Here is a 57,671-nt window from a genome sequence, read left to right on the forward strand (position 1 = left end):
GAAGAACGCATCGAGCGACTGATCGATCAGCAGGTGCACCGGTTCTTTAAATTGCAAGCGGCCGACGAGCTGATGATGCATAAGAGGAAGTCGCCAGTCCGGATGATTGAAGCATCAATCAACTCCGCAAACGAGCCCAAGGCTCAAGGCTGAAGCTGGCATGCCCCGATGGCAGGTGCTCACCGAGCGCAAGTTCGCTGCTTCACTTTGCGAGTATCGAGAAGGGATTCGCGGGATAAGGGCAATTTCGCAAATCGATCTCCGTAAGTACCTGAAGCAATTGGAGGTAGCTTTTGAGAGTTCTTTTGGAAAGCGCCTTTCGACCGAGACTAGCCGGAAGTAAGTGCCACGATGAGCGCTCACGTCCGAATCTCGCTCACTGCGACGCTTGACCGACACGATCTTCCTCAGAGCGCGGCGATTAGTTCTGCGGCGAGACGATCCATAAGCACGAGTGTGAAATCGACTGTGAGATGGTTGGCGTCTCTATAGACGACGACGCCGTCGCGAATGGCCGGACATACCAAGCCCGTGCAAATCGACGATGTTAGGTCCATCATGCGCGCGTTGTTGATGGACGAGACGGCACGTTGCTCTGCTTCGAACACTTCGTTGCTTGTAGCGAGCGAAAGACTGCGGCTGCAGGTGCTAAATGGTAGGCCGCGCCATTCCGCCCGAGCGAGACAATTACCGACCGGGTGGTAAGGAGTGGGATTGTCGCGGATCACAATGAGCTTGGCGTTGACGGGTTCGAGTTCCTTGAGCGCTCCAAATAATCCACGCTCCCAGGTCTCAATGCTCACTGCGTGAGGTCCCAGATTGGTGAATGGTCCCTTGACGTTTCCGCTCGAAAACTGCGCCAACAGTATCGCATCCGGGCTATCTTGAGTTTTTATCATCGCGATTGCCTGCTCGCGCCAGCTTGCGCATTGGGGCGAAAGCCGACGGAGCCGCAAACTGTAGACTTTGGAAACCGGGATATCGGCGACAGGACAGGAAGCTCTTAGGTAAGTGATAAGCCGCCATCCTCTCTGTTCCGCAATAGTCGCAAGCGCGGTCGTCCATTGATCGGCATGAGAATCTCCCAACAGAACAATTGTCTTCGTGTAGCTCGATGGGCCGAACACGCAACGAATTGGCCTCGGTGTCGTGAACCCGGCTAGACAACCACTCTCACTCGAAAGTGAATACTTGGAGGTTGAGGCAACAATGGTCGCTTGCGCAGCATCCGTAACGTAATGTGCAATCGTGAACGAGAGGATGCCGGCAACTGTGGCGGTTAGCGTAAGGGCGCCGCCCATGACAATTGAGCGGACAGATCGTTGTGCCAGCCAGTGACTAGCTCTGATCGGGTATTCGAGCCAGGCGAGGCTGAGCGAGGAGAGAACGACTGTCATGACAAAGAAGAGGCAGTTAGCGAGTGCCGTGCTGCCGACAAGCACCGTACCGAGAACTGCAATCGGCCAATGCCAGAGGTAAATGGCGTAGGACCGGGCACCGAAAAACTGAAACGGCTGCGTCCTGAGCAAAGCGGACGGTCCAGCAGGATTGTCCCCCGTGAGCAGCAGCAGTGCCGTAGCTGCCACTGGAACAACGGCAACTACTCCCGGGAACGGCATGAAGCCGTCGATAGCAAAGAATGACAGGATGAGAATCGCAAATGACAACCATCCAATGATTGAACTTGAGCCCGGCTGCTTTGCCCAACGCTCCAAGGGTCTTGTTGCAATCAGAGCTCCTGCTCCAAACTCCCACGCTCGAGGGGGCGCGAGATAGAACGCCCAAGCTTGCTTGCCGTAGGTCAGGTGGATGCAGCTAGCGAACGATCCGAACACTACAATCAGTAAGGCTAGCAGGAGGATCTTTTGGCTGAAGCGACCGACAATGAGGAGAAACGCGGGCCAGACTAAGTAAAATTGTTCCTCGACTGAAAGTGACCAGGTATGAAGGAAGGGATTGAGCGAACTTTCGGGGGCGAAATAGTTCATGGACTGGTGGAGGAGCCAAACATTGGCGGCATACAGCGCAGAAGCTGCGCCCGACTTGGCCATCTCCTTCTGTTCAAAGGGCGCCAGCACGAAGTATCCGACGATCAAGGTCGCCAGCGTGACGATGAGGGCGGCGGGCAAAAGCCTCTTAGCTCTCCGACCGTAGAAGCCAAGAAAATCGAGCTGCCCGGTTGCGGCTATCTCTCGAAGCAGAAGTTGCGTGATCAGGAAACCGGATATGACGAAGAAAACGTCTACGCCAACAAATCCGCCGGTTAAGCCTGGAACTCCGTAGTGAAAGGCGACGACCGATAGAACTGCGATCGCCCTAAGCCCCTCGACATCAGCTCTGAAATGGGCCGCCGCTCGCGATACGGGTTGCATATCTATTGCCGCTTACGTTGAATCAAATCGCGGGAACATTAGCACCGCGTATTTCGTTCGGGGAGTTTGGCCGTTTTCGGTTGTTCGTAGGGCGGCGGCGAGGCAAGGGCGCCTGTCGCCGGATACGCGGGGGGGAGAACGGGCGCGGCCCGCCAGGAGTCGAGAGGGAATCAGCGGATCAGATCCGCTTCAGACCAAAGCCGCCAGGTTGGCGTCATTCGCTGACCTCAGCCTTAGACGCGTTCGAACAAGATGTCGAAATAGGCGCCACCAGATGCACGTTTCGCAAACCGGTCCTCGCGTCTCACCTGAAAGCCAAAAGCTTTCAGATACGAGCATATTTGATCAACGGTCGCACAATTCCGATATGACTCGAAGTCCGCCGCTTCGGCCTTGATGAATCTGAATTGCGGCAAGATTTCTTGCGCACCCCGCAGAACCAGCAACTCCGAACCCTGGGTGTCCAACACAAGGGCATCGTATTGCCCGGGATCGACCTGCCACATTTCAAGAGCCGTTTTCAACGTCAAAGAACGAACCGTTATGTCGCGGACGTAGCGCACATCCGGCCAAATGTCCTTGTGGTCATGCAAATCCAGAATGGACGATGACAGGCCATCATTGTTCGAGACATGGAAAGTATAGGGCTTGCCATCAGTATCGGCGATCAGCGCGTTGATTGCCCGCTGGTCAGGCAGCGAACGGATGTTTTGTCGAAGCATTTCAAATTGCTCCGGGACGGGTTCTATCCACGCCACCTTGAGTTTGTGTCGGGCATAGAGGTCTCGTTCTTGGCCAGCATTTGCTCCGACATGAACCACGCCGGAACATAGTTCAAGATAGGAGTCGGGATCGCCGTAAAGGCGGCGGGAAATGTAGCGGCGCAATCGGCCGGCAAAGCGTAGCGGCGCTGTGAGCATAATGAGTTCGCCTGTGCTTGTCGCCTGAACAGCCCACCCGGCAATTTGACCTCCACTTAAAGGGAGGTCAACCCGCTCCATGCTAAGCACGCCAGTATTCCGTTCGAAACAATGGCGGCAAAGCGGCGACGCATTCTTCGAAATACGCGATGTTGCCCAGGTGCTTCAAAGTCGGTGAAAGATCAATTGAAGAAGAAACCCGAACGTATTGCCGCGATAGAGCCCGCGTTATTGCAGCGCTCGAAGTTGGGAGTGCGATCCGCGAGCCGAGGTCGCGCACCACAAATGTGGCAGTGCGGAACTCGGTCGCATAGGTCACATTTTGCTGCAAACTCCAATGAGTGACGGGCTTGACGTTATGCGCCGGCATGGCGCAGGCTTGCTTGTCCGGAGGGTTGGGTGTCCGGAGGTGTCGATATGGAGAAGTCTGTCGCTGAGCATTACGGTGCGCAGTTCTTCAAGGAGCAGTCCGGCGGGTCTTTCGAATCTGCGTCGGTGATCGTCCCACTGGTGCTTCGACTTTTCAAAGTAAATTCGGTCGTTGACGTCGGCTGCGGAGTCGGCACCTGGCTGCACGAATTCGCTACGAACGGTGTGAGCGATTATCTCGGAATTGACGGCGACTATGTGCCTCGTGATCAGCTCAAAATTCCGTCGGAAAGGTTCAGATCCATGGACCTTCGATCCATCACCGATATCGGCCGCAAATTCGATTTGGCGTGTTCGTTAGAGGTGGCCGAGCATTTGCCCGAGAGTAGCGCGAATGAGTTCGTTTCCGCGCTCGTGGCCGCTGCACCAATCGTAGTGTTCTCTGCTGCAGTCAAAGGGCAAGGCGGTAGAAACCACCTGAACGAGCAGTGGCCATCCTACTGGGCAGAACGTTTTAGCGGCCATGGTTACAGCGCCTTCGATTGCGTCCGACCGCAGATATATGACGACAGCCGAATTCGGCCCTGGTATCGACAGAACCTTCTCGTTTTTTGTCGCGGCGATTATTGTCCCGAGGGTTATTCGTCGCTAACCAGCCCCTTCGATCTGGATCGTGTCTTGCCCGACTACTTTCAGTATAAGCTCGAGGAAGTCACCGAAGGCAAGAGTGCGGCGATAGCGGCAAGACATCTCCTCGGAAACCTTGGGGTCTTGGCAAGAGCAGCGAGACGTCGGTCCGGTCTCTAACGCCTCATTTCCGGCCGAAGATGCGGTTCGCTTGGCCTAAAGAGAGATGGCACCGCGATGACGTCGCTTGACAAGAGCAGCCAACAGCAAGCGCCGCGAAAGCGCTTACTTGCTTCTCATCAATCGCGATGACGACCTACCAACAGGCTATTCGTGTCGCGCGAAGTAGCGGAAGCCGTGCTGCTTGATCAGCTCGTCGCGCTTTGCGGATTCGAGATCCTCCTTCATCATCTCCCGAACTAAGCTCTCGAACGACGTTTTCGGCTCCCATCCGAGCTTCTGTCTCGCCTTGGCAGGATCACCGAGAAGCGTCTCGACTTCGGTCGGTCGGAAGTACCTGGGATCGACCGATACAACGCACTTTCCAGTTTTGGCATCGTATCCCTTTTCATCGACCCCCGCGCCTTCCCAGCGAATTCGCATTCCAATCTCGCTGGCCGCGACGTTGACGAAGTCCCTCACCGAGTGTTGTTTGCCGGTAGCGATGACGAAATCCTCTGCCTTCTCCTGCTGCAACATCAACCACTGCATCTCAACATAATCGCGGGCATGTCCCCAGTCGCGCAGCGCGTCGAGATTACCGAGATACAAACGTTCCTGCAGGCCCAAATGGATCCGCGCCATGGCGCGCGTGATTTTTCGGGTGACAAAGGTCTCGCCGCGGACGGGAGACTCGTGATTGAACAGGATGCCATTGCAGGCATACATGCCGTAGGCTTCACGATAGTTCACGGTGATCCAATACGCGTAGAGCTTGGCGACCGCGTAAGGGGAACGTGGGTAGAAGGGCGTCGTCTCCTTTTGCGGGATCTCCTGCACGAGGCCATAGAGTTCGGACGTCGAGGCTTGGTAGAAACGCGTCTTCTTCTCCAGGCCAACGATCCGGATCGCCTCTAAAATCCGGAGCGCGCCCAGCGCGTCTGAATTTGCCGTATATTCCGGTTCCTCAAACGAAACGGCAACATGGCTTTGGGCAGCGAGATTATAGATCTCATTAGGCTGTACCTGCCCGACGATCCGGATCAGGCTCGATGAGTCCGTGAGGTCGCCATAGTGCAACCGGAACGGCGGGTCCGGCTCATGCGGGTCAAGGTAAAGGTGATCGATTCGGTCGGTATTGAAGAGGGAGGTCCGGCGCTTGATGCCGTGGACCTCGTATCCCTTCTGTAGAAGAAGTTCGGCCAAATAAGCGCCGTCCTGGCCGGTGACGCCGGTAATAAGTGCTCGTTTCTTGGTCATATCAGTCCCAGAAATGGAAATCTGTGCTTACACGGAATTGACTTGGCTAGGGAGGGTGAAACAGAACGAAAATCAAGCTTAGATTAACGGCAGCTTGGCTGCAGCGGTGTGCCAAAAGTCCCCTGCAGAGAAAAGCTGGATCGGATTGATGACAGCTTTCAGTCTTGGCCCGGTAGTCGGCCAGTAGCCTAGCTAGAAGGCGGCGACGTCCCGTGTCCACCGTTGTGGATCTGTGCCAGACTCCGCGCGCACGATGACGTACCCATCCAGCGCCTCGACTAGTGGCGTCACGACCGGGCTCAGATTATCGAGTGCAGGGACCACTCTTCTCTTACGCACGAGCAGCACGAGATGATGCTCTCCGTTAGTTCGGATGATGACCTCAGCGAGAAGGAGAGCCGAGCGCGGCCAGCCGGATCGCAGCAGTCGATGGCGCTTGGTGACGGCATAGTCGCCGCAATTGCCTTCGTAAGGGAAAATCTGCCTTTCCACGTCATCTCGACTTGCGGGCGGATCCTTTGGCGCTATGCCGAAATTCACCGCTGAATTGATCCGGGCGAGCTCTCGCCGGCGTTGAACGGAGGAGCGTAAATTTCGAATCCTGCATCATCGTGGGCGCTGGCAGTCCTCGGGATATGAATGCAGAATTGAAAGAATGAAAGCGGCGGTGTGCTGGAGAGGCATCGGGATGGTTACCAGCAACGGTCGATCACTGACCATCACGCCAACGCTAATTTGGAGGTGATCATCCAAGCCGTCAGTAAGAGCCCAGGTCAGGTTGCGCACGAATTTTCGGCAAGTGTTAACGGCCTACGATATCGGAAAACAGATCGCTCCAGACACTCTGGGACCTAGCGACGGTAAGCGAAGGAGATGTCGATGCTCTATTCTGAGGCGTGGAAGCTGGGCCGGCGGTTGCATGCCTGATTGGCAACGTTAGGCTCGATAGCCATCCGAGGCGACGAGGCAGACAGCAGTGCCATAGCCGATCGTTCTTCGGCCAAGCGCCTCTCAATGTACTGCCGTTCAACTTCGGTCAGCGTCGTTTCGAGCAGGCGCACATATCGATCTATGTTCTTCTGATATGTGTGCAAACGGACAATCTTCTCGTCCATCATCGTCCATCCCGGGGGAACGAGTACGATATTGAAAATATCTCTTGAAGAGGCATTTTTAAATATTTTAATCAATGCGTCTGATTTAAAATGGCAGATAAATCCGTACCGGTCAAGAAGGAGTATCTTCGATCAAATCACAGTCATAATTCATTTCGACCGTCGCGCCGCTCTATCCGTCTCCAGCATCGGAAAACACACCCGAAATGGCGCCGGCCATGAGGATTTGAACTTGATCATGGAGATCTGTGACACTCCCACAGGTTCGGTCTCAATGCTACGCAACCGTATCTCCTTACGCTGACGCTTGGCGCATCGTGCAGCATCATCTGCCGCACTGCCTTAAGCCCCCGCGCCCGCGAGGTGAGATATCAGCGCTGCCGTCGCGGCTGGCCGACTCAGTAGCGCTCCAATTGCAGAGGAATGCCAGTTCTTTCTTTCTGAGCAATGTTGTTGCTCGTGTTTGGCCCCCAATTTTCTCGCCTGTGAGATTGATAAGTGGAGGCGGCCACCACTCTCCCCAAAAAGTCGCAAATCAAAGCCAAAGAAGGGCGGTGATCTTGCAGGGGTCATGGCGCGTTCTGCCGCTCCCTCGGGGAGTTCAGCTTTTCCACATAACGCTGCATTGGATCATCTGAACTATGTGACGCAGAGAATCGCGCCCGACGCCGGGACATCTAAAGTCCGAAGCAACTTTAATTAAGATTGAGGGTATCATCCGTGAGGAGGGAAGGCCTATTGATCGCCGCACCGATAGCCTCGAAGATCAAAAGCGGGATTGATGCGGAGCCGAGGAACGGCTGATGCCAAGAACCCTCCAGGAGCAACTTGACCAACTTGAGCGAGACATCAAGCTGTACATGGAGTTTGATAGGGCAGAGAAAGATCGGTTCAATCGCGAGTCTTACTTGTGGACTGCCGAGGATCGCATCGAGTGGCAGGAGATACAATCCGGCAACGCTGAACGACTCCGAGAGCTTCGCGAACAGCGTGACGCATTGCGCAGTCAGATGGGCTTATAACTGACTTCTGTTTGAGAGCGCTTAAGAGTCTTGCACCGTTGATAGTGGAGCTTCGTATGTGGATTGCGACCGGCCACACCGATATGCGCCGTCGCATGGGCTCGCTGGCCTTGCTGGTGCAGGACGCGTTCACGCGAGACCCGCACGGCCGCGACCTCGATGTGTTCCGTGGCAAAAGCGGCAAGCTGATCAAGATCCTTGGGCACATGAGTTGGGCATGTCGTTCTGTGCCAAACGACTGGAGCGCGGCCCCTTCCTTGAGTTGTTCGAAAAGAAGCTCCAGCAAAGCTACACCTACAAGCAGCTGGCCGACGCACTCAATGCCGGAGGCGCACAGGGCCGGAGGGGAGCTCCATTCACCGAAAGATCGCTTTACACCTGCATTGCGAGAGCCAGAGCGCGCCTTGCTGATCGGGGCGCTGCCGAGATCCGCGTCAGGGCTGTCCAAACAGGTCACAGTGTAGCGACAGCAAAGACGTCGCGGTGGGACCAGGATCTGCCAAATTCGCCCGAACTTAGCGAGTTCAAGCAGCGCATCAGCGATGCGAAATCTCATGCTGCGACGGGCGAATTTTTGTTTGGCAGGGCGAGGCGGAAGTAGCTCGCCATGCCGTCAATTGATGATCGTAGGGAGCTGGAGCTTCTTCTCGATCGAATTGGTGTCCCTGCCGACCAGATCCAGATCAAGATCGTAGATCTCGAGGAGGCGACGCTATCGGACCAATGGCGGTGCGAGCGTCGCGCGAATTCGCCCCGGATCAGTACGGTGGTGTCGCAGCTAGCTCTAGCCTGGAAACGCAACTCGCACGCTGCACAATGGCAGCTCCTCATCACCTAGGCCTTGGAGAAGGCATCGGCTCCGTGGCCATATTGCCGCGCGGCGGTCGAACGAATATGGCGCGCCTCAAACAAAGGCCGCCGCCAGTCGTTAATCCAGCCTGGCTCGCCTCAGCCAAGCGCTCTCGAACTTACCGGACGTACCAGTATCCCCACCAGCGCTGGGACACGGGCCGTGCCTGCGCCTTCATGGCCGCGACTTCCTCGACCGGGCGAAGCTGGGGACCGTAGATCGCGGGCGGGTAGACATTATCCCACAGCACAAGCCCGCCTTGGACGAAAGCCGCCTGATGATGCGCCGGACCAAGCGCGAGCTCGGCGGCTGGCGCCACCGATGCCGTCAAGGTGAGGCCAAGAGCAGACAGGGCAATGGATGGAATAAGCACGCGGAAGTTCATTGGATTGAATCCCTTCGAAATGCGATGCGAAATAATGCGACGGCTCCCGGACGGTTGCAAGGGCATCGGCCGACCGATCGGCCCGAAATTCCCGTTGCGGGAAGCGGGGTCTGCGCGAAGCGCTCCTGCTCGACGATCAAAGCCTCGGGCCCGCAGGCTCGCAAGAGCATCTCTGTATAGAGTGTAATCGTTGCCGGCCGAAACGAGAGGTGGGGGTGGATGATCGAACACGGCATCGCCTTGCATGCACACAAGAAGTCAAGGCGTGAGCAATCTTTCGGCGCCGGGAGTCATCGAAAATCATGATGTCGACACACTGCTCGGTCTTGATGTGTCTCCGGACTATCCGGGACGACTCTCCATGGCTTCTGCATTTGTCTCCGCTTCCATTTTTGGCGCTGGCCTCATCTTGGGATATGCGCTGCGTGCTTGGCGCGTCCAGCGAAGGGCTGCAAGCTCCGCTGAGACCTCGACTCCCACCTCAACATTCGGCCATGCCCGACGAGCCTTTTAAGCACCGTCCGGCTCGCCGGCAGGCACTCGGGGTTCTCACTGAAACGAATGGGGGCATGACGAGATGAGTGAACCCAAGAAGGACGCTCCGCGGCGATACATTGTGGATGGTGCGGGACAGCGTGTTCTCGTCGGCCTGACGATTTCGGAGACGCTAGAGTTCGAAACGTTGGACAATCCGGATGCGCGATTGCGCGCCGGTTTGCCTGATCAGGAGCCTCATCTGCAGCACAACGAGCACGGCGCGCGTTGGCTGGAGCTCTACGTCAAGCATGAGCGAGCCTGGAACGATTGGATGGCCGAGACGCGTGCCCAGCCGCAGAAGCCCTGCCTGCTCAACTAGGCGAGGCGCTTCACCTCTGAGCGCCGAAGCCCATTCGACGCTCGCCGCGGAAGGGCTTTGACAGGCAGATGGCAAGCGGTTGGGACCATGTCACACCGCGAGCATGCGACTTCCCTGGATGCTCATCAGGGTGAGGTTGCCGGTCGCATAGGCGCCGGTATCGATGTTGGCACGGTTATTTCGCACGTCGGCGTTCCGCACGGGCGTGTGACCGTGCACGATATATTTGCCGAAATTCTTTTTGCTCTCCAGGAACTCCTCGCGAATCCACAAAAGATCGTTCTCCTGCTGTTCGGATAACGCCACGCCCGGTCGAACGCCCGCATGCACGAAGAAGAAATCCCCGCACGTAAAGCTAAGACGCAAATTGTCCAGGAATTCCAGATGCTCAGTCGGCATTGCGCGAATCAAATCGCGCAAGATCGATGTCGGCTCGTCGCGCTTCAGATCCGGCGGGGCGAGCCCGTAAGACATCAATGTCTGGGTCCCCCCGACGGCAATCCAATCCTCGAACAGCGAAGGATCTTCGAACACGCTCACCAGAAATGCCTCGTGATTACCCTTGAGGAAGACCGCATTGCCCCGGCGACTACGCTCGACCAGGATGTCGAGGGTGGCGCGCGTATCCGGGCCGCGATCGATGTAATCGCCCATGAAAACCTCGATCGCGTAGCGCGGGCGACTGCGAGCCACGTCGGCGTCGATCACCCGCAACATCGGCTGGAGCAGATGCGCACAACCATGAATATCCGAGATCGCATAGATGCGAACTCCCTCCGGCAGGTGCGGCTTATGGATTGGCCGACGTGGTCGGGCGAAAGATATCATGGCGCACAATCGATCAGGTGGTCGAGAAATTTCCCCAAGTCGCCGGCACCTGAGAACTCCCCATCTGATGCGAACAACGTGCGGTGGATGGAGTAGCGGTCCTCGTTCTCCGGCTTGATCACGCCAAAAGAAGGGCGGAATTTCTTGCCTACCCCTGCTTGCGACGGGTTCCACCGGTCCGGAGAAATTGCAATGCTGAGCTGGATACCGCGGCAAAGATGCATGGCTCATTGCAAATTTCGTGATGCATCCGCAGATAGAAATTCATCCATGTTCCCGCAACTGACCCCTCGCGCTCTCGCGACAGGATAGGCGCTGAAAGATGAGCGAAGACGCGCTCGCGTGACCGTTAAAGCATCGCGGAGGATATGGAACTTGAATCCAAAATACGGCAGCGCCGTCGCTGATATGTCAGCACTATGACGAGAGCGTCAGCGCGTCGAATTGTCGATGCGCATTTCGACGCGACACATCATGCGTGCAAAAGTTTTGCATGCAGCGCCACAATGTCGCTGCGATCACTTAACACCCTCCGTTTGGGAAGCGGTAAATCTTCAGCATCACAATGACCGCCAGGCACTCTCCACACGTAGAGGATCGAATGGCTGTTGCCACTTATAGCTCTGATAGCACCTATGCGATATCCTCCGCACGGGGCACGGCTCTTCAGAAGCCTTTTCAGCTCCTCGTGATCGCGGCCGACCTCTTGCTGATCTTGCTCTGCTACGCGATGGCGTCTGAACTTTATAGCGTCGCCACGCCGTCCTCTGGAGACGGAGCGCCCATCGGCGCCGGACTGATCGTCAGCGCAGTGTTCGTTGCAATCGCCTATTTTCAGGGTGTCTATGCAACGCACCGTTTGCTGAGTCTGGTCTGGCAATTGCGCAAAGCGATGATCATTTGGCTGGTGTCACTGACAATCCTTGCGGTCGCGGCGTTTCTATTGAAATCGTCGGACAATCTGTCCCGCGGCACGTTCCTCATCTTCACCGGAGTTGGCGGCGTTGGGTTGCTCAGCCTGCGCTTTGCGTGGCAGTGGGCGCTCGGCACGAGCTTTGCCAAGGGCCGATTGGTCGATCGCAAGGTTGCCCTACTCAGCCTGAAGCCGCTTGATTTCACCTCGAGCCGTTTCAAGGACCTGCGCAAGAACGGTTTCGACGTGGTTCGCCATTTCGTGCTTCCCGCTAACAACCATGGGACCGGCTGGGAGAGGCAAATCCGGGATGTTATTCGCCAATCCCGTGCAGCAGATGTCGAGGAGTACCTGTTGGCGGTTGATTGGAACGAGCTGCCGTTGTTGCAGCAACTCGAACTGCACTTGCGCGCTGTACCTCAGCCGATCCGTCTCTTGCCGGATAATTCGATCGCTGATCTGGTATCGCGCCCGTTTTTGCCGGTCAGCGGCACGGTGGCAATCGAGATTCAGCGACCACCGCTCAGCGTGTTTGAACGTCTCCAGAAGCGCTGCCTCGACGTCGGTCTGGCGTTGTTTTCGCTAGTGGCCCTAGCGCCAGTGCTGATCACCGTCTCCATTCTGATCAAGCTGGATTCGCCTGGGAGCGTGATCTTTCGACAGTCGCGCCGCGGCTTCAACGGCAAGCCGTTCGACATCTGGAAATTTCGCAGCATGTACGTGTGCGAGAATGGTCACTCGATTACTCAGGCAACCAAGAGGGACGCACGCGTCACGAGGATCGGGCGCTTCCTCCGCATGACAAGCATTGACGAGCTGCCCCAGCTCTGGAACGTGCTGCGCGGCGACATGTCGTTGGTCGGACCACGCCCACATGCGCTTGCCCATGACAACTATTATGACGAGATCATCAGCAACTACGTATACCGCCACCACATGAAGCCGGGCCTCACGGGCTGGGCTCAAGTTAACGGTTTCCGGGGCGAAACGCCGACCATCGACCTCATGGAAAAGCGGGTAGAATATGACGTTTGGTATGTAAGGAATTGGAGCATTTGGCTCGACCTGAAAATCATGGCGCGCACGGCGGCTACAGTCATTTCCCAGGAGGCGTACTAGGTCAGCGCAGGCGGCCTTGGCGGCGCGGCGCGGACTCGTAGGCGCTGAGCTAGATGCGGATTGAGGCGAGAGCTCCCTTTGGAGCCTTTGAATCAGGCGTCGCGCCAATCACCAAGCTTCAGGTCTTATGCCTACGCGTCCTGTTCCACAACCGCACAATGGCCTCACGTGTTGCGACCAGCCGCGCCATCAAGACGAAAAAGACTCCCGTTGCGAGTGATCCGAGAGCGTGGCGAAGGGAGAATTGTTCGTTGTGATCGAGCCGGTCTTGATGCTTTTCGATCGGGACCGGCACAAGGATTGTTCCTGACCTGTTCAGCCGCGATCGCGACCCGCGGGAAGGAACCACGATGAGCACGAATAAAACGTTGAGCAACAGCCAGATGCTTAATATGGCAAGTACCGTCATCCAGTCCCACCGAAATGCAAGATCAAGTATCGGGTTAAATTAACCGTCGGAACCTCAGAAGGAAAGGGTGCACAACGCGGTTGAGGCGTCGGCTGACTCCTTCCAGCCGACGAGTTCCAGAGATACTCTATCTCGATCATCTCAGCCCGCCTTCATCAATCCGTCCAAATCGGCTACGACAATGATCGTCGTTTGTGGACTCCGTACGATTACGGTCGGCGCTGGAACCATGGATCGCGCGAGCGCTAAGCCGCAGGAAGCGCTTTGCGTAGGATCCTTCGGCGTTCGGGGCGCAGCGGATGAGCCGGAACGATGTTCGAGCTGCTCGGAGCCCCTACGCACCGCGCTCAGCTTCCGCACAGCCGTGAACCCGTCTGGATCAAATGTGACAAGAAGCCGTCTCGGGCTGCGGTGGCAATCGCCATGTCTAGCGCACGAGAATTGATTGTAAAGGAAAACGCGCAGTGGTGCGCCAAGCACGACGATTTGCCTGAACGATCGAAGACCCGAATCCTGCGACGAAGCGGTAAACTCTGGCATCACCACGTATCGATCTGGTCAGGTTGAGAAGGCCTGGCTCAACTAGGCTCGGGCGACGGCAGCGAAGCGCGCCCACTAAACGCTACGAGGTCAACCGCGCAGTGTCGCCAGAAAGGACGGGTCGATCGATTCAACTGCATCTTCCAGGAAGGCCTTGCCCAGTTTTGATGCCCTGCGATAAGCGGACACGAGTGCCGATCTCGACCCAGGTCGGCGTATCAGGATGAGCCGAACGTCATTGCGTACGAGGTCCTTGATATCGGGAAGGGCGAGCGCATCGAAGCGGGCCGCAATGTCGATCCGCGCCGGCATCAGTCGCGCGTCGTTTGGTGCGACGAAATATGCCATCTTCAGGGCCTCGACCACGACCGGATCGTGCGGGTCGCGCTGGACCTGAAGCAGCGCCAGCGCCAGCCATAGTTCAGGATTGTAAGGAGAGGTCGAGAGCGTCCGCCTGAGGCGGCCGAGAGCGTCGGTATGCGCTATTGATCGCAGGATCGTGGGCCTTTGCTGGCCAGACTCAATTGTCTGCAGCGCGGCGACCGATCCATGATTACCTTCCAGCTCTGATCCAAACGGCGAGCGCGTTCCCAACAATGTGGGCGCGTCTTCAGTCCACCGCGCCCCAATCTCGGCCGCATCTGCGGAAAATGTTGTCCGGCTCAGCGCCGGCACCTCCGCTATGGCCGACACAATCGCATAGGATCCGACCGCCAAGGCCAACGCCACCAGAAGAACGCGAAATCTGCTCGATGAACTCATTGTCGATGCATTAGTTCAACATACGGCGCGCGGAAGCCGCCGAGTGGTTGGCGCCACTGGTCCGTCCCACTGATTGTGCAAGTCCAACTCCGACCATCACCGCCACGATTGCTTGAATCGCGGGGTTTGAGAGGCTTGAGTCAAGAAAGCTCTCGCAGAGTACAACGACAACGGCGGCGGCCGCGGCGGCCGCGAAAAAGGAATCACGTCCTCGCCGAACGGCGCCGCGAAAGCTAACGAGGAAAAACTGGACGGCGAAGGCTGCTAGGATGGCGCTCGCCAATCGTCCCGCCTCGACAGCCATCAAGACTGCGGTGGAGGGAGGGGCTGCCAGCGCAGCGCCGAACTCCTGATAGGCTCTCGAAATCAGCCTAAAGCTTCCGAGACCATGCCCCCACGTCGGTGCATCAGAGAGCAGGTGCTTTGCCGGCGCAACTGCTTCCGGGGGGAGGCTGACGAATCCAAGGAGGCCCAAGCCTCCGGATCGAGAGTGCGACGCAGCCATCGCGCTGGCGATCGCTGCAAGGACCAAGAACAATAGCGCCGAAGGCCAAGACCGAAATCCCAAGCGCCGGACAGCGGCTATGAACACGAGGACCATCAATCCGCAGCCAGTAACCGCCACCAATGCGCGTTGTTGGAGGGCGGCAAGTGCGGCGAATGCTACGGCAATTCCTAACAGACCGCAGGAAACGCCGACCCACAGTAGGGGCGAAGCCAGATTGTGGATGTTCTGCTGGTGCAGGTGGCGTTCGAGTGCCCGGGCGACGAGCGCGCCATTTGTCAATATCGCAAGAGCGGCTGCTGCCGGAAACAGATTCGTAGATACGCCGGACTGGGGAATGATTCCGGCGAATAAATCGAGCCGGCCGAGTAGGAACTCGACTGACATGAGGGTCGTCACTGCGCTCAATACGAACAGGATCATTTCGGCCATACGGCGATCCTTGGTGATGATGACGGTCGACACCAGGAGCGACACGTCGACCAGATAGAGGAACAGGCTGTGCAACGTTGCGCTCGTATCAACGCTGATGCGGCCCGGCAGCGATGGCTGATTCAATGCGATCGAAGTCGCCGACCAGATCGGGTTCGCAAGCGAAGACATCGGAAAGATTTGCAACGTCATCCAGACGACCGGAAGCAAGAATATGAGGAGAAATTGCTTCAGCAACTGCGCGGCAGACGCGATTTGCGCCTCCGGACCTCTTGTTGCCATTGCCATCATCAACGCAGTAGCAAGTGAAATCACATGCTGTGCGAAGGAGCCGCTTGTGAGCGCCAAGATCGGAGTCGCGGCCAGCAATGTGATTAAAAGCCAGGAAGCGATGAGCACTCGGAGAACCGTGAGACGTGGAAGCGGGAATGGAATGCAGCATTGCACAAGTGGGACATTGATACGCGTCGCATAGCCGAGCTTGGGACGCCACCGTCGTCTCGGTGATGGATGGCCGGATAGAAGCCACCATGACGCATCATCACAACGCGGCCTGCCAACTGGTCACATGCATTCGGTTTGCGGAATTCGCTCTGCATGACAGTTCCGTGACCGGCTAAATTATCGAGCATGGCAGTACTGCGACAAGTAACGGAGAGCCGTCGCCAGTCCAGCCATCGGCACCGCACCGCGGATCGCGGTCGGTGTGGTCCCAATTTCAACCTCAAGCTCGTTTGCGGTTTGCCAGTCGCTAGCAGCAAGCTTCGAGGCGTCGGCGGGTAGTAGGAGCGCGACGCCGCCCTGGATCACAGATGCCTGGAACTCTGCGCGCTTCTCTCCCGCTATGAGGGCTACGTTCGGTCGCGCCGAGCGGGACAGTGGCTCGAGTACAATGAGTACAATTTCGATGCCACCTTTCCCGCATTGCAGGCTCAGGCCAGCAAGGCGCGTATCCGACTTGGCACTATCGACGACATGCATCACTGAAATGGCATCGGCGCCGCCGTCTGGATTTTTGCTCTTCACCAGTCGCCATCCGCCCTCAAGCTGTGTCGATTGGCTGCCGGACTCGATCTGCTTGAACGCCTCTTCGTCACAACGTCGACGCTGCTCGGCGCTGATCCCAGACCCGCAGTTCAGAATGCCTGGACGCACCGCCTCGGCTCGACCGGGAGCCGTCGTCATCAAGAGACCAGCACCGAGCAGGACTGAGCGCACCATCAGAAGCGCCGACCTAACATGCGCTAGCGCCAAATCATTCATGTTGTATCCAAGGGCCCTGTCAAAAATCGGGCAAGCGCTGCCCGCCGCTCCGGATCAAGCATTTGACGTCAATCGACATAACCATACCTCTTGTAGTATCGATTGCGATAGTAGGCTGCGCCGTACGTATCGTATCGGCTCATCACCGACACGTTCACCTTGTTAAGAACCGCACCGAGCATCCGCTCGCGCACAACCGGCGTTTCGCCTAGCACGCGCTCGACAATATCGATTTTCGACTTCGCCCATTCGATGACAAGGATATAGGAATCAGCCAACCCCCCGGTCGCCCGAACGTCAACGACCGGCGCCAGCGGGCTAAGATCGAGAACGATGCGATCAAAGTGCTGCCGTAGTTGCTGGAACAGGTCGTCCATCTGTTGCGAGGCCAGCAGGTCGCTCGAATTCGAGAAGCGCGATGTGATGGCACAAGGAAGAAAATGTAGAGTCGTCTGCGGGTCTATCCAGACCACGTCCCTCCAGTCGGCTTGGCCGATGACGACATGGATCAAGCCGTCCTGCGCAGCCGGAGTAAGCCTTGCGGTGAGGCTTGGGTTGCGGATGTCGCCATCGATCAGCAGCGTACGGCAGCCGCTTTGCGCCAAGGTCTGCGCCAGCGCTTCGCTGATGGTTGACTTTCCCTCGTTCGGAAGAGCGGAGGTAATCCCCAGGACCTTGTTGGACCCTGCACCGAAATTTGCGAAATCGCTGGCGAGCTTGATCGACCGAAATCCCTCCGCGAAGCGTGAAAACGGGGCATTGATCACGTGCCGCCCGACGCTCTCCTCAGTTGAAAGCAGACGGTCGCGATGCGACTGTTGGTGGCTGAACGCGGGCGCGGGCCCGTGGAGTGGCAAGGTCGTGCCGGAGCCCCCGTGACTCGGTGATGCCTGCTGCGGTTTGGGCTTGTCGCGTTTGCCGAATCGCCAGGCCGCTTTGCCCGATTGAGCGGAATTCGCTTTGATGGCACCCTGCTCTATGACCGGAATCGAAGCGAGACATCGGGTATCCACGAACTTCTCGACCTGCGAAACGGTACGGAAGACGCGATCCATCATATCAAGCAGGATTGCCACGAGAGCTGCGAGAATCGACCCACCCACGATCGCCGCAAGCAGGATGAGTGTCGTTCTTGGCGACGTCTTGTTGGGAAGAGTCGACGCGGCCTGGCTGATCACCCTAGCTTCGGTAATGGGAAACGACTGCTGCTGAACCGAGACCATGTACAGTTGCAGGAAGTTGTCAGACAATGCGCGAGCGCTCTGAGCGTTGCTTTCCAGATCTCTCAGGATGATCTGGGCCTGGCTGGTATTATTCGAGACCGCGATCGTATCGTTCAAGCTCTTCTGGCTGGACTCTTCGCGCGCCTTGGCAATTTCAAGGTCACTCTTGTAGACCTCGGCCGTGCGTCGCAGTTCGTCAATGATCGAGCGTCGGATTTCACGCATCTGATTGCGTAAATTGACAACCGCCAGATGTGTCGATCCATACCGATTCGACCAATCCGCCTGCTTGGCCGCGTACTCGAGATAGGTCTGGCGCAATTTGGTGATGACCGGGTTCGCCATCGTCTCGCTCACCGTCGCCAGGTCATTCAGAATGACCTTGGAATCGTCGCTGTCCGCATTCAATATCGCGGTGATGCGTTCGAGCTTAGCCTGTGCCTCCGCACGCTGGCTACGCGCAGCCGTCAGCGAAGTATTGATTTCAGCGAGTTGCTGCTCAGTGAGCAGTCGCCCGCCGGCGTCGACGATGTTGTTCTTGGCTTTGAAATCCGCAACGGTGCGTTCGGCGGAAGACGCCTGCGACCGCAATTCCTTCAATCGGTCCTGCAGCCAGACCGCCGCCCGTCTGGAGGCCTGATATTTCGATTCCAACGAATCCACGATATAGCCGTCGGCGACTGCGTTGGCGATCCGCGCTGCCAACTCCTGCGACAATGCCTGAAAGGAGATCTCGATAACATAGCTCACGCCGACGCGCTTGATGCTGAGGCCGCTCGCAAAGCGAGCGAGTGCTGCGCGCAGTATTTGCTCTTCCGTGGGCGGGGTCGACTCGGAGAATATTCCGGTAATCGCGCTACTGATGCTGCTGAGCAATCCGCCGCCGTCGCTCATGAAGTCTGCCGACTCCGCAAGTTTCAGATCCTTGATGACTTTGGAGGCGATCGCTTCGGACTTGAGAAGTTCGACTTGACTGTCGACCATCGCCGAGTCGATCGGGTTGTCTGCGCCGCTCGCGGGCGCTTGCGTCTGCAGGCCCTGCATCTTGCGGCTGTCGATCATCAGGATCGCCGTTCCGGTATATCGCTTCGGTGCCGTGAACACGTAGACGCCGGCAAGACAGATGCACAGGAGCAGCGTGAAAATCATCACTGGATACTGGCGGCTCATCAGCGCAAGCGCAGAGGAGATGGTCTGCTCCAGCGATGGGGCCTCCGGCGCCGTGTTTTCGATCTCGCGAGATGTGATCTTTGTTTGAAGCATCCGGCCCGCCCTACCTAAATCTCTGTGAATGCGGCATCAGGCTGGCCTTGCCGCGCTGAATTCGTGCAAAAGTGCCGCCTAGAAGTTCCCTGTTGGTCGAATTCGACACGACGGATGCGGTGATCGACGCGCGGCGCTCGAGAATTGGCCAGTGCCACCGAGGCTCTCTTGTCAAAGCACCTAGTTGGTTCGTGCGACACGTTATTGGTCAGAGAAGTTTCGGCAACGCTGCAGGGCCACCGTAGGTACCGCTTGCCGCAAAATCGTCATAATGCCCATCTCCGTCAACTTTGCCAAAAAAGCGACTTTCAAGATCGAGACAATTCATGCCGCCTGAGAAGATCATGGTTCGCCCACGAATTGGGCAGGATTCCACGAATGCTACGTGCCGACCCGGTGGACAGCGTCCGACCGGTCTCAAATTCTGCGATGCAATATCGACCTGAGTGTGACGGACAAGCATGAGATCTTGCAACTGCCACAGGCAAGGCGAATCCGGTCTCGCGGTTACGACCGAGCACGCGACGCCGGAATCCGAACGGGTCTGGTTTCGGAATATCCGCTATGGTGGCGAGAATCGGCTTTGAAATTCCACCGGTGAATCTCCGATCTCCGGACACTTGAAGGATCCAGCCAACAAAACCTCAATCAAAATCCTTGATGGAGGATTCCCGATTCCAATCCACAAGCGAGCTTGCCAGATCGTACTCGAATTTGAACCCGCTTGCGATCAGATGCTTCGGCAGAATGTTCGTAGAAAACCACAACTTCTTGATCCGGTCACGATTGATGCCGGTCTTGATGCCGACAGCCTGCAGCACCTCGAATGGAAGCACGGCGAGATTCATTAGCCATACCGGAATCGTTATCGTCGGCTTGGGGTAAGCGGCAGTTCGAGAGAAGGCGGAGCAAATCTCGCTGATGGTATAACGGTCCTCATAGCAGAAATTGTAGATCGACAGACCGTCGTTGCGAGACGCCATGAAGAACATCGACGAGACCAGGTCCTTCACATAGCCGCACGACTTGATGGTGTCGGTTCGGCCCGGATAGATGAAGGCCCGCCTTTCGAGAAGCCTCGACAACCGCGTGAAATTGCCTCGCTCGTAGCGCCCATAGATGACGGCGGGGCGCACGATGGTCAGCCGCCTGTCCGGGTCCTCCGATTGCCATAGACGATGGATCGCTTCGGCCGAGAGTTTGGAGCGTCCATAGGCACTGACTGGGACCGGCGTCGCATCTTCGGTAAGTGGGGTCTCGGTCGGACCGTAGACCGATATCGAGCTGGTAAAGATGACGTTCCGGCTGCCAGTGTCTCTCGCAAATCGGCAGACGTGCACCGCACCCAGCACGTTTGTATAATAATAGTCGCCGTCCGGATGACCTGGGGTGACATGGACTGCAGCCAGGTTGAAGATGTCGGCAGGCAGCCCGCCTGCGAGCTTCGGGTCGATTGGCTCACGGACATCATGATGGACATACTCGACGCCTTCGACGTGCGCCCTAGGCTTCCCGATATCCACTGAGACGATTCGATCGTAGCGGCCGGAAGCGAGCATCCGCGTCATTAGATGTGTACCGATGAAGCCTGCGCCTCCGAATACAATAGCCTGGGTGGGATTGGACATGAGCGCGAGGGTCAACTTGAGTGAAGGTGCTGAGTCAACGGCGACAAATTTCGGTCAAGGCTCCCTGACAATCGAGCGCACGCATTGGAAAGCGGCACGCCCTGCCGTTGCAAGGGTTGTGCCCAGAAAGAACAAGATTGCTTGATGTGCAGTGCGCCCGCTCGCGGCCGCGAGCGCTTATGCTGCTCGACATCAGTGAAGCGGACAATTTGGGGCAGCAATTGGTCAGTCATGCGTTTCTCATGTAGCGATAACAGGATCGTTACCGACAGCGCGTGTGACATGCTCGGAATCATCGGTTCCATTGGGCGATCCCAAATGCGATGGCGCTGATTCAAGCGGCAACGCGAATAGATGGGAGGACGGACTGCTCGTCTGATCAAGGACTCAATAGAGCTCGCGATACTCAAATTGGAAGTTCGTTGATCCCGCCGCGATCCCCAATAATCTTTGCAGCTTCTGGTAACCTGCGAGCGGAACGACGATGCAATCGGAACTTCCCGCGTAGCAAACCCGAACCCGGATCGATTGACCGCAGATGTTTTGAACCAGCACAATCTGCTCGATGATCTTGGGGTTGTTGGCTTGAGGGTGTGTCACCGGATTGACTGATATGCAAAGCTTTCCGTCCACTGTCGTGTGATTTGGAGCGAAGGTACCTTCCATCGGTCGAATCGAACTCGAAGGCCGAGTGGAAATGCCGGAGCCGCCATACATCGGAGGAGATGTGCGACCGAAGCCGGAAATTTGAGCATCGGCCGTCGTTGGGAGGAGCGATGAAGCGATAGCTACACATATCGCCACATAACCGTCTGAGCGCCTAGATCGGTTATCATGCATCTTCACTGCTCTGCACATCCATGATGGTTGGGGCCAGCTCTCGAAAGAAGCCGCGATTGTCGCGGCAGGATAGAGTTGCAGTTGCGGCAACAGAATGACAGGTAAAATAGTTCCCGGGATTGCAGGCGGGAATCTTGCCTCTTCCTTGCGCTTGAAAACACGTGCTAGAGGCTGCACCTTCCTGGAGTAAGTGTCTGACGCCCGTCGACTGTGATGTTCTGTCGGCCGTCATGCGACGTACTTGCAACGCGAGTATTCTAGGCGGCGAATGTTGAAGGAGATACCAGGACCCGCTGTGTTGCCGGAAGTCGAACCGGCGACCCTGCCGCGCCTCTCGGTCGTCATTCCGAACCACAATTACGCAGCTTATGTGGGATCCGCGATCCGCAGCGCGCTGGACATACGATGGCCAAACGTCGAAGTGATCGTCGTCGATGACGGGTCGACGGACCATTCACTCGACGTCATCAACGAATTTGCAGACGAAGTCACAATCATCAGCCAGGCGAACGCCGGGCAGATGATGTCATGTGTGAACGGCTTTCGCAGGTCTTCCGGTGATATCATCATATTTCTCGACTCGGACGATGCCTTGCATCCTGATGTCATGACGGAGATCGTATCCGTCTGGTCCAAAGCCGCGAGCAAATATCAGTTTCAGATGCGCGTGATCGATGCCGAGGGGCAGCCGACCGGAAACGTCCTGCCGCAGTACTTCTCCTGTCCGTCCTCGGAGGACGTCCGCAAGTGGATGGCAACCACCGGCGCCTATCCGACGCCGCCCGGGTCGGGAAACGCCTACCCGAAATGGTTTGTCGAGCGTGTCTTCGGCTTTGAATCCGACTTCGTTGATCGGGCTCCGGACAGTTATCTTTTGGCGGCCGCTCCTGCATGTGGCGAGATCGTAACGATCACTAAGCCGTTGGCAGACTACCGCGTGCACGGCCTCAATCACGGGGCTTTCCTTCAACTCGATGATACCCGCTTTGCGAGAGAAATCGACCTCACGCGGAGGCGATACAAATTCTTTTCCGAGATCGCGCGCGCGGAGAAGCTGCCGGTTGCGCCCGATGCGCTCAAGAGCAATTTGATATTTCTTTGTTTGCGGATAGCGTCGTTCAAGCTGCGGCCGGACCTTCATCCAATCGCGGCGGATAGTTCATTGAGCATCGCTGTCGATGCGCTTGGAGCGGCTGCGTCGCCGCAAGGTTTCTCAAGATCGCAGCGCATATCGCTGCTGGCTTGGATCTTCTGCACTCTGATCAGTCCGCAATACTTCCGTCGTGCCCTGGTGAGTTTGCGCTACGTGCCCGCCCAGCGGCCGAAATGGTTGCGCGCTTTGCTCGGTCGATTCCGCATCATTCGATGATCGGGCGCAGGGCTGGGACACTTCGGTCAGACGGCAGCTTTGGGACGGATCGACCTCAGGCCGGCGCCTGGCGGCTGCGACCATACGCACAGCATTGCCATCATGATCAGAAATGGAGCCATGGCCAAGTTGCCGCCGCCGAGCTGATAGCAGGCCAGCATTGTCAATGCGAGCATCGAGTTGTCTTTCCTGAATATCGAGAGGATGAGATAGAACAGGAAAATCAGTAGCCCGATAATTCCGTAATCCGCGACGAGCTTGAGAACGGGATTTCCGCTGCCGCCAAAGTAGGCAGGCGACCGTTCCAATCCGCCGGGCCCCGAGCCGATGAGCACTCTGTCGGTCCGAAAGAGATAGTCCCAAGTCTGTAGTTGTGCGACGTAGCGAGCATAGCCGCTCGACTTGGTTGAACTGAATTCATCAAGCCTACTAACGATGGGATCAAAAGGTTCCGGTGCAACGAGGTACGTTGTGCCGATCGTCAAGGCAACGGCCGCCCCGATGGCGATTACCCGCAGTGATTTGAGCGGAGCAATCAGGGGATAGGCACCAAGGGACACGACGAGCACCAGGAGGCCCGATCCGGACCGAGTGAGCACGTACGAGATGGCGTACAACGGAAGATAGGCAAGTCGCCGCAAAATGAACACGTCGACGACCACACCTATAGCGAGCAATTGGGACAGCGCTCCCGGCTCCATTGGGAAAAAACCGTTCGCGCGCCGATTCAACGACCCATAAAATTCCACCGCATTTTGATTGTAGGCGGACTCGACGAGGACCGGATCGAGCGCCGGGATTGCATCCTTGAACGAGAAGATGCGTATTCCGCCGAATTGAAGAACGATCTGGACGATTGCCAGAACGGCGCACAGCCGAACATAGAACAGGAAGACGGGAAGGACCGCCTCGTTCGAGAATTTCGTCGAGGGTCCGAACAGGAAGATCGAATTCGTGACAAGAACCATCGCAAGTGATGCCGGGCTGGTCTCGACACCGCGATCGGGAGATTCGGCTGCGGCGACCGCGCTGAAGAGAAACCAGACGACGACGAGTCCGAATGCGAGAGTCTGCGGCCCGCGAATGCTCACCAGACCAACCCACCATCCCCACGCCACGAGCGCGAAGAATCCGAACAGCGAAAAGAAGATCTGTCCGGTCCCGATGAGGAGCCCGAAGCGCTGCATGCAAATGCACAGAATGAAGGCGATATGCGCGAAAATGACGCTGTTGGTCTCGTCGCTTGACGCTGCTGCAGCGCGCTTGTTAGACGAGGTTCTGGCTGGGAATGTGTCGAGGCTCACCATGTTGGGACTCGTCGATTACTGTCTCTTGGCGCCTTGGTTGCGTCTGGGCACAGGGTAACGATCGCGATCGACCTTGGTCTCTCTCGTGAGGCTGTTCACCCTCTATACTCGAGCCTGTAGCGACTTCCCACATGGAACACAACGCGAGCGCAAGATTTAACCCTTACGTTCATGGTGCCAGAGGTTTGTTTTGCCTCATGGTATTCGTCTATCACGTCGTTCATTCCGGACTGCCCACGTTCGATCTGTTTGCCAAGGGGCCGTTGGGAGAAGCGCTGCAGACCGGGAAATTCGGTGTCGAGTTCTTCTTCGGCATCAGTGGAATCGTGATTCTGCCAAGCCTGTATCGGGCATCCTCGGTCGTGACCTTTATTCTTGATCGCTATGCGAGGATTCTTCCTGTGCTCTGGGCGACCGTGATCGCGATCGCGAGTTTTGGCTGGCTTTCAGGAAGGGGTCCAAGTCTGCTGCTGGTTGGTGCAAATCTGTTGGCGCCGCCTCCATTCATTGACATCATCCAGATCAATCCCGCCGCGTGGTCGCTCGGATACGAATTCCTGTTCTATGGAGTATGTGCCGCCGTCTTCCTGATCAGCGGCGTCAGTCGGCCGCTGGCCCTGGCATTAGCCGTCAGTTCGCTGATCTTGCTCGTGTACTATCCCCGCGCGCTCCTGATGATTGGTGGCGTGCTCATTGCGGAGAAGTACCTATCGTCGACCTTGTTGCAATCCTTGGCGAAGTACCCGGCGATCTTCTTTGTGCTATTCCTGACTGTCTGGAGAGGCCTCGAGCTTGCCAGCGCAACAGACTACGTTGGCTTTGTGACGCCGGCACATTTGTCATTCCATGACTGGATCTCTGCTTTTCCATTTCTTGTTCTTGGTGGCGTCTTCGGGACTATTTTCCTGCTTGGCGTGTCCGGAGGAAACGGTCTGTTCGGAAGAATGCTGCGTTGGCAGGTGATGCAATGGCTGGGAACGATCAGCTTCAGTTTTTATCTCTGGCCGCCGATCGTCATGGCTGGGGTCAAGCTGATCATGTATCGAACGGGCATGGTCGATGCATTGGGGAGCGGATCGCAACTTTGTTTCCTCCTGGTCTCGCTTCCGCCGTCGCTTATCGTTGCGACGGTCAGCCATCGCTTCCTTGAAGTGAAGGTGACGGGACAGATTCGAAAACGGCTCGACAGGGGCTCGGAAGCGAAACCGGCAGTCCGGCCGATCAATCAAGCACTCGACGGCACTCAAGGAGGGAACCTGATCGGGGAACAGTCAAATGTTCTTGATTGTTCGACAAGTCACCGCCCCAAAACGATCGCAAGTTAACTGTCTATTTGGGAAAAAGCCGCAGAGCCGTGCGCTCGATTGTGCCGGTTTGCGACGTGGCAGCGTCACCGCTGCCATCGTCTTTGCGCATTGGGCCAGCACAGCGTTTCCCAGCCGGGCTAAGAGCCGAACCGAAAGGATCTCGTTGATGATCGCAGCCGTGCGCACGCAAATCCTTTGTGTCGCCTCGATAGTCGTTGCACTCGGATCCGCGACGCCGGCCTGGTGCGCTGGCTGGGAGCTAGTTTTTTCGGATGAGTTCAACGGCGACAAGCTTGATCGGACCAAATGGGCCACCCGATACATCTACAACAACGAAACGATGGATCGCTTCAACGATGAAAAGCAGCGTTACCGCGACAACCACGTGATGTCCGAGGGTGCGCTGAATCTGATTGCAAAAAAGAATGAAGGGGCGGACACGTTCGATTCCGCGATGATCCGGAGCCATCAGACATTCTACTACGGCTACTATGAAGCGCGGGTCTTTCTTCCGAATGCGCGGGGATCGTGGCCGGCATTCTGGCTCGAAGCCGACTACGACATCGATGGAAAGTTCTGGCATCCGCCGGAGATCGACATTTTCGAGTACGTCATCAATGGCGTGGAAGACAAGCCGAACATGCTGCACTCGAATGCCATGAGTAAAGATAAGTGGACGCCGCAGTCCTACACGTATGTGGACAGCTCGTTCGTGCTCAGGTTTCAGGACATGGTCAGCAAGGAGGATCTGAACAAGGACTGGCATATTGCCGGCTTCGTTTGGGCTCCTGACCGCATTTCGTTCTTCTGGGACGGTCGTCTCGTCTACACGCGCATGTACCAGTGGCTCAGGAAGGACGGCCAACTGGGGCCGCCGGCGCACATCGATCTCAATTTCGCTGTCGGCGGAGCAGCGTGGGCCGGTCGGCACGGGATCGATGATGCGGCTTTCCCGCAAACGTTCAAGATCGACTACGTTCGCGTCTGCCAGTTCACGTCCTCTGAGCGCGGAAGCCGAAAATGCGGTCCGAGCGACGTGACACCGGATCCGAATGATTTTGGATATAAGGCAGCGCTCAACGACATGCCCAAGCCGACATTTCTCAACGTTACGAATGTGGTGGCGGATAAGAAGCCGAATGCGGGGGTGTTGTCACTGAGCACAACCGACCCGCTCAAGATCGAAATTCCGGTCAAGATTCCGGACGACTATCCTACAAATCGAACGATTCATGCGTACGTCTTCGATGCAACAACCGGCGCGATGGTCGCATCGGCAAAGAAGCCGCTACAACAGGTCTCTCGCAAGGACGCGGAAGATGGCGTCAGTGTGATCGAATTTGCGCTGCCGGCCGTACCGCGTGAAGGGAACTATCTGCTGGGCAGCAAACTGACGGCTGAAGTCGCGGGCGAGGTCGGCCCCAAAGAAGTCCCAGTTGCTTGCGACACCACGGTGATCCAACCAAAAAAGGCCAGATCTTGCCGTCTATTGTCGCTGCATGTGCGCCGCTGATCGGAGGGGTGCATCCAGCGTGAGCACAACTCCGTGGATCTGGATCAAGCCGAGCACCGCTGATTGCGATCGGCACGCTGTCCGAGGGTCGGTCTGAATTTTGCTTTGGCTGTGGCAGGTGAGGCCTCATGCGGGCTTGCCTGTCACGGTCAGTGTCTCTTGCATGGGTAGTCGTCCATGAACTCAACGGTTCGCGCCGTCAGGCAAATTCTTCGTGGTGCATTGCGCGGCAGCCCGAGCCGGCTTTGTGATCATCGCACGTGGCGAAGTGAACATCCGCATACCTGGCTGACTGCCGTCGATGAAGAGGTACTGGCGCGGAAGGCGCCGGTTCGATTCGGCAGCCGCGACGCAGGTTTCGGTGAAAGCGTTGACAACAGAATGCCCGAGCTGGGCATTCTCCGCCTGGACAAGGCCCGAATCCTCGGTCCCGACGGCTGGCTCGTGACGGAGGATGGATCGCTGCTCTACGAGAGCACCTGGTACGGATCGTCGTTCTCGCGCCATCCGCGATCAGTTGCCTACGGGACGCCGCTGCCGCTAAGTGGCACCTGTCTCTCGCTGGCGAGTGATTTCGCCGGAGGAAACTATGGGCACTTCCTGCTCGATTGCCTGGGACGCTTGGCGCTATTTCAGAAAAGTGGCCTGTCGCTCGATGATGTCGATTATGTCTATTTGCCCAAGCCTGCGTCCGAAACGGCAGCCAAACTCGTTCGCCGGCTTGGAATTCCAATGCGCAAGTGCGTGTGGGCAGGCGAGGAGGATATCCAGGCCGATCTCGTGATTGGCACTTCGTTTCCAGGCTTGCGACGGAATTATGCGCCATGGCTTACGGAGTTCTTCCGCTTGCAGCTAGCCAAGTCGCCGCTTCGTCACGACAGGCGCGTATACGTTCCGCGCAAAGGACAAAGGAAGGTTGCTAACGAAGAAGAGCTGATGCCTGCACTGAAAAAGTTCGGCTTCCAGATCTACGAATTTGACCACGTCGAGGATGAAGCGGCGTTTTTCGCGGAATGCTCGATTGTCGTTGGCCCACATGGTGCAGGGCTGACCAATCTCGTATTCTGCTCGCCTGGAACGCAGGTCCTGGAGCTGATTCCCTCAGACCACGTGCATCCCTACTACTACACGATCGCAACGTCCGCCGGCGCGGACTATTCCTATATCGTGGGAGACAGCAAGGGAACGCGCCCGCAGGGCGCGTTTGGACCCAGTCCATTCGATTTCGAGGTTGCGCCTGACATCTTCGAGCGCGCACTGGAAACCATATGCCAATGAACGAGCATTGAAAATGGTCGCTCTTGGTGCGCGTACGCCGCTCCCTTTGTCGAAAAATTCAATCGCCATCGGAGCTGCCTGGATCGGCGTGAGCCGGCTGGTGGTTGCCAGTCTCGGCTTCCTGAACACGCTCATATTGGCGAGAATGCTCACGCCGGAAGATTTCGGCCTGGTTGCTGTCGCGACGGCCATCATTGCTGTTCTGACATCTATGACTGAACTGTCCCTGGCATCGGCCCTCATTCACCACAAGGATCCAAGTGAAGATCAATTCCACGCCGCGTGGACGTTGGGCCTGGCTCGTGCCTGCTTGCTCGCACTCTTGCTGTCGTTGCTTGCTTATCCGGTGGCGCTGTCCTACGGCGATGGCCGCTTGATTCCAATCTTGTTGGTCCTGAGCTGTTCGATTGTAATATCCGGCCTTCGAAACCCGATGCTAGCGATGATGCAGCGTCAACTCGTCTTCTGGCAGGAATTTGTGACGAGCAGCAGCCGGGCGCTCGCAACCATCCTCGTCTCCTCCGGGATCGCCATTTGCTTCAGGAGCTACTGGGCACTGATCGCCGGGACCGTCGTCGCCAACTTCATCGATGTCGTTGCCTCTTATCTGATCCAGCCGTTTCGGCCGAAATTCCGGATAAAGGGTAGCCGCTCCCTATTCTCGTTCTCTGTGTGGCTATCGCTCGGACAGGCCGTCAGCACGCTGAACTGGCGTTTCGACCAGATCATCATCGGATATTTTCTTGGGAAATCCACCCTGGGCGGATATGTGCTGGGCAGCGACCTGGCCGCCACGCCGACAAGAGAAGCAACAAATCCGCTCGCCGGGACGCTGTTTCCCGCGTTCGTGAGGCTGAGGGACGACAAAGCGGCCCTTCAACGAGCTTATCTGTCGGCGCAATCAATGCTGTGTGTGATCGCCTTTCCGGCCGGGTTCGGCTTCGCGTTGATCGCCGATCAATTCGTTCCGCTCGCGCTGGGTGAGGCCTGGGCAGGCGCGACAATCGTGATCCAGCTCCTCGGTGGTGCAATTGCGTTGCATACGCTCAGCGCGACCGTCCAACCCCTTGGTCTGGCGCTTGGGCAGACGCGCAGGTTATTTCATCGCGACGTTGCGATCCTGATCGTGAGGCTGCCTGTCATTGTTGCCGGCTTGTGGGTAGGGGGGTTACTTGGCCTGCTGGTCGCTCGCGTGGCGGTTACGCTCGGCGGTGTCGTCTACAACATGGTCCTGGTCCGCGAACTGATTGACGCTTCTGTCTCCCGGCAATTTCTCGTGAATCTGAGGACCGCTTTGTCCACCTGCACGATGATCATTGTCGGTCTTCTGACCAATTGGGCTTTCATTACATTTTTTGGCCATGAGTCTCACGTCTATGCTCGGTTGATTGCCGTTGTTCTCGTGAGCGCTCTTGCCTATGTCGGGTCACTTATTGGAGTCTGGCGAGCGACAGGCTCGCCGGCCGGGCCCGAGCGTGAGATCCTGCGAATCCTGGGCGCAATCGCCGACAGGTTTGGAAAAACTGGGAAAGTCATCGATGAGAATCGAGCGATCGGGTGAGCAATATGAATGAAAGATCGAAGCGCCGCGTCGCGCTGATTACGGGCGTCACGGGTCAGGACGGTGCCTATCTCGCCGAGTACCTGGTCGGCCTGGGCTACGCCGTTCACGGCATCAAGCGGCGATCGTCCTCATTCAACACCGCCCGTGTCGATCATCTTTATCAGGATCCGCATGCCGGCAATGTGCCGTTCCTGATGCATTACGGCGATATGACGGATTCGACAAACCTGATCCGTCTAATGCAGCAGATCCGGCCAACAGAGATCTATAATCTGGCTGCACAGAGCCATGTGGCGGTCAGTTTCGAGAGCCCGGAATATACCGCGAACGCGGATGCGATTGGAACGCTGCGGCTATTGGAAGCGATCCGCATTCTCGGCATGGAGAGGGAGACGCGGTTCTATCAGGCGTCCACCTCCGAGCTCTACGGCCTCGTGCAGGAAGTGCCGCAGAAGGAAACGACCCCCTTTTACCCACGCTCCCCTTACGCGGTGGCGAAGCTCTATGCCTATTGGATCACGGTGAACTACCGCGAGGCCTACGGCATGTTTGCCTCGAACGGCATTCTCTTCAACCACGAGAGCCCGATCCGCGGCGAAACCTTCGTCACCCGCAAGATCACGCGTGCCGTTGCCCGCATCGAGACGGGTCTCGAAGAGACGCTGTATCTCGGAAATCTCGAGGCCAAGCGCGACTGGGGCCACGCCAGGGATTATGTCGAAGGCATGCACATGATCCTGCAGGCCGAGCGGCCTGACGATTTCGTGCTGGCAACCGGGGAGACTCGCTCGGTGCGCGAATTCGTGGAACTCGCCTTTGCCGAAGTCGGCCGCAAAATCGAATGGCGGGGCAAGGGCGTCGAGGAATCCGGTATTGACATGAAGTCAGGCAGGATCGTCGTGCGGGTCGACCCGACCTATTTCCGTCCCACCGAGGTCGATCTCCTGATTGGCGATCCCAGCAAGGTGCGCGAGAAGCTCGGCTGGAAATCCAGGACCCCTTTCGCGCAACTGGTCAAGGAAATGGTGGCGTCCGATTTGCTCGAGGCCAAGCGAGAGGTTGCCAATGGCAAGCACTCTATTTGAGCTGGCAGGCAAGACCGTCTTCGTCGCCGGCCATCGCGGCATGGTTGGCTCCGCGTTGGTGCGACGGCTCGCAGAGGAAAATGTCGAGTTGCTGACGGTGTCGCGGAGCGAGGTAGACCTGCGTGACCAGGCCGCCGTCGATAGATGGTTCGCTGCAAGGCGTCCGCAAGCAGTGTTCCTTGCTGCCGCCAAGGTCGGTGGCATCGTCGCCAACAATACGCTACGCGCCGAGTTCCTCTACGACAATCTCGCGATCGCGACCAACGTCATTCACGCCGCTCATGTTAATCGATGCGAGAAGCTGATGTTCTTTGGCTCCTCATGCATCTACCCCAAACTCGCAGTCCAGCCGCTGCGCGAAGAGTCGATGCTGACTGGTCCGCTGGAGCCGACCAACGAACCTTACGCGATCGCCAAGATCGCCGGCATCAAGATGGTCGAGGCCTATCGTAGCCAGTACGGTTCAAATTTCATCAGTGTGATGCCGACCAACCTCTATGGGCGCGGCGACAATTATCATCCAGAATACAGCCACGTCGTCGCGGCGTTGATCCGCCGCTTCCATGAGGCCAAGACGTCGGGAGCGAAGAACGTCGTGGTGTGGGGCACCGGCACGCCGCGGCGCGAATTCCTCTTTGTCGACGATCTGGCAGACGCCTGCATCCACCTGATGAAGACCTATTCGAGCGGCGAGCTCGTCAACATCGGCACCGGCGTGGACATTGAGATCGCCGAATTCGCCCGCCTGGTCGCGGAGACCGTCGGCTATTCCGGCGAGATCAGCTTTGACACCTCGCGCCCCGACGGCACCCCGCGCAAATTGCTCGACGTCAACCGGTTGGCGAAACTGGGTTGGCGAGCCAAGACCCCGCTCGAGGATGGGCTCAAGCTGGCCTATCAGGCATATCTCGGCGAGAACCGGCAGGCGGGAGAGTAGGGAGCGCACTTCTGCCATTGCGAGCTAACGGTCGAGCCTCCGCGCGCCCGTTGTCCGCGGCTGGCGCGATTCATCGGCGCGGCCACGGAGGCGATCACTCCGGAGCGAACCAGCACTTCGGCAGCACGACATCATCCCTGTTGGCGACGTTTCTCCTGTCGAGGTCGTGAGGAAACCGTCTCGCAGGCGTTCGGCGAGAAACGCGATCCTTGCGCAAGAACGAGAATTCCATGATCGGCGGGACCTTGAACTCCCTGTATTCGATGGGTTTGAAGTAATTATTCGGATGAATGTGTACGACGTCGAAGTGCTTGGTGATCTTCTTGAAGACAGCGCCGATCAGCTTGAGACCGATGGGATTGAGAATTCTGTCCATGGAATGGAATTCGATGATCATGATCCTGAAGCGCTTCAGGTCGTCGCAGCTCGTTTCGATGAGAACCTCGTATTCGCCGCCTTCAATGTCCATCTGGAGGATGAGATCGCCGGTCCGAGGGCCCTTTCTCGACATCCAGTTCTCTAAAGTCATGAACTTGGCGTTGTTTTCGTTTCCGAGGAATTTCTTTTCGAAATCGAGTAGGTCATTGCGGATCGCGGGTGCATCCACCGAGAAGTCAGCGAGGAAACATGGGATGCCGCGTTCGGCAAGGCCGAGCTCGAAGTCAGAGACGTTGTAGACGCCCGGCGAAAAGCAACCGACGCAGCCATCGAGGTCATCCGGAACCAAATAGCCGCCATCAGCCGATCCGCCCAGTCGAATCAATTTCTTGTCCGTCACGACAGGGAAAAGGTCCCGGAAGAATTCCTTGAGCTCCTCCTCCTTTGAGGTGCCGGATATCATAAAGTCGTTATCAAGCAGGCGGGCTTTTACGTAGTCTTTCAACAAACCGATCATGCGGTTGACTCCGAGCTCGCTAACGCATCTGGGTGCAGGCTTGCTGCAACAAGCGGCATTCCCGCAGGCTCGCTGCCTATGTTCGTTGCGATCAACACATTTGCCTGCCTTAAGACTTCAATAGATTCGATTCTTGTCATGAATATGTGCGGTGTTGTCGCTAATCGGCAGCGGTGCCGAGACTTGCCTTTTGGCTGCTAAGCCGATCTATTCCGTGCTCTGGAACCCGGTCAGCTTCCGCATCGGCGAGGGGACACCGAGAGAGGCACGAGAGCGTGATAGAAGCAGAAGCCGGCTGAGCGCGAAAGATCGAATGACTGACCGGGGAAGCTCGCAGCGCAACCGTCCGGCGTTCTCGCTGGCGGCACGCAGATGCGTCGTTCGCACAACCATAGCGGGTACCTGGCGCAATGGCAGAAGTGGATTAGTCGAATGGGAAGTTTTGCCGATGCATCGAAAGCCGTTCGATGCTGTGATGCGACCAACGGGACCGAACTCAGGACGATGGCCGAAATTCCCATGAAGGACTCCCGTACACTGATTGCAGAAATGCAGGACGAGATCGAAAAGGTCATCGGGCCTCATCTGGAGGGTGTCGAGGATTTTGCGCTGGTGGATTTCCCCAACCACTCGAATGTGGGCGACAGCGCCATATGGTTGGGTGAAGAGACCTATCTGCAGAGGAAGCTAGGCCGAGCCCCGTCCTACGTCTGCACCTATGACACCTGGTCAAAGGAAGAGTTTGAAAGAGCCGTTCCTGTCGGACCGATCCTTATCCATGGTGGAGGCAATTTCGGCGACCTGTGGCCCAGCCATCAGGAGTTTCGGCTCAGGCTTCTGTCGGAGTTTCCGGATCGCCAGATCATTCAGTTGCCGCAAACCATACACTTCTCCTCGAAGGCAAGTCTCAAGCGCGCCGCGGAGATCATCAACTCGCATAAAAAATTCCGGATTCTGGTCCGCGACGTGCAAAGTTTGAATATCGCGACAACGGAATTTACTGCGCCCGCCGATCTCTGTCCGGACATGGCGTTCTGTCTGGGGGCGCAGAGTTCGCCAGCGGCAGTAACCAGGAAATTGTTGCTGCTGCTCCGAACAGATCACGAGAAGGTGGAGCAAAAGCGTTTTCCGCCGCTCCCGAATTTTGCGGTTGTCGAGGACTGGCTCATCGAACAACGAGGCTTGGGAAAGTGGTTGTTTGTCAAGGCGCTGCTCGAGACGGCGCTCCTCTTGCTCAAGGGCAGGACGCCGTCGGAGCTTGACGTGCGCATTCGGTGGTTTCACCTACTCGCGTCGAACCGTGTAGCCCGTGGAATGAGGCAGGTTGGATCGTCGGCCTACGTGATCACGGACCGGCTTCACACGCACATCTTTTGCGTGTTGCTGAATGTGCCGCACTCGCTCCTTGACAACAATTATGGGAAAATCAGCACGTTCGTCGATGCGTGGAGCAAGCCCTTCGAAAAGTTGAGTCAGCCACTGAGCACGAGTGTGGACGACGCCCTCGCAAAATTCCTGAATATCGGCCAGGGCAGTTCGGCCCCGACGGATCAAGGTTGACGGTCGGCGTTTACGCAATTCCCAGAAGGAATTTCCTACGATCCCGCGTCGCGCACGATCAAGGCGGACTTCACGGCCGAAGGCAATGCCGGGCGGTCTCATGTCGTCGTTTATGGCTACAAACCTGACGGTTCAACGATGGAGCCCCTGCGATTCTCGATCAATCGCGGCCCGCGCGTGACGACGCGCCCCCTTCCGACTGGCGCCTATCATCCAGGCATCCGCGGCAATACCACGTCGCTCGGGACAGCTTTTGATGCCGACCCGCTGACCACAGGCTACAAGGACCGAAACCGCGGCGTCGCCGTTGGCTTCGACAACATGTCGATCTCCGGCTCGGTGCTGCGCCTCGGAGCGCGCAAGGCAACAGCGCGCGAGCAGGAATTCCTTACGCCGACCGACCGGTCCATCAATGGAGGCGTGCGGCCGCACCTCTCTGCGATGATCCATACCGCCGGGGCGTTTGCATACTACCCGACCGCCAACGCCGTCATCGTCGAGATACGTGGCCGATTCAGCCCCAGGCTTACAAATCCGGCCGGCTCCTTGTCAGCACAGACAGGTTCGCGGTAATCGTTTGGAGATCACGTGCAAAACGGTTCCCAATCAAGATGTCGGACTGATCGATCAATGGGCAGCAATCTCAGAATTGTGGCGATTAGTTTGGCCGGTTCCGTGCGCCGCGAGCGCGCGCGTGCAAATCTGGAGTCGCTTGAGATTCCATGGACCTTCTTTGATGCCCTGCGTGTGCCCGCCAAGGGGCTCCCGCAATATGATGAGGCGCTGGCCATTCGCTTTTGGGGCAGGGGCCTTTCAGGTGCCGAGATCGGCTGCGCAGCGAGTCATATGAGCATCATGGCGCAAGTCGCAGCGTCAGACACCGACAATTCATGGACACTTGTGATCGAAGACGACGTCATCCTCGATGCCGGGTTCAGCTTTCGATCGCTTCCTGACATCTGCAAGGCTGCCGAGATCGGCTATCTCCGGCTGTATGGGCGACACATGGCGCCGTGCAAGCACGTGGCCTGGCTGGATCAGCGGGAATTGGTGCGGTTTGAGCGTGCGCCAATGGGAACGCAGGCTTATCTGATTTCCGGCCGTGCCGCGCGTCGATTTATCGACAGCGTGACAACGATCCATCGGCCAATCGACTGGGAGATGGACCGCTTCTGGGCAAATGGCCTCCACAATTATGCCTTGTTTCCTTTTCCGTGTCTTGAGCTGACGCTGACATCTTCGATCGTAAAGGCGGCGGAGTCGGTTCACGGGCCTACTGCGCTCGATAGAGCGGCTCGGTTTGCGTGGAAATCAAAGGAATATGTTCTGCGCCTGACGGAAAATCTCCGTCTTCGCCAGTCCGACAGGCGGATTCGCGCCCGCCTCGCCGGCGCATCCAGTCTTTCCGGGCCAATGCCGGAGACAATTCGTACGATCGAAAGCGTGTGATCGACGAGGGCATGGGACGAGATCTGACGAGGCGGGTTGCCTTTGCGCCGTTGCCCACTCAGGCGGGCTTGCGTCGGATGACACTTCCGAACCTGACGAGCGGCCGCAGGAGTTCTGCCCTGTTGAAGCGGAGCATGATCAGCCGGTACGCAAGCCAGGAAGGGCTCAAGAACAGCCCTGTGAACCAGACGATATGAGAGGCGGCTGCGCGCCAATCTGTTGTCGTGGTCAGCGCAAGCCATATCCCACGGCGCAGAAGTGAACTCGACGTGTCCGCGTCCTGCCCAACATAGCGCAGTCCCAATTTACGCGACGCGAGGCGATAGTTGACAAAGACGATCTCGTTATCGATCGGCCTTGCCGCTTGCACGTGCATGGACTTCTTGTCGCAATGTGCTTTCAGGATATCGAACTCTGCGACGCGGAATCCGATCTGTCTAGGAAAATCCGGAAAGCGCTGCGCCCGCCCCTTCGCGTCATTTCGGCTGATATTTCTGCCATGGAGCCGATATTGCCCCAGGATTTCCTGCACCGTGACCACGTCTCCGTAAAGAGGCGCTATCGTATTGAGGGCGCCGTCATATCCCACGGGCGGATTGAGCGGGACGACCTGTCGAAGAAACGCTCGGGAGTACGCATTTCCTGACATGACTGGCCAGATGTACGTTCCCGATCGTGTAAATTCTGCGTGCACATCGTCTGGCGCGTAGGATTTAGGAAACGCACAAAACGAGCGCCCAAGTCGCCTGCCGGCGCCGTCGATGATGTCCAGATTGAACTGAACTTTCGAAACACCTTCACGCCAGTGCGCAGCGACGTTTTCGAGCGCCGTCGGCATCAGGATGTCATCCGCATCAAGGAACAGCAATACATCGCCTGTCGCTGCGCGATACCCAACCTCGAATGCTGCGATGTTGCCCTGATTTGCCTGAAATATGGCTCGAATCCTGTCACCATAGCCGGCGATGATCTGGCGGGAACCGTCGATCGATCCGTCGTCGACGACGACGATCTCGTCCGCCGGACGGGTCTGATTCAACGCGCTGTCGATTGCCAATCCGACATACCGTTCGTAATTGTAGACTGTTATGACGATGCTGATCTTCAACGCGTGTCGCTCACAAATGTGCAAGTGGCAGAAGAAGCTATCAATCCATGCCTTGATGAGCCAGAAGTAATTTCACGGTCCGCAAATCATCGTTGGTGAGGCAATCGCATGAAAATCGCTCTGATCGATCCGTCACTGTTTACTTGGCCATATGATCTTAAATTAGCCAAAGGATTGACCGATATTGGGCATGCGGCCAGCATCGTCGGGCGCCAGATTGGGCAGAAGCCTTCCGTTGATGAGGACCTGTTTCTTGACCGGCATTTTTATCCGGGATTGCAGTCGCGCTTTTTCAAGAAACTTCCACGTAATGTGCAGCTGGGGCTGAAGGGCCTCAGTCACGCTGAATCAATGACACGGCTGATCAGGCGCTTCAGGAGGACGCCGCCTGATGTGATCCATTTCCAATGGGCACCGCTGGCGATCGTCGACAGCCAGTTCATTCCCATGTTCAGAAGGGTCGCGCCAACGGTTCTGACGGTTCATGATTCGAATCCGTTCAATAACAATCCGAGCTCGCGGATCCAGCGGATTGGCGCGTTCAGCATTCTGCACTGCTTCGACCATCTCATCGTTCATACGACCGTTGCACGCGATCGCCTGCTGCGCGTTGGTATCCCGGACGAGAAGATATCCGTTATCGCGCACGGATTGCTGACGGATCATATCACCCGACCGGCCGACGAGCCCTCGGCCGGAGATGGGCGCGTTCAAATACTCCTGTTCGGCAAGATAAAGCCCTACAAGGGAGTCGACGTCATGCTTCGCGCGCTTGCGCTGCTTCCCCGAGAGGTCAGGGCGAATTGCGTGGTGAAGGTCGTGGGCTGGCCGGAAATGGCGATGGAGCCGCTGTTTGCGATGGTGAAGGATTTGCAGCTCGAAGATAATGTCGAATTCGACCTGCGTTTCGTTCCGGAAGATGATGTGACCTCTCTGGTTGCGCGCGCCGACATCCTGGCTTTTCCGTACCGGGATATCGACGCATCCGGCGTGCTGATGCTGGCGATCGCGGCGGGACGTCCGATTGTCGCGTCGAACCTTGGAACGTTTTCAGAATGGCTGAGCGATCGGGCAGAGGGGACGCTCGTTCCTCCAGGTGATCCCGCCGCATTGTCCCGGACGCTCGAGCGCTTGATCAGCGACCCTGATTATCGAAACCGCAAGAGTCAAGGAATGTTGGAGCTGCGAGACTCCGTGCCGACGTGGACCTCGATTGCACGCCTGACCGAGGCCGCCTATGCGAAGGCTGGCCGGCGTGTGGGCTCGCCGGCCAGTGCCCAGGTTCTGCAGCGTTCAGGAAACTGAAGGGGTCATCTGCCAGGTGGTCTGGCGGATCCACAGGATACCCCAGAAAAAGCCAAGGGCCCACGCGAAGTGCATCACGACGGCGGCCGGCAGTGCAAGCAGCCCGCAAATTGAGCGATGTTTTACTGCAATCATCATTGCGGTCAGCGCCAGTATCGCCAGATAGACCGCCGGCAATGTCAACAGCAGCGGTGCAGCCGGCGCCAGCACGATGGCGCCCAGCATCAATGCAACATGAGTGGGCACCAGGAATTGACGCAGTCGCAACGATCCTGGATGCCGTCTCACCGTTCTCGATCGACCACGACCGTAGTTGAAGTACTGCTTCGCCAGGCTCAGAAATCTCGATCGCGGTCGATATGAAAGGCGGATGTCCGAATCCAGAAATATCCGGCCGCCGAGTGCACGCAGCCTGCAGTCAAACTCTGCGTCTTCATTATGAGCGAAGGTCTCGTCGTAACCACCAGCCCTGCGGAACGCGTCGATGGTCATCGCCGCATGATGCCCGTGATCGACAAAGCCGCTTTGCTTTCCCCCGCGATGTGCCGATCCGCCCGAACCGACCTTAGTGTCCGAGACCCATGCGACGGCCTTTTGTAGGCAGCCGTCACCACGCGAGTCCATGGGGACCACGACCGAGTCGGCTTGGCGCTCGTCCAAGGTCTTGAGGAGGCGCGAAACATAGTCGGCCGGATATTCGCAATGGGCGTCACACCGCACCAGGACCTGCGCCGCAGCACCATAGACCTGTACGGCTAAATTGACCCCGGCACTCTGCAGCCGCTGGGGATTGCGCAACAGATGGAGGCCGCCAATCTCGTTGGCGAGCTGGCGGACAATGTCAGGCGTCCCATCGGTGCTGCCGCCATCTGCAACCACTATTGTGCGATCTTCGTGGAGATTGTCCTGGGCCAGGTTGCGGACAACGGTCTCGATATGGGAAGCCTCGTTCAAAACAGGTATGACGATCAGGACGTTTCTGGACACGGTTTAGCTGCCACTTGCCATTGTTTGCTCAATCCATTGGCAGGCGCGAGAATGTTCCTTGATGCACGCCAAAGGAGGCGTGGACGGTCCGCTAAAAGAATGGCCAACTCGTGACTGCTTCGTTGATGCGTCGTCAGAAAGGGGCATACCGATGGTGCCTTAAAATGGGCGATCTATTCTGCGTGAATCGTGAATAGTGCGTGCCCGATCGCTCGAAGATCGGAAGCGAACCTGACCGGAGTGATATGTGAGAGTTGTTGTTGCTGTCCCCGCTTTGTTGCTGGCGCTGTGTCATCCTGCATCGGCCGATCCGATGACGTTGGATTTTTCATGGCGCGGGGCGCGCGGCTGTATCACGCTGTTCCCAAATCCGGAGATGCGTCTGCGTAACATTCCCGCTGGTGCCACTTCGATGACGCTCACACTTGCGCAAGGAACTCGCGAAATGGGAGGCCAGGACGTTCCGGTCCCCGGAAATGGCGTTGTGCCGTCGGGGACGATACGGACATTTGGTCCTTGCAAGCCGGGTCTGTATGAATGGACCGCCCTCGTGAAGTCATCGACGGGACAGGTTCTATCGGAAGCGCATCAGGCGCGATTCTATCCCGCGGACGAGACCGCAGCGAAGCAATAATTTCGCAACGTCAATCCTCGTGTTGCACCGTTTCGGGTCTTTGCAACTGCGCGTGGCAGCTCCACGCGTCTGCGCGCAGCCGATTGATCGTACGAATGAAGCCACAATCCATCTAGATAAGAATTGACTGGAATTTGGAATATTGGAGATCAAGAACGAGATCGTGCTTCGTGACAAGGAGTTGAGTGTTGTTGGCGCGAAGGTTGATGAAGACGCGTAACGATGTCGCCGGTCCGACAAATCTCGGTAGTCCCCCACCTCCGATCGATGTGGGGCGCGCGGACGCGGCGAGATGAAAAAGACCGTTCTGGTCACCGGCGGTGCGGGCTACGTCGGCTCGCATTGCTGCAAGGCGTTTGCGATGGCGGGCTGGAACGTCGTGACGCTCGACAATCTTTCCCGGGGCTGGCGCGATGCGGTGCGCTGGGGACCCTTGGTCGAGTGCGATATTCGCAATTCAGCAGGCGTGCGCGCAGTGCTGGAAACCTACAAGCCGGACCTCGTCGCGCACTTTGCGGCGCTGGCTTATGTCGGCGAATCCGTGGCCGATCCCGCCATCTATTACGACAATAACACGAGAGGAACGCTTGCCCTCCTGGAGGCAATGCGAGCGGCCGGCTGTTTGCGCGTGCTCTTTTCCAGCACGTGTGCCAGTTACGGAGTACCCAAGCACACCCCGATAGACGAAACACATCCGCAGGCGCCGATTAATCCCTATGGTTGGTCCAAGATGATCATCGAGCGTATGCTGGAGGACTTTGGTCGTGCGTACGAGATGTCGTCGGTTTCGCTGCGCTATTTCAACGCGGCGGGCTGTGATCCTGACGGCGAGATCGGTGAGCGCCACGAACCGGAGACGCATGCCATTCCGCTGGCGATCGAAGCGGTGCGCCGACCCCATCGGCCTTTCACCATTCTGGGAACGGACTTTCCGACGCCGGATGGAAGTGCGATCAGGGACTATATCCACGTCAATGACCTAGCGCAGGCGCACCTTCTCGCAGGTGACATGCTGGTTGCTCGAGGCGGTACTCATGTCTTCAATCTCGGTACGGGGGTCGGCACGAGTGTGCTCGAACTAGTAGAGGCCGTGAAGCGTGTCTCCGGAAAAGAGCCGGTCGTCAGCCGCGGCCCACGCCGCGCGGGGGACCCGCCCATGCTCGTTGCCTCCTTTGCCAAAGCCAAGCGGGAGCTCGGTTGGAGCCCGCGGCAATCCGAGATCGATTTCATTATCGAGACTGCACTGAGGTGGAGCGATAGCAATCCGTCGGCATATTTCGCACGAAGATGATCGATACCCCATTCGCAGGAATTGGATTGGGAAGGGGCGTGACGCATGTCTCCGTGACGTCGGCGTCCGATGTTGCGGAAACGACGTTGAGCGATGGCATGACGGTGTTCTGGCGCGCCAACCGGCCGATCGGCCATGTGCTGATGCATGAAGGCCAAATTGCGGACGCCAGGATCGATCACATCGACGACGGGTTTCTGTCAGCCGTCGACTCCAAGGTGCGAACTCCGACAGAAGTGAGACTCTCGGCGAGCGTGGTGATCTGCACGCGCGACCGTCCGGACGAGCTGAGCAAATGCTTGTCGTCGCTGCCGAGGCAGACCCATCCCCCAAGAGAAATCATTGTGGTGGACAATGCATCGCGCGATCGGCGGACGCGGGATGTCGCGTTGGCCGCGGCAGCAACTTATATTCGCGAGGATCGACCCGGTCTGGATATTGCTCGCAATGCCGGCGCGCTCCAGGCGACCGGAGATATTGTCGCCTATACGGACGACGATGTGCTGCTTCACCCGGGTTGGCTGGAGCAACTGACATGTGCGTTTGACTCTCCCCAGATCGGTGCGGTGACGGGACTGGTGCTTCCGGCCGAGCTCGCGACCGAAGCGCAACGGCACTTCGAGACGTATTGGGGATTTAACAAAGGCTATCGCGAACAGGATTACGACAGCGCAGCCTTCCGATCGCATCGCGGTCGGGTCCTTCCCGCGTGGGACATCGGCGCCGGAGCAAGCATGGCATTCCGGCGCGAGGTGTTTCAGGCCGTCGGACTTTTCGATGAGCGACTGGACGTCGGTCAGGCCGGCTGCTCGGGAGACTCGGAATACTGGTATCGATTGCTCGCGGGCGGCTACACCTGTCGTTATACTCCGGCGTCGGTCGCATTCCATTTTCACCGCAGGACGATGGACGGCCTGGCCAGCCAGATCTATCACTACATGCGTGGTCATGCGGCAGCGCTTCTGGTGCAGTATGAGCGAACGGGGATCTCGGCGAACCGGCGTCTGGCCTACTATCACAAGCCGCGTTGGTACCTCTCTCGGCTGCTCCGGAAAGTAATGGAAGGAGACAGCATTCGCGACCGCTTCCTGAAGGAGGAGGTGACCGGATATCTCGCCGGATTGCTGTTCTATCATCGCCGAAGGCTTCGCAGATGACGGCCCATCCGCGTACGTCCGTCGTGATCGCCGCACGTGATGCTGCAGAGACCATTGCTGAAACGCTTGACAGCCTGCTCGCGCAGAGCGCCCCTGACTGGGAGGCACTTGTCGTGGATGACGGTTCGATCGATGCCACGGCCGCGATCGTTGCTGAATATGCGGCGCGGGATTCCCGCTTTCGTGTTCTGCAGTCTGGCGGAGGAGGCGCTTCAGGTGCCCGCAACAAGGGAATTGCAGGCGCGCGCGGCAAACGAATACTGTTCCTTGATAGTGACGATTGGATTGATCGGTCCTTCCTTGCCCGGATGAATGCTGCGCTGGATCTGGATCCTTCGGCGGTAGCCGCCTATTGCAATTGTTGCCGGGTTATGCCTGACGGCAGCGAAACTCCCGCCCGCTGCGATCCGGCTATCCAGGACAACGCGTTCGAGCGTTTCGCTCGGACGTGTGCCACGTTCATCCATGGCGTGCTTGTCCTAAAGAGCGCTGTTGCAAAGGTCGGTGGCTTTGAGACCAGCCTCCGCACGTGCGAAGATTGGGACCTGTGGCAACGGATCGCACGCTGCGGCGGCAGGTGGATCCATGTCGACGAGAAATTGAGCTATTACCGGACAAGCGACCGTTCACTGACGCAAGATGTCAAACGGATGCTGGCCGACGCGCGGGTGGTCATTGCCCGCGGATTTTCGAGTGATGACCGCGTCAGCGAGCCGGCACCCGAACATAGGGCGGGAGCGTCAACTGCATATGGCAGCGCCGAGGCAGCGTATGCGTATTTCATGCTCTGGTGTGCCGGATTTGATTGCGGCCGCAGGAATGCCAGCGATCCAACGCTGGAAACGCTGAGCAACATTCCAAAGACCGAGACAGCGGCGGACTTCATTGCCGCTGTTCTGCTCGATGCCGTGATGGTCGGGGCAAGAACGGTACCCGCCAAGCTGGCGGAACGGTGGCCGCAATACGGGGAGGGCGTAACCAACTTCATTTCAGCGATCGGTCGCGCGTGGAACGATCCGGCGGCAGGGCGAAAGTGCCAATACCGCTTCGAGCGGAAAGTGCTCGACTATGACGATCTTTCGGCGCCCAGGGTCCTCACGTTGACGTTCGGCACGCGCGTTGACCTTCGCCGTATCGGCACCATCAGGCCGATCGGGACTATTGATCGATTGTACGTCTATCTCTGTGACGGGCCTCGCATCCTGACGCTGCTCGATATTGGTGCCCTCGGCGCTGTCGACAGCCGCTTCTGGATCGCGCTGGCCGCCGATGGCCTCGTTCACTTGCAGGTCAAAGACCAGATCGGAAGGCTGGTTCGGGCAAAAATCGCACTTCACAAGCGGACCGCACGACTTCAAACTTTCATGCGAGACGGCCGAGATACTCACCGGGGGCGGCTACGCGAGTTGGCCTCGCGGGCTTCATGTGAGGCGCGGTCGCGAGCCATCTCAGGCATCTCTGCTTCCAGCAGTCCTATGCGATGTGCCAGGCGATCTCGAGACACCGCACGCAAGCAATTTTGGGAGGAGTTCTTCGAGCAAGAGGATCCCTGGAACTACGGTTCGTCGTATGAACAGGAAAAGTACACTCGGCAGCTCGAGCTTCTGCCAGACCAGCCCATAGATCGTGCGCTCGAGCTCGCGTGCGCGGAAGGACACTTCACGCGCCAATTGGCCCGCAGGGTCAGACGCCTGTGTGCCGCCGATATTTCAACCAAGGCGCTCGGTCGCGCTCGTGTCCGATGCAATGGGCGTCAGAACGTCGAATTCTCTCAATTGGATTTATCCGCCGATCGGCTCCCACAGGACGTCGATCTGATCGTCTGCTCCGAGGTCCTTTACTACCTTAATGACGAGGCCGAACTAGAATCGGTCGCGAGGCGACTGGTGCAGGCGCTGCGTCCTGGCGGTTACCTTGTGGCGGCCCATACCTTTGTGCTGAAGGACAACATGTCGCGAACGGGGGTCGACTGGGAGAGCCCGTATGGGGCGGAGACCATCACGCGGATTATCCAGGGCGTACCCGGACTCGCCCTGGAGACATCGATCGAGACGGAACTGTACCGTATCGATCGGTTCAGGCGGTTACTCCCGGGCGAAGCCGCCCCTGACATACAGGTGAAATACGCGGCTATCGAGGCGCCGATCGAGGTCGAGGTTGCGCGGTCCATCGTGTGGGGTGGGGCTGTGGCGCGCAGGTTTGACGTCACCCAATCCGAAAGACGCACGCACGCTCCGGTCCTGATGTACCACCGTGTTGCGGTCGAAGGACCAGGTGAACTGGCGCGCTACCGCCTGTCTCCCGATGCATTCCGGCAACAGATGCTGTGGCTTCGCCGCAATGGCTATCACACGATCAACTCGGATCAGCTCGCCTGGTTCGTGGCAAATAATCATCCGTTCGTCGGCAGGCCGGTGCTGATCACCTTCGACGATGGGTACGACGATTTTGCCGAGCATGCATGGCCGATCTTGCAAGCAAACGACTTCTCGGCAGAAGTCTTCGTTGCGACCGATTTCGTGGGAAAGCGGGCGGAGTGGGATGCTCCGTTTGGAGAGCCCGCTTCGCTGCTTGGGCCGACGAGGATCGCTGCGCTTGCCGCCGAGGGCATATCCTTTGGCAGCCATTTGGCGAGTCACCCGCGCAGCGAGCAACTTGCGACCCGGACTCTCGCCGAGGAATTGACGCGATCTCGCGCCCAGTTGGAACAGTGGCTTGGGCGATCGATAACGTCGCTTGCCGCGCCTTTTGGCTCTACCGATCAGCGGCTTGAAATTCTCGCCGCCGAATGTGGTTACAAAACTCTGTTCAACACGGTCGGACGGGCCGTAACACTGAAGGACAATCTGTTGAATCTGCCGCGAATTGAGGTCAGAGGCGATTTTACGTTGGACACATTCGCTCGTTGCCTGGAGCAGTACCAATGAATACGGGGGCGCTCCTGGTCAGCGTGGTTATTCCCGCCTTCAACGCCAGTGCAACGATCGACGAGACGCTTCGCAGCGTCAGGTCCCAGTCGCACCGGGAGCTGGAAATCATTGTCGTGGACGACGGCTCCACAGACAACACGGTCGCAGTTGTCCAGCTGCATACGGCTCAGGATTCGCGAATAACAATCATAGAACAGCGTAATGCGGGGGTCGCGGCCGCCCGGAATGCGGGCTGGCAGGCGGCGGGCGCGGACTTCGTCGCGTTCATTGATGCCGATGATCTCTGGACGCCCCGCAAGATTGAGCAACAGCTTCAAGCCTTGCTTGATGCAGGAGAGCGGACTGGTCTTGTCTACAGCTGGTATGATTGGATCGATGCCGATAGCCGCGTAAGTGCCAGGTCCGATCCCGTCTTTCATGCGGGCGAGGTGCTAGACTATCTCTGTCAGGGAAATTTCATCGGCAACGGCAGCTCGGCGCTGGTCCGCCGGGAAGCCCTCATAGCTGCAAAAGGTTTCGAGAGCGGACTCAGGGCATCGGGGGCAGAAGGCTGCGAAGATCTGCTGTTCTATTGCCGTGTCGCGGAGGCGTACCACTTCGCGGTCGTGCCCAAGTATCAGATTGGCTATCGGTACCTCCCGAACAACATGTCAAGCAACAAGACCCGAATGTTCCGGTCGTGGATGCTGGTCGCGGATGAGATCGTGACAAGACACCCTGAGCGCACGGCGCTCCTAGACCTTGGCCTCAGAAACTATGCGCGTTGGCTGCTTCGGAGAGCTCTGACGGGCGGTCAGTTGTGGTACTTCGCTTCAATCTTTGGACTGCTTTTCAAACGGAATCCCTTGCTCGCGCTCAGGGTCGCCGCGCACGATGTGCCGCGTGATACCGTCTCGGAAATCCGGTGGAAATGGCGTCATCAGCGTCGCAGGGCGGTTCGACCTTCGGCGTCGTTGTTTGCCATCGGCGATCCAACTCAATCGCTATGACAAAGCACGCGAACAACATACGAAGACCGAGAGCTGCTCGCCACGCTGCATTGGTCGAATTGTTCAAGCTGCTCAAGCTTGCTCCACTGCCCGGTTGGGTGACCCCCGCGCTGATTGTGCTTGGCCTCGCGACATCGTTGGCGGAGACGGTCGGGATTACTCTCGTGCTCCTGTTCTTCTATTTCGCCATGGGTCAGGTGGAACTTGCAACGTCGACCAGTGGCCTCCTAGGCGAAGCGCTCCGATATGCGGCGAACTGGTTTCACAGCTCGACCGAAACTGCTGTCGTGCTGCTCCTTCTCATCATTGCTCGCGGTGCCCTTTCCTTTATCAACACACTAATCAGTGCGCGTGTTGGAGAGAAGATCAATGAAATCGCGCGCAACCGTGTCCATCTGCAGTATCTGTCAACTTCGTATTCGTTTTTCCAACGCCATGATGAAGCATATCTCATGGAGGTGTTGGGAACCGAGACTTGGGTGATCTCCGGAGCATACGCCAGTCTTACCCGCATTATCGTGAGTTCGTGTTCGGTTTTTCTCTTCGCGTCCTTTCTGTTGGCGCTCTCGATCAAGGTCACGGTCCTCGCCCTGGTCGCCTTGATGATTGTATCGGCCGGATTGCGCCATCTTTCGTTGCCCATGCAGCAGTTGGGTGCCGGCGTAAAGCTGGTTCATCAAAAGCTGGGTGAGCATATGCTGATGACACTCCAGGGTATGCGCACGATCCGCGCGTATGGCCAGGAGGAGATTCACCAGAAACGCTTCGAGCAGGCTTCGACGCAGGCCCGACAAGTCGCGCTGCGCCTTGCGCGCCTATCCGCCCTGGTCTCGCCTCTGACGGAGGTGGGGTATCTTGTCGTGCTGTTTCTCGTCGTCGCGTTCGCTGATTTATGGGGAATCGGCTTCGCGACGAGCCTGACCGCGGTCGCGTTGCTCTATCGATTGCAGCCGCATATGCGAGATCTGGAAGGGAACTTGCTGTATATGGCGCAGATCGAGCCGCAGCTTCGGTCCATCAGACATATGCTGTCGATAGATGACAAGGAGTACCCGAACGCCGGGCACGTTGCCGTGGCTAAACTGGAGAACGGCATCTCATTTCGCAACGTGACATTCCGCTATGATGCCGGCACCGAGCCCGCTCTTTTGGATGCTTCGTTTGACATTCCTGCGGGGAAGACCACTGCGCTCATCGGAGCCAGTGGAGCGGGCAAGACCACGATCGTAAATCTGTTGTTGCGACTCTATTCGGCCAACGAGGGTGTCATACGGGTTGATGGGCGATCCATCGAAGACGTTCGTCGAACCGATTGGCTCGGCATGCTCGCGATTGCGGGCCAGGATGTCGACCTGGTCGAAGGCACGGTGATCGAGAACGTTCGGATGGCCAAGAATGACGCCTCCGAGGAAGAGGTTCGGCAGGCGCTGCGGGTCGCAGGCATTTCAGAGGTCGTCGAGGCCTTACCGGACAAATACGACACCTGGATAGGACAGCATGGCCTGCGCTTCTCGGGCGGTCAGCGGCAGCGTCTTGGTCTTGCACGAGCGATTGTGCGCAATCCGAAGTTCCTCATCCTCGACGAAGCGATGAGCGCGCTCGATTTGACACTCGAGGACAGCATTCGACGCGCGATCCAGCTACAATTCAAGAACCGAACCTTGTTGCTGATAACACATCGCCTGGATTCAGTGCGTGATGCGGACCACGTGGTGTGCATTGAAAACGGCCGCGTTCGCGCTGAGGGCCCTCCCCCCAAGGTCCTGGCGAGTCGAGGAGCGTGGGTAGCAGGAACTTCGCAAGATGATGTGCTCACTTATCGAATGCGGAATACGGTTCCTTAATCGGAACCTGGCGTGTTCGGCGCTCACCCGATGAATGACGGGCCCTGCACTGAGCCTGCTTGATGCAAGCAGCGCGGACTTCACATGAGCCCGTAGCATTACGGTGTCTCCGCAGAAATCTCCAGCCGTCAGCTGATTCTCTCGGCATGCGTCAAATTGCGTCGAATCCATAAGGCTCTTTTGAACGCGTGCATAGTTGTGTGCCACCTAAAAGGAGCACGCAATCCATCATGACCATTATCACTGGAAGCGCCGGTGCTGACGTTCTGTTTGGCGGTACCGGAAATGATGTTCTGACCGGAGGAGCAGGCAGCGACACTTTCGTGGTCTCGAAGGGCTATGGCTCCGATACCGTCACTGATTTTCAGGCGGGCTTCGGCGGCGATGTGTTGCGATTGCAGAACTACGGCTTTGCGACGTTCGCCAGTTTCCTGGCAGCGGCCACCCAAGTGGGCTCCGATACGGTTGTAACGCTGTCGTCGAGCGAAACTCTGACGCTGCAGAATGTCGCGCTTTCGACCTTGGTTGCAAGCAATGTCGCGCTGGACAATCCGCTGCCAGCGAGCGGAACGGCATGGAATTGGGCGGGTACCGTCCCTGCGGGCGGCACGCTGGTGACCGGAGCGACAAATGATGGCATGGAGGCCGGCGGCACGGGCGTCACGCTGATCGGCGGAGCAGGGGACGACACCTACTATGTCTATGACCACAACACTAAGGTGGTCGAGCAGGCCGGAGAGGGTATCGATACGATCCGCGTCTGGAACATCAACGGATACAGCCTTGTCAATGCGCCGAACGTCGAAAACCTTGTCCTGACAGATAGCGTTCCATCTCCCGCCACCGGCAATGATCTCAACAACATCATTATCGGCAATGCCGGCGACAACATGATCGACGGCGGACGGGGGAACGATGTGCTGACCGGTGGGGCCGGTCGCGACACCTTTGTCGTGAGAGCGGGCAACGGCAACGACATCGTCACCGACTTTCAGGCGGGTGCGGGCGGGGACATCCTGCAGCTCAACAACACCGGCTTCAAGACGTTCGCCGATGTCACGGCGGCCATGAAGCAGGTGGGCACAGACCTTGTCCTGACAATCGCTGGCGGCGAAACGATAACGCTTGAAAACACCAGCCTCCAGAATCTCACGGCCGGCAATATAAACATCGTCAGTCCCCTGACCGGATTGGTCCAGACCTTCAACGACGACTTCAACACGCTGTCCGCGGGGCAGGATCCCAGCCTGACCTGGCGCACGAGTTATGCCTGGAGCGGAGCGGCAAGCTACGGGCTGGCCGGCGAACAGGAAGTGTATGTCGATCCCAGCTTTTCCGGGCTGCCGGCAACTCAGGCGTCAACGTCGCTTGGGCTTAATCCGTTCTCGATTCACGACGGCCACCTTGTCATCACGGCACAGCCCTTGCCTGCGAGCGCCACGCCTTATACAGGCAGCGCCATTTTCTCGTCGGGCATGATCTCGACCCAGAACAGCTTTACCCAGACCTACGGCTATTTCGAGATGACGGCCACGCTGCCCAGCACAAGCGGCGCGTGGCCGGCGTTCTGGATGCTGCCCAGCACTGCCAATAACCTCAACACGGAAATCGATGTGCTCGAAGCATTTGGTCAGGATCCTGACCAGGCGCATTGGGCCATTCACTCACCCTACGCGCCCGCGACCAATGGGGGTTGGGCCAATACGGCCAACCTGACCACCGGAGAACACACGTTTGCGCTCAAATGGACGCCCTACGACCTGACGTTTTTCGTGGACGGGAAGGAGGTCGCGCAGCAGGCCACGCCCGCCGACATGAATACGGCGATGTACATGATCGCCAACCTAGCGATGGGCGGGAGCTGGCCGGGCAACGCCGCTCCAGGATCGACGGCGACGATGACCATCGATTCAATCAAAGCCTATCAATTGCCGGAGTACACGCTTGCGAACTACACCCTGCTCACGAGTGGCGGGTCGACCAACACGATCGTGGGAAGCGCAGCTGTAGATACGCTGACCGGCACGTCCGGCAATGACCTGATCGGTGGTGCAGGAGGCGCGGATGTCATGACTGGCGGCGCCGGCGATGACACTTATGTCGTGACCGATTCCGGTGCGAAGATTGTCGAGGCCTATGGCGGAGGCATCGACACGGTAAGCTCCTCGGTGACGTATACGCTTTCAAGCTACGTCGAGAATCTGACGCTCACCGGTTCGGCGGCCATCAACGCCACCGGAAATATTCAATCCAACATCATCATCGGAAATTCCGCGTCTAACGTGATCACCGGCGGGCTCGGCAATGATATCCTGACCGGCGGCGGCGGTATGGATACTTTCGTATTCAACTCCGGCGATGGTTCGGACATCATCACCGACTTTTCTCCGGGATCGGGCGCCGCTCACGACGTCGTCCAGCTCAACGGCTTTGCCTTCGCCTCGTTCGCCGACGTGCAGGCGGCGATGACCCAGGTCGGAAGCGACGTCTATCTGAAGTTGACCAGCCAGGACACCTTGGTTTTCCGCAACACGACGGTCTCGGCATTCACCAGCGACGATTTCCAATTGCCAGCAACGCTCCCGGTCGGCGGGACGATCACGTCATGGATTAGCGGGAAGGCGAGCAGCCGCATGGTGTACGGCACCGCGGCGAACGACAAGCTCTCGGCGGTCAATAGCGATGACACGCTCGTCGGGGGGAACGGCGACGATACCTACGTCATCGGAAGCGCGAACCAGAAAATCGTCGAGAATCCCGGCGGCGGCATTGACAGCGTGGAGGCGTGGACGTCGTACACGCTGACGGCGAACGTCGAAAACCTGACGTTGATGATGGGCGGGCTCGCGGGCGTCGGTAACCAATTGGCAAACCGTATGGTCGGCTCGAGCGGTGACGACGTCCTGGATGGCGCCGGCGGGAATGACTGGCTCTCTGGAGGATCCGGGAACGATACGTTCATTCACTCTGCAGGCAGCGGCAACGATACGATCGCGGATTTCCACGTCTTCACGAGCGCGACCGCCGAACACGACAAGCTGATTCTGAAAGGTTACGACAGCGGCGCCTATTTGACCCATGTGAACGACGTGTGGACCGTTCGCTACGCGGGTGGAGCAGATACGCTGCGCATTGCGGGCGTCACCAGCTTGACGTCGGCCGACTATTCATTCGTTTCCGCGACGAATTCGCCGATGGCGATGACATCTATCGCCGTGCCGACGATCTCGGCGGTCAACGACAGCGGCTCGATCGTATCGGGCCTGATCAATACAAATCATCTGGTCCTCACGGGTCGCGCGCAGGCAGGTGTGACCGTCAAGGTTTTCGACGGGACAACTCAGATCGGCACGGCGATAGCCGATGGCAATGGTAGCTGGAGCATGGCGACCGCATTGCTGGCCGAAGGCGGCCACACCTTTGCCGCCGCAGCGATGGACGGCGTCGGCAATCTCACCGCGCTCTCAGCCGGGGTGAATGTCACCATCGATACGGTCGCCCCGAACGTGCCCAAGCTCGCGTCGTTCTCGCCAGACAGCAACGTTGCCGGCGATGGCGTCACCAATGTCAACCACGTGAATTTGACTGGAACCGCGGACGCCGGGAGCACGGTGCAGGTCTTCGACGGCGCGACGATGATCGGAACCGCGATCGCCGATACCAGCGGAGCATGGTCCATTGCCACCGCAACGTTGGCGGACGGTAATCACACGTTTACCGGCAAGACTGCCGACGCCGCCGGCAACGTCAGCGCTTCCTCCGGTGCGTTGAATGTCACGGTCGACACGCGTGCCCCGGTTGCACCTATCCTGACCTCGGGCGCACCTGGAGCTTCTAGCGCAATAATCGTGTCCGGCACGGCAGAAGCCGGAAGCACTGTCCGGCTGTACGAGGGCGCGACCTTGCTCGGCACGGGCGTCGCGGCGACGAGTGGGGCCTGGAGCGTCACCACCGGATCGCTCACGGCAGGGCAACACAGCTTCACCGCCACCGCCACCGACATCGCCGGAAATTTGAGCCAGGTTTCGAATGCTTTCAGCTCCGCCGTCGGTACGGTGATCGAAGCGGCCGGAACGACATCGCTTATCAAGTCGGGAAGTAACTTCTACCTTTCGACGGCCAGCTCATCGGTGATCTTGAAGAATGGCGGAACGGCGGTTGTCGCGGGGCAGCTTGGCTCGTGGGTGCCAGTAGCTGCGGAAGCGTCGTCGAACGGCTATCTCGTCGCGTGGAAGATCCCCTCGACCGGTCAGTTCGCGGTCTGGAGCACCGACAGCAACGGCAATTTCGTATCCAACTATCTGAACAAGGTGTCCGGCACCGACCCGGCTCTTGAGTCGAGCGAGACCCTCTTTCACCAGGATCTCAACGGTGATGGCCTGATTGGTCTTCCACCAACGCCCCAGAAGGTTTCAGGCACGACAATCGAGGCGTCCGGCTCAACCAGCCTGGTTCTGGTCGGCTCGAATTACTTGCTCGACGCGATGACCAGCGGCGTGGGGCCGACCTTGAAGTACGGTGGCGTAGCGGTTGTGTCGGGACAGTTCGGCGCTTGGACGCCGGTGGGTGTGGAGCAAACGACCAGCGGCTATGATGTGGCCTGGAAGATTCCGGCCACCGGCGAACTCTGTGTGTGGACCACGGACAGCAATGGCAACTATGTATCGAACCTCCTGAACAAGGTGTCCCCAATCGACCCTGCTCTTAAAGCGGTCGAGACGACTTTTTATCAGGATCTCAATGGCGATGGTGTAATCAATACGTCATCGACCATCCTCAAGATCTCCGGAAATGTCGTATTGAATCTGGGCAATATGTCACAGGCCGCGACGGTCGACCCCGGCGCCACGCTCGAACTGTCCGGCGCCGCTTCGGGGTCGATCACCTTCAAGACGTCGACCGGCAATCTGGTGTTGGACCACGCGTCGCAATTTACGGGAACGCTCATCGGTCTGACGGGTGACGGCACCGCGTTCAATTCCAACCATATCGATCTGAAGGACATCGCGTACGGAGCGGGGACGTCGGCGTCCTTTTCCGGCAACACAGCCGGCGGTACGTTGACCGTGGTCGATGCCCAGAATCACACGGCAAATATTTCGCTTGTTGGTGACTACACCAGATCGACCTTCAACCTCTCGAGCGACGGAATGGGCGGCACGCTGGTGATCGATCCTCCGAAAACCAGCGTTGATTTGTCGGCGGTTGCCTCGTTACAGCCTCCTGCGACCGCACCGGCCGTCGGCCTCGCGGGCCTGGAAGATGGCGGGTTCGTGTTCGAGCAGTCCGCTACCTCCAATGCATATGACTTGGTCAACGAGGCGTCTCGCGAATCTGCCAAGGCAGTGCTCCTCGCGGCGATCACTTCCCCAGATGTTGATTCAGGCTTTCATCAGGTCGACGCCGTTCACGCGGTCGCCCCGGTCGATATTCATCTGGCGGAATTGCATGGCTTCATCGTTCGCTGAAGGTCTTTGCCTTTCGAAAGACGTTGCGCAATACGCGTTTCGCAAGTGCCCGTTTCTGCGCGAAGAAGGACATGGCGAGGAGATATGATGCATAGGCAAGCGCCAGCAGCGTAACCAGCCCAGCGAATGAGTTTCCATCCAGCAATGAGATGATCGAAATCCTTGTGACGGTCGCCGCAACGGCACAACCGATCCAATGCGGGACAGTCGTCTTGATCAGGTTCCTTGCCGTCACAGGGCCATGACGACCGATCGATATCGCATAAAGCGGCAGCACGACGGTGCAGTTCACCAGCGTATACGCTGCGGCGATTCCAAGCGCGCCCCAGGGAAGACCGGCGACGAATGAGGTCACGTTGATCAGGGCGGTCCAAACGCCGAGCCTGAAATACTCCTGGCCACGGCCTTCACTGAGGAACAACCAAGCTGCCGTCGCGGTCGCGACCTGGATCAAGCCCGCAACGCCAAGCCAGGAAAAAATCGGGGCTGCACCCACCCAATGCTCGCCGAGGAGAACTCTGAAGAGCGGCTCCGAGAGCAGGATGGCGAAGACGATGCCCGGCTGACATATGAGCATAACCATGGACAGGGCATCGTTGTAGGTGCTCAGATATCTCTCCTTATCGAAACGATGTCGCGAAAGCAGCGGGACAATCACCTGGCCGATAGGGTTATGTAATTGGACGATCGGCAGCAGCAACAGCTTATAGGCCCGATCGTACAGTCCGAGTTCGTCGCCGCCTCGAAATTTGCCGATGAGAATGTTGTCCGCATTTCTCGAGAGATAGTTGACCAGATTGAACCCTGACACGTGCAGGCCAAATCGCGCCATGTGTCGCGTCTCGCTGTCCAGATGGGGATATCCAGGGCGATAGCCAGAATAGGCCCAGATCCCGACTGTCGAAATGAGCGTGAGAACGAGCGTGGACAGATAAAGTGCCCAAAAGTCTCTCAAGATGATTACGGCGACGATCCCCGCGACAACGGAAGCGGTTGTCGCGGCGACATCCAGGATTGCCAGAGCCTTGAACCGGGACTCTCTGGCAAGTAGCGCCGCCGGAACGGTCGCAAGGCCGGCAATGAAGCTTAGGCCGGCAATTGCGATCATGAGCTGTTGAAGCCTCGTATCGTCGTAAAACAGCGCAACTGGATGCGCGCTCAACGCCAGAACGAGAGCAGATGCCGCGGAAGCGAGCACCGACAGCCAGAACAGCGCATCGATCTGACCCTTGGCGATCTCCGTGCGTTGAATGATGGCCTGTCCAACGCCGACGTCCTTGAGGAGTCCGAGGAACGTTGCAGCGGTCGCAGACATGGCCAGCACGCCGAAGTCGGACGGGGCAAGATTTCGCGTCGAGAATATCGTCAAGACAAAACCGGCCGAGAGTTTCCAGGCCTGGGATCCGCCCGTTATGAGGATGTTGGTTACGGCCCGTGACTTGCTGTCTTTGTCCAACGAGCTCACCCTGCGATCTCAAACAGTTTCTTGCGCGGTCTTGCGCCTGCCAGCAAGTGCCTCGGGAAATCCAGTGCGCTGAACGATGGCGGTTCCGATCGTCTCCGGCTTTTAGCTTGGCCCTGACATGAACGGAAGACGTGATCGAGCGATGTGGGATCAGCGGGCTGGGTCGAAACTGTTTTCAAACGATGGTCTGACCGTCACGAATGTCGACGTGGACACTTGTGGTCACATCAATGCCCGCAGTTTGTCATATTCAATTCGCAGTGTTGAGGTTCCCGCGGGATGATTTCGTTGGCACTCGCACCGGGAGAAGGACGAGCTGCGCTTGCGATGCTTGCAGATGGCTAGTGATTCTATAATGTTCGGTTGGGCGAAGCTCCGGAGGTCCCAGACGGGATGGCGTTGTATACCGTTGCATCACAGCAAGGAGCGCGGTCTAGCGTCTCGTCGCTCGCGGGACCTCTCTTCCTTCTTGCAGTAGCCGTCATTCTTTCTGCGATTTCGCGGCGGGCCGTCACGCACCTCGCGCGCTGGTCTGACATTTACGCTTTGGTGCTGGTTTGCTTGGCATTTGCCGGCGCGCTCGCCTTCAGCTCCATTCGCTACCGTGATTTCTCGCCGCCATTGCGTATCACCGCGCTCGCGATCGGAATGACGATTTTCGTGCAGTTGCTGTTCGATTCATTGGGCCCTTTCGCAGGGCCCCCCAACATCCTGTTCGGTTCGAGCGACAAAATTCTGTTCTTCCGCTACGGTGCAGTGCTTGCGGTTGTGGCAGGAATAGCCGCGATCTGGCGTCCTTCATTTCTGGTGCCGCTGTTCTATTTTTATCATGCATGGCGCGAAATGGTGAGCGTCGTGTCCGGCATCTTCGTGACCGAGACCGATTATCTCGGGATGCTCGACGTCGGTAACTTCGCCGTCCTTGGCGTGCTCGGCACGATCGTCCTCACCAGCGCCTGGGTGATGGATCGCGTGCCGTGGCTGCGAACTCTGTTCGCTTCTGCAGACAACGTGAAGCAGCTTCGCGATCGCGCCTATGGCTTGATTTGGGCGTGCGCCGTCGGGGCGCATCTCGGCAGCTATTTCTGGTCGGGAATCGCAAAGCTGCAGGCCGGTGGCGAGAAGCCATGGACCTGGCTGCTCGCAAATCCCACGCAAACCTCAATCCTGATGGGTCTCGAACGCGGCGACGCCCCGCTCGGCCTATGGCCTGGCGCGTTGCAGACGATCTGGGACGCGATCGTGAGCAACCAGCTGATCTTCAACGTGTTCGTGCTGGCTGCCCAGCTCCTATCGCCCTTGGCTGCGATCTCGACGCGCGCGCTGTCGTTTTTCTGCCTGCTGTTCGACATCTTCCACATCGGCGTGTACTTCACACTGGGGGCTCTGTTCTTCTTCTGGATTGCGCTCAACCTGTTCATCGTAGCCGCGGCACGCACCCTGCCGCGTGATGGGTTCACCCCGGCGATGAAGGTTGTGATGGTCGTGACCGTCATTTGTGGCCGGTTCTTCTTCTACACCAATTACCTTGGATGGCTGGACGGGCCGAAGCTGGCAAGCCCGCGGCTTTTCGTCGAGACCCGCGATGGTCGCCAGGTTCTCGCGCCTTCCACGTATTTCGGCATCTACTCGTACATGATCGGGACCGGAACCATGTACATCCCTGAGAATCATTTCCGGGCTCGCGTTGGCGGCAACAACCACGATCTTGCGACTTGGCACGACGCGACCACCTGCGGCCCGGAGATCCTTCCGCGTCAGGACACAGGCGTAGCCATGGAGGCCGTGGAAAAAATGGTCCGCGAGACGGATCGCTTTTTCCGTGTCTATCCCTGGGTGAAGGATAACAACAGTTTTTATGCCTATCCGCACCACATGCTGTCCAATCCATGGCTGTACGGCGAATTCAACAAGCTGACCATGGACGATATTGTCGCCTATCACTATGTGGTGGACTCAGTATGCCTCGGCCTGGCGGAGGGCAAGCTTGTGCGCGACGTTCGGAAGCGAACGGACTATCGAATTGACCCATAGTGATGACGATATCTGGGTGGTCTATGACGGCGAATGCCCGTTATGCAGCCGCTATGTTCTGCTGTACCAGTTGCGGGAGCGTGGGCAGCGCATTCACCTGATCGACGCGCGTTCGGAGCATCCAATCGTGCGCGATATCCGCGCGCGCAACCTCGATCTCAATGAAGGCATGGTGGTTCGCTGGCGTGGGCGGCACTACTATGGGGCCGCTGCAATGCATCTGCTGGCAACGCTTGCCGGGGAGGCGACCGTCTTCAATCGCCTCAATCGGCTCGTGTTCTCCCGGACCCGCCTCGCAAGGGCAATTTATCCAGTGCTGGTGCGCGGAAGGAAGCTTCTCCTTCGGCTTCTCGGCCGCAAGCTGATCGATGAAATCAATGCTCCAGAACAGCAGATACCGGTCGGTCCTTCCGACGAACACATCAAGCACAACGACGGGGTCCGGTGACGATTGGAGGAAGGCTCCAGCGCGCCTCCTGTGTTCAGGAAGCGGTGTCAGGGTTGTCGCGTCGCGGCCTGGTAGGCCGGGGAGAGA

General features: G+C 57.9%; 46 protein-coding genes (2 of these 46 cut by a window edge). 25 read left to right on the forward strand and 21 right to left on the reverse strand.

The window, feature by feature from the left end; all coding sequences use genetic code 11:
* Positions 1 to 153: the 3' portion of a hypothetical protein gene (locus IVB12_RS32065; RefSeq protein ID WP_247305482.1), read on the forward strand. It extends 498 nt beyond the left edge of the window; 153 of the gene's 651 nt are visible here — the last part of the coding sequence; its start codon lies off the left edge, out of view; its stop codon occupies positions 151 to 153.
* A gap of 254 nt (positions 154 to 407) precedes the next feature.
* On the opposite strand, the gene IVB12_RS32070 is transcribed toward IVB12_RS32065, so the two are convergent.
* The 3 genes from IVB12_RS32070 to IVB12_RS32080 form a co-directional block, all read right to left on the reverse strand.
* Positions 408 to 2,372, reverse strand: coding sequence for an acyltransferase family protein (locus IVB12_RS32070; protein WP_247305484.1), 1,965 nt, complete (start codon positions 2,370 to 2,372; stop codon positions 408 to 410).
* A gap of 233 nt (positions 2,373 to 2,605) precedes the next feature.
* Positions 2,606 to 3,373, reverse strand: a complete 768-nt coding sequence (locus IVB12_RS32075; protein WP_247305486.1) for an FkbM family methyltransferase — start codon at positions 3,371 to 3,373, stop codon at positions 2,606 to 2,608.
* A 1-nt stretch (position 3,374) separates the two neighbouring features.
* Positions 3,375 to 3,662 (reverse strand): hypothetical protein, encoded by a 288-nt coding sequence (locus tag IVB12_RS32080; RefSeq protein WP_247305488.1) that lies wholly within the window; start codon positions 3,660 to 3,662, stop codon positions 3,375 to 3,377.
* Positions 3,663 to 3,709: 47 nt separating this feature from the next.
* On the opposite strand from IVB12_RS32080, the gene IVB12_RS32085 reads away from it, so the two are divergent.
* Positions 3,710 to 4,468, forward strand: a complete 759-nt coding sequence (locus IVB12_RS32085) for a methyltransferase domain-containing protein (protein ID WP_247305489.1) — start codon at positions 3,710 to 3,712, stop codon at positions 4,466 to 4,468.
* A gap of 147 nt (positions 4,469 to 4,615) precedes the next feature.
* On the opposite strand, the gene gmd (IVB12_RS32090) is transcribed toward IVB12_RS32085, so the two are convergent.
* The 3 genes from gmd (IVB12_RS32090) to IVB12_RS32100 form a co-directional block, all read right to left on the reverse strand.
* Positions 4,616 to 5,707, reverse strand: coding sequence for a GDP-mannose 4,6-dehydratase (gene gmd, locus IVB12_RS32090; protein WP_247305491.1), 1,092 nt, complete (start codon positions 5,705 to 5,707; stop codon positions 4,616 to 4,618).
* Between the two features lie 192 nt (positions 5,708 to 5,899).
* The gene (locus IVB12_RS32095) at positions 5,900 to 6,247 is read right to left on the reverse strand and encodes a transglutaminase-like cysteine peptidase (protein ID WP_247305495.1); all 348 of its coding nucleotides are present in this window, start codon (positions 6,245 to 6,247) and stop codon (positions 5,900 to 5,902) included.
* Between the two features lie 344 nt (positions 6,248 to 6,591).
* Positions 6,592 to 6,825, reverse strand: coding sequence for a hypothetical protein (locus IVB12_RS32100; RefSeq protein ID WP_247305498.1), 234 nt, complete (start codon positions 6,823 to 6,825; stop codon positions 6,592 to 6,594).
* An 800-nt stretch (positions 6,826 to 7,625) separates the two neighbouring features.
* Between IVB12_RS32100 and IVB12_RS32105 the strand changes: the two genes are divergently transcribed.
* Both IVB12_RS32105 and IVB12_RS32110 read left to right on the forward strand, forming a co-directional pair.
* Positions 7,626 to 7,844 carry a hypothetical protein gene (locus IVB12_RS32105; protein ID WP_247305501.1) on the forward strand — a complete coding sequence of 73 codons (219 nt, stop codon included), beginning with the start codon at positions 7,626 to 7,628 and terminating at the stop codon, positions 7,842 to 7,844.
* 217 nt (positions 7,845 to 8,061) lie between these two features.
* The gene (locus IVB12_RS32110; protein WP_247305504.1) at positions 8,062 to 8,445 is read left to right on the forward strand and encodes a hypothetical protein; all 384 of its coding nucleotides are present in this window, start codon (positions 8,062 to 8,064) and stop codon (positions 8,443 to 8,445) included.
* 367 nt (positions 8,446 to 8,812) lie between these two features.
* Here IVB12_RS32110 and IVB12_RS32115 read toward each other — a convergent pair whose 3' ends face one another.
* Positions 8,813 to 9,079: a hypothetical protein gene (locus tag IVB12_RS32115; RefSeq protein ID WP_247305506.1), complete on the reverse strand. Its 267-nt coding sequence runs from the start codon at positions 9,077 to 9,079 to the stop codon at positions 8,813 to 8,815.
* Between the two features lie 577 nt (positions 9,080 to 9,656).
* Here IVB12_RS32115 and IVB12_RS32120 point away from each other — a divergent pair.
* The gene (locus tag IVB12_RS32120) at positions 9,657 to 9,935 is read left to right on the forward strand and encodes a hypothetical protein (RefSeq protein WP_247305509.1); all 279 of its coding nucleotides are present in this window, start codon (positions 9,657 to 9,659) and stop codon (positions 9,933 to 9,935) included.
* 90 nt (positions 9,936 to 10,025) lie between these two features.
* On the opposite strand, the gene IVB12_RS32125 is transcribed toward IVB12_RS32120, so the two are convergent.
* Both IVB12_RS32125 and IVB12_RS32130 read right to left on the reverse strand, forming a co-directional pair.
* Positions 10,026 to 10,763: a metallophosphoesterase family protein gene (locus tag IVB12_RS32125; RefSeq protein ID WP_247279672.1), complete on the reverse strand. Its 738-nt coding sequence runs from the start codon at positions 10,761 to 10,763 to the stop codon at positions 10,026 to 10,028.
* Positions 10,760 to 10,987, reverse strand: coding sequence for a hypothetical protein (locus tag IVB12_RS32130; RefSeq protein ID WP_247305512.1), 228 nt, complete (start codon positions 10,985 to 10,987; stop codon positions 10,760 to 10,762). The genes IVB12_RS32125 and IVB12_RS32130 overlap by 4 nt, the downstream gene beginning before the upstream one ends.
* A 377-nt stretch (positions 10,988 to 11,364) precedes the next feature.
* Between IVB12_RS32130 and IVB12_RS32135 the strand changes: the two genes are divergently transcribed.
* Positions 11,365 to 12,795 (forward strand): undecaprenyl-phosphate glucose phosphotransferase, encoded by a 1,431-nt coding sequence (locus tag IVB12_RS32135; protein WP_247305515.1) that lies wholly within the window; start codon positions 11,365 to 11,367, stop codon positions 12,793 to 12,795.
* A gap of 1,039 nt (positions 12,796 to 13,834) precedes the next feature.
* Here IVB12_RS32135 and IVB12_RS32140 read toward each other — a convergent pair.
* From IVB12_RS32140 to IVB12_RS32165, 6 genes are all read right to left on the reverse strand, one after another.
* The gene (locus tag IVB12_RS32140; RefSeq protein ID WP_247305517.1) at positions 13,835 to 14,461 is read right to left on the reverse strand and encodes a hypothetical protein; all 627 of its coding nucleotides are present in this window, start codon (positions 14,459 to 14,461) and stop codon (positions 13,835 to 13,837) included.
* A 55-nt stretch (positions 14,462 to 14,516) separates the two neighbouring features.
* Entirely contained in the window at positions 14,517 to 15,842 is a 1,326-nt protein-coding gene (locus IVB12_RS32145; protein ID WP_247305519.1) for a hypothetical protein, read from the reverse strand.
* Between the two features lie 222 nt (positions 15,843 to 16,064).
* Positions 16,065 to 16,706, reverse strand: a complete 642-nt coding sequence (locus IVB12_RS32150) for a hypothetical protein (protein ID WP_247305522.1) — start codon at positions 16,704 to 16,706, stop codon at positions 16,065 to 16,067.
* Positions 16,707 to 16,774: 68 nt separating this feature from the next.
* Positions 16,775 to 19,192 (reverse strand): polysaccharide biosynthesis tyrosine autokinase, encoded by a 2,418-nt coding sequence (locus IVB12_RS32155; protein ID WP_247305525.1) that lies wholly within the window; start codon positions 19,190 to 19,192, stop codon positions 16,775 to 16,777.
* Positions 19,193 to 19,836: 644 nt separating this feature from the next.
* Positions 19,837 to 20,820, reverse strand: coding sequence for an NAD(P)-dependent oxidoreductase (locus IVB12_RS32160; RefSeq protein ID WP_247305528.1), 984 nt, complete (start codon positions 20,818 to 20,820; stop codon positions 19,837 to 19,839).
* A 387-nt stretch (positions 20,821 to 21,207) separates the two neighbouring features.
* Complete coding sequence (locus IVB12_RS32165; RefSeq protein WP_247279499.1) at positions 21,208 to 21,486, reverse strand: hypothetical protein; 279 nt, start codon at positions 21,484 to 21,486, stop codon at positions 21,208 to 21,210.
* Positions 21,487 to 21,958: 472 nt separating this feature from the next.
* On the opposite strand from IVB12_RS32165, the gene IVB12_RS32170 reads away from it, so the two are divergent.
* Complete coding sequence (locus tag IVB12_RS32170) at positions 21,959 to 23,029, forward strand: glycosyltransferase family 2 protein (RefSeq protein ID WP_247305531.1); 1,071 nt, start codon at positions 21,959 to 21,961, stop codon at positions 23,027 to 23,029.
* A 26-nt stretch (positions 23,030 to 23,055) separates the two neighbouring features.
* Here IVB12_RS32170 and IVB12_RS32175 read toward each other — a convergent pair whose 3' ends face one another.
* A complete protein-coding gene (locus IVB12_RS32175; protein ID WP_247279501.1) occupies positions 23,056 to 24,336 on the reverse strand; it encodes a hypothetical protein in 1,281 nt (426 codons plus the stop codon).
* A 131-nt stretch (positions 24,337 to 24,467) separates the two neighbouring features.
* Between IVB12_RS32175 and IVB12_RS32180 the strand changes: the two genes are divergently transcribed.
* From IVB12_RS32180 to IVB12_RS32205, 6 genes are all read left to right on the forward strand, one after another.
* Positions 24,468 to 25,661 (forward strand): acyltransferase, encoded by a 1,194-nt coding sequence (locus tag IVB12_RS32180; RefSeq protein WP_247305534.1) that lies wholly within the window; start codon positions 24,468 to 24,470, stop codon positions 25,659 to 25,661.
* Complete coding sequence (locus IVB12_RS32185) at positions 25,612 to 27,156, forward strand: glycoside hydrolase family 16 protein (protein ID WP_247305538.1); 1,545 nt, start codon at positions 25,612 to 25,614, stop codon at positions 27,154 to 27,156. The genes IVB12_RS32180 and IVB12_RS32185 overlap by 50 nt, the downstream gene beginning before the upstream one ends.
* Positions 27,157 to 27,333: 177 nt before the next feature.
* Entirely contained in the window at positions 27,334 to 28,434 is a 1,101-nt protein-coding gene (locus IVB12_RS32190; protein ID WP_247305541.1) for a glycosyltransferase family 61 protein, read from the forward strand.
* Between the two features lie 13 nt (positions 28,435 to 28,447).
* A complete protein-coding gene (locus tag IVB12_RS32195) occupies positions 28,448 to 29,995 on the forward strand; it encodes a lipopolysaccharide biosynthesis protein (protein ID WP_247305544.1) in 1,548 nt (515 codons plus the stop codon).
* Positions 29,996 to 30,000: 5 nt separating this feature from the next.
* Positions 30,001 to 31,083: a GDP-mannose 4,6-dehydratase gene (gene gmd, locus IVB12_RS32200; protein WP_247305546.1), complete on the forward strand. Its 1,083-nt coding sequence runs from the start codon at positions 30,001 to 30,003 to the stop codon at positions 31,081 to 31,083.
* A complete protein-coding gene (locus tag IVB12_RS32205) occupies positions 31,064 to 32,020 on the forward strand; it encodes a GDP-L-fucose synthase (protein ID WP_276576807.1) in 957 nt (318 codons plus the stop codon). Before gmd (IVB12_RS32200) ends, IVB12_RS32205 begins: the two co-directional genes overlap by 20 nt.
* A 94-nt stretch (positions 32,021 to 32,114) precedes the next feature.
* Here IVB12_RS32205 and IVB12_RS32210 read toward each other — a convergent pair whose 3' ends face one another.
* Positions 32,115 to 32,915 carry an FkbM family methyltransferase gene (locus IVB12_RS32210; protein ID WP_247305549.1) on the reverse strand — a complete coding sequence of 267 codons (801 nt, stop codon included), beginning with the start codon at positions 32,913 to 32,915 and terminating at the stop codon, positions 32,115 to 32,117.
* 432 nt (positions 32,916 to 33,347) lie between these two features.
* On the opposite strand from IVB12_RS32210, the gene IVB12_RS32215 reads away from it, so the two are divergent.
* The 3 genes from IVB12_RS32215 to IVB12_RS32225 all read left to right on the forward strand — a co-directional run bounded on the left by IVB12_RS32215 (position 33,348) and on the right by IVB12_RS32225 (position 35,924).
* Positions 33,348 to 34,475 (forward strand): polysaccharide pyruvyl transferase family protein, encoded by a 1,128-nt coding sequence (locus tag IVB12_RS32215; protein ID WP_247305552.1) that lies wholly within the window; start codon positions 33,348 to 33,350, stop codon positions 34,473 to 34,475.
* Positions 34,476 to 34,652: 177 nt separating this feature from the next.
* The gene (locus IVB12_RS32220) at positions 34,653 to 35,048 is read left to right on the forward strand and encodes a hypothetical protein (RefSeq protein WP_247305558.1); all 396 of its coding nucleotides are present in this window, start codon (positions 34,653 to 34,655) and stop codon (positions 35,046 to 35,048) included.
* Between the two features lie 57 nt (positions 35,049 to 35,105).
* Entirely contained in the window at positions 35,106 to 35,924 is an 819-nt protein-coding gene (locus IVB12_RS32225) for a glycosyltransferase family 25 protein (protein ID WP_247305561.1), read from the forward strand.
* A 58-nt stretch (positions 35,925 to 35,982) separates the two neighbouring features.
* Here the strand turns inward: IVB12_RS32225 and IVB12_RS32230 are convergent, their stop codons facing one another.
* Positions 35,983 to 37,032, reverse strand: a complete 1,050-nt coding sequence (locus tag IVB12_RS32230; protein WP_247305564.1) for a glycosyltransferase — start codon at positions 37,030 to 37,032, stop codon at positions 35,983 to 35,985.
* Between the two features lie 108 nt (positions 37,033 to 37,140).
* Between IVB12_RS32230 and IVB12_RS32235 the strand changes: the two genes are divergently transcribed.
* Positions 37,141 to 38,337 (forward strand): glycosyltransferase, encoded by a 1,197-nt coding sequence (locus tag IVB12_RS32235; RefSeq protein ID WP_247305567.1) that lies wholly within the window; start codon positions 37,141 to 37,143, stop codon positions 38,335 to 38,337.
* Here the strand turns inward: IVB12_RS32235 and IVB12_RS32240 are convergent.
* Positions 38,326 to 39,324, reverse strand: coding sequence for a glycosyltransferase family 2 protein (locus IVB12_RS32240; protein ID WP_247305570.1), 999 nt, complete (start codon positions 39,322 to 39,324; stop codon positions 38,326 to 38,328). The two genes, IVB12_RS32235 and IVB12_RS32240, sit on opposite strands and share 12 nt — an antisense overlap.
* Positions 39,325 to 40,250: 926 nt before the next feature.
* Between IVB12_RS32240 and galE the strand changes: the two genes are divergently transcribed.
* The 6 genes from galE (at position 40,251) to IVB12_RS32270 (ending at position 53,637) form a co-directional block, all read left to right on the forward strand.
* A complete protein-coding gene (gene galE / locus IVB12_RS32245; protein WP_247305573.1) occupies positions 40,251 to 41,249 on the forward strand; it encodes a UDP-glucose 4-epimerase GalE in 999 nt (332 codons plus the stop codon).
* A 38-nt stretch (positions 41,250 to 41,287) separates the two neighbouring features.
* Positions 41,288 to 42,406, forward strand: a complete 1,119-nt coding sequence (locus tag IVB12_RS32250; protein WP_247305576.1) for a glycosyltransferase — start codon at positions 41,288 to 41,290, stop codon at positions 42,404 to 42,406.
* A complete protein-coding gene (locus tag IVB12_RS32255) occupies positions 42,403 to 45,333 on the forward strand; it encodes a trifunctional glycosyltransferase/class I SAM-dependent methyltransferase/polysaccharide deacetylase (protein WP_247305579.1) in 2,931 nt (976 codons plus the stop codon). Before IVB12_RS32250 ends, IVB12_RS32255 begins: the two co-directional genes overlap by 4 nt.
* Positions 45,330 to 46,325, forward strand: a complete 996-nt coding sequence (locus IVB12_RS32260) for a glycosyltransferase family 2 protein (RefSeq protein ID WP_247305581.1) — start codon at positions 45,330 to 45,332, stop codon at positions 46,323 to 46,325. Before IVB12_RS32255 ends, IVB12_RS32260 begins: the two co-directional genes overlap by 4 nt.
* Positions 46,326 to 46,384: 59 nt before the next feature.
* Positions 46,385 to 48,169 carry an ABC transporter ATP-binding protein gene (locus IVB12_RS32265; RefSeq protein WP_247305584.1) on the forward strand — a complete coding sequence of 595 codons (1,785 nt, stop codon included), beginning with the start codon at positions 46,385 to 46,387 and terminating at the stop codon, positions 48,167 to 48,169.
* Positions 48,170 to 48,399: 230 nt separating this feature from the next.
* A complete protein-coding gene (locus IVB12_RS32270) occupies positions 48,400 to 53,637 on the forward strand; it encodes an Ig-like domain-containing protein (protein WP_247305588.1) in 5,238 nt (1,745 codons plus the stop codon).
* On the opposite strand, the gene IVB12_RS32275 is transcribed toward IVB12_RS32270, so the two are convergent.
* Positions 53,624 to 55,093 (reverse strand): lipopolysaccharide biosynthesis protein, encoded by a 1,470-nt coding sequence (locus IVB12_RS32275; RefSeq protein ID WP_247305591.1) that lies wholly within the window; start codon positions 55,091 to 55,093, stop codon positions 53,624 to 53,626. The two genes, IVB12_RS32270 and IVB12_RS32275, sit on opposite strands and share 14 nt — an antisense overlap.
* A 402-nt stretch (positions 55,094 to 55,495) precedes the next feature.
* Between IVB12_RS32275 and IVB12_RS32280 the strand changes: the two genes are divergently transcribed.
* Entirely contained in the window at positions 55,496 to 57,136 is a 1,641-nt protein-coding gene (locus tag IVB12_RS32280; RefSeq protein WP_247305594.1) for a hypothetical protein, read from the forward strand.
* Positions 57,126 to 57,584 carry a DCC1-like thiol-disulfide oxidoreductase family protein gene (locus tag IVB12_RS32285; protein WP_247305597.1) on the forward strand — a complete coding sequence of 153 codons (459 nt, stop codon included), beginning with the start codon at positions 57,126 to 57,128 and terminating at the stop codon, positions 57,582 to 57,584. The genes IVB12_RS32280 and IVB12_RS32285 overlap by 11 nt, the downstream gene beginning before the upstream one ends.
* 47 nt (positions 57,585 to 57,631) lie before the next feature.
* Here IVB12_RS32285 and IVB12_RS32290 read toward each other — a convergent pair whose 3' ends face one another.
* Positions 57,632 to 57,671: the 3' end of a glycosyltransferase family 2 protein gene (locus tag IVB12_RS32290; protein ID WP_247305599.1), read on the reverse strand. Its footprint extends 1,124 nt past the window's final position; 40 of the gene's 1,164 nt are visible here — the last part of the coding sequence; its start codon lies off the right edge, out of view — the gene reads right to left on this strand; its stop codon occupies positions 57,632 to 57,634.

The sequence above is a fragment of the Bradyrhizobium sp. 179 genome (assembly GCF_023073535.1).
GTDB lineage: Bacteria > Pseudomonadota > Alphaproteobacteria > Rhizobiales > Xanthobacteraceae > Bradyrhizobium.

Bases quoted from the DNA above. Each gene is read 5' to 3' on its own strand.
- IVB12_RS32105 (WP_247305501.1), top strand. From the start codon at position 7,626: ATGCCAAGAACCCTCCAGGAGCAACTTGACCAACTTGAGCGAGACATC.
- IVB12_RS32110 (WP_247305504.1), top strand. From the start codon at position 8,062: ATGTCGTTCTGTGCCAAACGACTGGAGCGCGGCCCCTTCCTTGAGTTG.
- IVB12_RS32080 (WP_247305488.1), bottom strand. From the start codon at position 3,662: ATGCCGGCGCATAACGTCAAGCCCGTCACTCATTGGAGTTTGCAGCAA.
- IVB12_RS32165 (WP_247279499.1), bottom strand. From the start codon at position 21,486: ATGGAAGGTACCTTCGCTCCAAATCACACGACAGTGGACGGAAAGCTT.
- IVB12_RS32175 (WP_247279501.1), bottom strand. From the start codon at position 24,336: ATGGTGAGCCTCGACACATTCCCAGCCAGAACCTCGTCTAACAAGCGC.
- IVB12_RS32225 (WP_247305561.1), top strand. From the start codon at position 35,106: ATGGGCAGCAATCTCAGAATTGTGGCGATTAGTTTGGCCGGTTCCGTG.
- IVB12_RS32280 (WP_247305594.1), top strand. From the start codon at position 55,496: ATGGCGTTGTATACCGTTGCATCACAGCAAGGAGCGCGGTCTAGCGTC.
- IVB12_RS32115 (WP_247305506.1), bottom strand. From the start codon at position 9,079: ATGAACTTCCGCGTGCTTATTCCATCCATTGCCCTGTCTGCTCTTGGC.
- IVB12_RS32155 (WP_247305525.1), bottom strand. From the start codon at position 19,192: ATGCTTCAAACAAAGATCACATCTCGCGAGATCGAAAACACGGCGCCG.
- IVB12_RS32190 (WP_247305541.1), top strand. From the start codon at position 27,334: ATGAACTCAACGGTTCGCGCCGTCAGGCAAATTCTTCGTGGTGCATTG.
- IVB12_RS32130 (WP_247305512.1), bottom strand. From the start codon at position 10,987: ATGCATCTTTGCCGCGGTATCCAGCTCAGCATTGCAATTTCTCCGGAC.
- IVB12_RS32100 (WP_247305498.1), bottom strand. From the start codon at position 6,825: ATGATGGACGAGAAGATTGTCCGTTTGCACACATATCAGAAGAACATA.
- IVB12_RS32270 (WP_247305588.1), top strand. From the start codon at position 48,400: ATGACCATTATCACTGGAAGCGCCGGTGCTGACGTTCTGTTTGGCGGT.
- IVB12_RS32195 (WP_247305544.1), top strand. From the start codon at position 28,448: ATGGTCGCTCTTGGTGCGCGTACGCCGCTCCCTTTGTCGAAAAATTCA.
- IVB12_RS32120 (WP_247305509.1), top strand. From the start codon at position 9,657: ATGAGTGAACCCAAGAAGGACGCTCCGCGGCGATACATTGTGGATGGT.
- IVB12_RS32215 (WP_247305552.1), top strand. From the start codon at position 33,348: ATGGGAAGTTTTGCCGATGCATCGAAAGCCGTTCGATGCTGTGATGCG.
- IVB12_RS32150 (WP_247305522.1), bottom strand. From the start codon at position 16,706: ATGAATGATTTGGCGCTAGCGCATGTTAGGTCGGCGCTTCTGATGGTG.
- IVB12_RS32205 (WP_276576807.1), top strand. From the start codon at position 31,064: ATGGCAAGCACTCTATTTGAGCTGGCAGGCAAGACCGTCTTCGTCGCC.
- gmd (WP_247305491.1), bottom strand. From the start codon at position 5,707: ATGACCAAGAAACGAGCACTTATTACCGGCGTCACCGGCCAGGACGGC.
- IVB12_RS32125 (WP_247279672.1), bottom strand. From the start codon at position 10,763: ATGATATCTTTCGCCCGACCACGTCGGCCAATCCATAAGCCGCACCTG.
- gmd (WP_247305546.1), top strand. From the start codon at position 30,001: ATGAATGAAAGATCGAAGCGCCGCGTCGCGCTGATTACGGGCGTCACG.
- IVB12_RS32135 (WP_247305515.1), top strand. From the start codon at position 11,365: ATGGCTGTTGCCACTTATAGCTCTGATAGCACCTATGCGATATCCTCC.
- IVB12_RS32075 (WP_247305486.1), bottom strand. From the start codon at position 3,373: ATGGAGCGGGTTGACCTCCCTTTAAGTGGAGGTCAAATTGCCGGGTGG.
- IVB12_RS32180 (WP_247305534.1), top strand. From the start codon at position 24,468: ATGGAACACAACGCGAGCGCAAGATTTAACCCTTACGTTCATGGTGCC.
- galE (WP_247305573.1), top strand. From the start codon at position 40,251: ATGAAAAAGACCGTTCTGGTCACCGGCGGTGCGGGCTACGTCGGCTCG.
- IVB12_RS32210 (WP_247305549.1), bottom strand. From the start codon at position 32,915: ATGATCGGTTTGTTGAAAGACTACGTAAAAGCCCGCCTGCTTGATAAC.
- IVB12_RS32185 (WP_247305538.1), top strand. From the start codon at position 25,612: ATGTTCTTGATTGTTCGACAAGTCACCGCCCCAAAACGATCGCAAGTT.
- IVB12_RS32160 (WP_247305528.1), bottom strand. From the start codon at position 20,820: ATGTCCAATCCCACCCAGGCTATTGTATTCGGAGGCGCAGGCTTCATC.
- IVB12_RS32070 (WP_247305484.1), bottom strand. From the start codon at position 2,372: ATGCAACCCGTATCGCGAGCGGCGGCCCATTTCAGAGCTGATGTCGAG.
- IVB12_RS32085 (WP_247305489.1), top strand. From the start codon at position 3,710: ATGGAGAAGTCTGTCGCTGAGCATTACGGTGCGCAGTTCTTCAAGGAG.
- IVB12_RS32235 (WP_247305567.1), top strand. From the start codon at position 37,141: ATGAAAATCGCTCTGATCGATCCGTCACTGTTTACTTGGCCATATGAT.
- IVB12_RS32255 (WP_247305579.1), top strand. From the start codon at position 42,403: ATGACGGCCCATCCGCGTACGTCCGTCGTGATCGCCGCACGTGATGCT.
- IVB12_RS32260 (WP_247305581.1), top strand. From the start codon at position 45,330: ATGAATACGGGGGCGCTCCTGGTCAGCGTGGTTATTCCCGCCTTCAAC.